General features: G+C 62.7%; 48 protein-coding genes and 2 pseudogenes (1 of these 50 only partly in view). 19 read left to right on the top strand and 31 right to left on the bottom strand.

Annotated features, from left to right (window positions below; translation table 11 throughout):
* Positions 1 to 25 precede the first annotated feature (25 nt).
* The 6 genes from AYK65_RS27540 to AYK65_RS27515 all read left to right on the top strand — a co-directional run bounded on the left by AYK65_RS27540 (position 26) and on the right by AYK65_RS27515 (position 7,165).
* A complete protein-coding gene (locus AYK65_RS27540) occupies positions 26 to 1,198 on the top strand; it encodes an HPP family protein (protein WP_081162325.1) in 1,173 nt (390 codons plus the stop codon).
* Between the two features lie 242 nt (positions 1,199 to 1,440).
* Entirely contained in the window at positions 1,441 to 2,145 is a 705-nt protein-coding gene (locus AYK65_RS27535) for a CerR family C-terminal domain-containing protein (protein ID WP_046116722.1), read from the top strand.
* On the top strand, positions 2,142 to 3,146 hold the full coding sequence (gene hlyD, locus AYK65_RS27530) for a secretion protein HlyD (RefSeq protein WP_081162322.1): 1,005 nt from the start codon (positions 2,142 to 2,144) through the stop codon (positions 3,144 to 3,146). Before AYK65_RS27535 ends, hlyD begins: the two co-directional genes overlap by 4 nt.
* Positions 3,146 to 4,900 (top strand): ATP-binding cassette domain-containing protein, encoded by a 1,755-nt coding sequence (locus AYK65_RS27525; RefSeq protein ID WP_046116720.1) that lies wholly within the window; start codon positions 3,146 to 3,148, stop codon positions 4,898 to 4,900. The genes hlyD and AYK65_RS27525 overlap by 1 nt, the downstream gene beginning before the upstream one ends.
* 5 nt (positions 4,901 to 4,905) lie before the next feature.
* Entirely contained in the window at positions 4,906 to 6,051 is a 1,146-nt protein-coding gene (locus AYK65_RS27520) for an ABC transporter permease (RefSeq protein WP_034885464.1), read from the top strand.
* A gap of 1 nt (position 6,052) precedes the next feature.
* Positions 6,053 to 7,165: an ABC transporter permease gene (locus AYK65_RS27515; protein WP_081162320.1), complete on the top strand. Its 1,113-nt coding sequence runs from the start codon at positions 6,053 to 6,055 to the stop codon at positions 7,163 to 7,165.
* 37 nt (positions 7,166 to 7,202) lie between these two features.
* On the opposite strand, the gene AYK65_RS27510 is transcribed toward AYK65_RS27515, so the two are convergent.
* Both AYK65_RS27510 and AYK65_RS27505 read right to left on the bottom strand, forming a co-directional pair.
* The gene (locus AYK65_RS27510; protein WP_081162317.1) at positions 7,203 to 7,805 is read right to left on the bottom strand and encodes an alpha/beta hydrolase; all 603 of its coding nucleotides are present in this window, start codon (positions 7,803 to 7,805) and stop codon (positions 7,203 to 7,205) included.
* Between the two features lie 99 nt (positions 7,806 to 7,904).
* Positions 7,905 to 8,837: a VOC family protein gene (locus tag AYK65_RS27505; RefSeq protein ID WP_046116717.1), complete on the bottom strand. Its 933-nt coding sequence runs from the start codon at positions 8,835 to 8,837 to the stop codon at positions 7,905 to 7,907.
* A 229-nt stretch (positions 8,838 to 9,066) separates the two neighbouring features.
* On the opposite strand from AYK65_RS27505, the gene AYK65_RS27500 reads away from it, so the two are divergent.
* Positions 9,067 to 10,893, top strand: a complete 1,827-nt coding sequence (locus AYK65_RS27500) for a sensor histidine kinase (protein ID WP_026615043.1) — start codon at positions 9,067 to 9,069, stop codon at positions 10,891 to 10,893.
* A complete protein-coding gene (locus tag AYK65_RS27495; protein ID WP_026615042.1) occupies positions 10,890 to 12,233 on the top strand; it encodes a sigma-54-dependent transcriptional regulator in 1,344 nt (447 codons plus the stop codon). The genes AYK65_RS27500 and AYK65_RS27495 overlap by 4 nt, the downstream gene beginning before the upstream one ends.
* Before the next feature lie 66 nt (positions 12,234 to 12,299).
* Here the strand turns inward: AYK65_RS27495 and AYK65_RS27490 are convergent, their stop codons facing one another.
* From AYK65_RS27490 to AYK65_RS27460, 7 genes are all read right to left on the bottom strand, one after another.
* The gene (locus AYK65_RS27490) at positions 12,300 to 13,004 is read right to left on the bottom strand and encodes a class II aldolase/adducin family protein (RefSeq protein ID WP_046116715.1); all 705 of its coding nucleotides are present in this window, start codon (positions 13,002 to 13,004) and stop codon (positions 12,300 to 12,302) included.
* A complete protein-coding gene (locus AYK65_RS27485) occupies positions 12,997 to 14,442 on the bottom strand; it encodes an FGGY-family carbohydrate kinase (RefSeq protein ID WP_139793363.1) in 1,446 nt (481 codons plus the stop codon). Before AYK65_RS27485 ends, AYK65_RS27490 begins: the two co-directional genes overlap by 8 nt.
* 109 nt (positions 14,443 to 14,551) lie before the next feature.
* On the bottom strand, positions 14,552 to 15,400 hold the full coding sequence (locus AYK65_RS27480) for a sugar phosphate isomerase/epimerase family protein (protein WP_026615039.1): 849 nt from the start codon (positions 15,398 to 15,400) through the stop codon (positions 14,552 to 14,554).
* A gap of 2 nt (positions 15,401 to 15,402) precedes the next feature.
* Positions 15,403 to 16,401, bottom strand: a complete 999-nt coding sequence (locus tag AYK65_RS27475; RefSeq protein WP_026615038.1) for an ABC transporter permease — start codon at positions 16,399 to 16,401, stop codon at positions 15,403 to 15,405.
* Positions 16,398 to 17,399: an ABC transporter permease gene (locus AYK65_RS27470; RefSeq protein ID WP_026615037.1), complete on the bottom strand. Its 1,002-nt coding sequence runs from the start codon at positions 17,397 to 17,399 to the stop codon at positions 16,398 to 16,400. The genes AYK65_RS27475 and AYK65_RS27470 overlap by 4 nt, the downstream gene beginning before the upstream one ends.
* The gene (locus AYK65_RS27465; protein WP_081162312.1) at positions 17,392 to 18,906 is read right to left on the bottom strand and encodes a sugar ABC transporter ATP-binding protein; all 1,515 of its coding nucleotides are present in this window, start codon (positions 18,904 to 18,906) and stop codon (positions 17,392 to 17,394) included. The genes AYK65_RS27470 and AYK65_RS27465 overlap by 8 nt, the downstream gene beginning before the upstream one ends.
* 125 nt (positions 18,907 to 19,031) lie before the next feature.
* Positions 19,032 to 20,024, bottom strand: coding sequence for an autoinducer 2 ABC transporter substrate-binding protein (locus AYK65_RS27460; RefSeq protein WP_026615035.1), 993 nt, complete (start codon positions 20,022 to 20,024; stop codon positions 19,032 to 19,034).
* Positions 20,025 to 20,267: 243 nt separating this feature from the next.
* Here AYK65_RS27460 and AYK65_RS27455 point away from each other — a divergent pair, with 243 nt between their 5' ends.
* Positions 20,268 to 21,329 carry a LacI family DNA-binding transcriptional regulator gene (locus AYK65_RS27455; protein WP_081162309.1) on the top strand — a complete coding sequence of 354 codons (1,062 nt, stop codon included), beginning with the start codon at positions 20,268 to 20,270 and terminating at the stop codon, positions 21,327 to 21,329.
* A gap of 156 nt (positions 21,330 to 21,485) precedes the next feature.
* Here the strand turns inward: AYK65_RS27455 and AYK65_RS27450 are convergent, their stop codons facing one another.
* From AYK65_RS27450 to AYK65_RS32160, 5 genes are all read right to left on the bottom strand, one after another.
* Positions 21,486 to 23,087, bottom strand: a complete 1,602-nt coding sequence (locus tag AYK65_RS27450; RefSeq protein WP_081162307.1) for an ABC transporter ATP-binding protein — start codon at positions 23,085 to 23,087, stop codon at positions 21,486 to 21,488.
* Between the two features lies 1 nt (position 23,088).
* The gene (locus tag AYK65_RS27445; RefSeq protein ID WP_081162304.1) at positions 23,089 to 24,219 is read right to left on the bottom strand and encodes an ABC transporter permease; all 1,131 of its coding nucleotides are present in this window, start codon (positions 24,217 to 24,219) and stop codon (positions 23,089 to 23,091) included.
* Positions 24,212 to 25,135 (bottom strand): oligopeptide ABC transporter permease OppB, encoded by a 924-nt coding sequence (gene oppB / locus AYK65_RS27440; RefSeq protein ID WP_026615031.1) that lies wholly within the window; start codon positions 25,133 to 25,135, stop codon positions 24,212 to 24,214. The genes AYK65_RS27445 and oppB overlap by 8 nt, the downstream gene beginning before the upstream one ends.
* Positions 25,136 to 25,186: 51 nt before the next feature.
* Positions 25,187 to 26,785 carry a peptide ABC transporter substrate-binding protein gene (locus tag AYK65_RS27435; RefSeq protein WP_026615030.1) on the bottom strand — a complete coding sequence of 533 codons (1,599 nt, stop codon included), beginning with the start codon at positions 26,783 to 26,785 and terminating at the stop codon, positions 25,187 to 25,189.
* A gap of 269 nt (positions 26,786 to 27,054) precedes the next feature.
* Positions 27,055 to 27,303, bottom strand: coding sequence for a hypothetical protein (locus AYK65_RS32160; RefSeq protein ID WP_139793360.1), 249 nt, complete (start codon positions 27,301 to 27,303; stop codon positions 27,055 to 27,057).
* 237 nt (positions 27,304 to 27,540) lie between these two features.
* Here AYK65_RS32160 and fba point away from each other — a divergent pair, with 237 nt between their 5' ends.
* Positions 27,541 to 28,584, top strand: coding sequence for a class II fructose-bisphosphate aldolase (fba, locus tag AYK65_RS27430; protein WP_046116711.1), 1,044 nt, complete (start codon positions 27,541 to 27,543; stop codon positions 28,582 to 28,584).
* 76 nt (positions 28,585 to 28,660) lie between these two features.
* On the opposite strand, the gene AYK65_RS32155 is transcribed toward fba, so the two are convergent.
* The 5 genes and pseudogenes from AYK65_RS32155 to AYK65_RS27410 form a co-directional block, all read right to left on the bottom strand.
* Positions 28,661 to 30,454 carry an ABC transporter ATP-binding protein gene (locus AYK65_RS32155; protein ID WP_046116830.1) on the bottom strand — a complete coding sequence of 598 codons (1,794 nt, stop codon included), beginning with the start codon at positions 30,452 to 30,454 and terminating at the stop codon, positions 28,661 to 28,663.
* Positions 30,455 to 30,493: 39 nt separating this feature from the next.
* Positions 30,494 to 31,450: pseudogene (locus AYK65_RS32150) on the bottom strand (glycosyltransferase family 2 protein); the annotation flags it as partial.
* Positions 31,451 to 31,508: 58 nt separating this feature from the next.
* Positions 31,509 to 32,630: a glycosyltransferase family 2 protein gene (locus tag AYK65_RS27420; RefSeq protein ID WP_046116829.1), complete on the bottom strand. Its 1,122-nt coding sequence runs from the start codon at positions 32,628 to 32,630 to the stop codon at positions 31,509 to 31,511.
* A gap of 54 nt (positions 32,631 to 32,684) precedes the next feature.
* Positions 32,685 to 33,788: pseudogene (locus tag AYK65_RS27415) on the bottom strand (acyltransferase family protein); the annotation flags it as partial.
* Positions 33,789 to 34,175: 387 nt separating this feature from the next.
* Positions 34,176 to 35,003 (bottom strand): MerR family transcriptional regulator, encoded by an 828-nt coding sequence (locus tag AYK65_RS27410; RefSeq protein WP_026615027.1) that lies wholly within the window; start codon positions 35,001 to 35,003, stop codon positions 34,176 to 34,178.
* Between the two features lie 220 nt (positions 35,004 to 35,223).
* On the opposite strand from AYK65_RS27410, the gene AYK65_RS27405 reads away from it, so the two are divergent.
* Both AYK65_RS27405 and AYK65_RS27400 read left to right on the top strand, forming a co-directional pair.
* Entirely contained in the window at positions 35,224 to 36,492 is a 1,269-nt protein-coding gene (locus AYK65_RS27405; protein WP_046116709.1) for a 4-aminobutyrate--2-oxoglutarate transaminase, read from the top strand.
* 163 nt (positions 36,493 to 36,655) lie between these two features.
* The gene (locus AYK65_RS27400) at positions 36,656 to 38,131 is read left to right on the top strand and encodes an NAD-dependent succinate-semialdehyde dehydrogenase (RefSeq protein WP_081162299.1); all 1,476 of its coding nucleotides are present in this window, start codon (positions 36,656 to 36,658) and stop codon (positions 38,129 to 38,131) included.
* A gap of 21 nt (positions 38,132 to 38,152) precedes the next feature.
* Here the strand turns inward: AYK65_RS27400 and AYK65_RS27395 are convergent, their stop codons facing one another.
* Positions 38,153 to 39,337, bottom strand: coding sequence for an acetate/propionate family kinase (locus tag AYK65_RS27395; RefSeq protein WP_026615024.1), 1,185 nt, complete (start codon positions 39,335 to 39,337; stop codon positions 38,153 to 38,155).
* 176 nt (positions 39,338 to 39,513) lie between these two features.
* On the opposite strand from AYK65_RS27395, the gene htpG reads away from it, so the two are divergent.
* Positions 39,514 to 41,403 (top strand): molecular chaperone HtpG, encoded by a 1,890-nt coding sequence (htpG, locus tag AYK65_RS27390; protein WP_081162296.1) that lies wholly within the window; start codon positions 39,514 to 39,516, stop codon positions 41,401 to 41,403.
* 153 nt (positions 41,404 to 41,556) lie between these two features.
* On the top strand, positions 41,557 to 42,045 hold the full coding sequence (locus AYK65_RS27385) for a hypothetical protein (protein WP_026615022.1): 489 nt from the start codon (positions 41,557 to 41,559) through the stop codon (positions 42,043 to 42,045).
* Positions 42,046 to 42,099: 54 nt separating this feature from the next.
* On the opposite strand, the gene AYK65_RS27380 is transcribed toward AYK65_RS27385, so the two are convergent.
* The 4 genes from AYK65_RS27380 to AYK65_RS27365 form a co-directional block, all read right to left on the bottom strand.
* Entirely contained in the window at positions 42,100 to 42,813 is a 714-nt protein-coding gene (locus AYK65_RS27380; protein WP_026615021.1) for a pentapeptide repeat-containing protein, read from the bottom strand.
* Positions 42,814 to 43,035: 222 nt separating this feature from the next.
* Positions 43,036 to 44,046 (bottom strand): Tim44 domain-containing protein, encoded by a 1,011-nt coding sequence (locus AYK65_RS27375; RefSeq protein WP_026615020.1) that lies wholly within the window; start codon positions 44,044 to 44,046, stop codon positions 43,036 to 43,038.
* A gap of 247 nt (positions 44,047 to 44,293) precedes the next feature.
* A complete protein-coding gene (locus AYK65_RS27370; RefSeq protein WP_034885398.1) occupies positions 44,294 to 45,211 on the bottom strand; it encodes a proline iminopeptidase-family hydrolase in 918 nt (305 codons plus the stop codon).
* A gap of 55 nt (positions 45,212 to 45,266) precedes the next feature.
* Positions 45,267 to 46,049, bottom strand: a complete 783-nt coding sequence (locus tag AYK65_RS27365) for a LuxR family transcriptional regulator (protein ID WP_026615018.1) — start codon at positions 46,047 to 46,049, stop codon at positions 45,267 to 45,269.
* A 127-nt stretch (positions 46,050 to 46,176) separates the two neighbouring features.
* On the opposite strand from AYK65_RS27365, the gene AYK65_RS27360 reads away from it, so the two are divergent.
* Genes AYK65_RS27360 through AYK65_RS27340 form a run of 5 tightly spaced genes read left to right on the top strand, consistent with a single transcriptional unit; the run spans position 46,177 to position 52,138 of the window.
* Entirely contained in the window at positions 46,177 to 47,067 is an 891-nt protein-coding gene (locus AYK65_RS27360) for a proline iminopeptidase-family hydrolase (protein ID WP_081162291.1), read from the top strand.
* 51 nt (positions 47,068 to 47,118) lie between these two features.
* On the top strand, positions 47,119 to 48,057 hold the full coding sequence (locus AYK65_RS27355) for an ABC transporter permease (RefSeq protein ID WP_026615016.1): 939 nt from the start codon (positions 47,119 to 47,121) through the stop codon (positions 48,055 to 48,057).
* Positions 48,054 to 48,905 (top strand): ABC transporter permease, encoded by an 852-nt coding sequence (locus tag AYK65_RS27350; RefSeq protein ID WP_026615015.1) that lies wholly within the window; start codon positions 48,054 to 48,056, stop codon positions 48,903 to 48,905. Before AYK65_RS27355 ends, AYK65_RS27350 begins: the two co-directional genes overlap by 4 nt.
* A complete protein-coding gene (locus AYK65_RS27345; protein WP_046116705.1) occupies positions 48,902 to 50,605 on the top strand; it encodes a dipeptide ABC transporter ATP-binding protein in 1,704 nt (567 codons plus the stop codon). The genes AYK65_RS27350 and AYK65_RS27345 overlap by 4 nt, the downstream gene beginning before the upstream one ends.
* 18 nt (positions 50,606 to 50,623) lie before the next feature.
* A complete protein-coding gene (locus tag AYK65_RS27340) occupies positions 50,624 to 52,138 on the top strand; it encodes an ABC transporter substrate-binding protein (protein WP_046116704.1) in 1,515 nt (504 codons plus the stop codon).
* A 115-nt stretch (positions 52,139 to 52,253) separates the two neighbouring features.
* Here the strand turns inward: AYK65_RS27340 and dhaK are convergent, their stop codons facing one another.
* The 7 genes from dhaK to AYK65_RS27305 all read right to left on the bottom strand — a co-directional run.
* A complete protein-coding gene (dhaK, locus tag AYK65_RS27335) occupies positions 52,254 to 53,249 on the bottom strand; it encodes a dihydroxyacetone kinase subunit DhaK (protein ID WP_026615012.1) in 996 nt (331 codons plus the stop codon).
* Positions 53,250 to 53,388: 139 nt separating this feature from the next.
* Positions 53,389 to 53,799: a hypothetical protein gene (locus AYK65_RS27330; RefSeq protein WP_026615011.1), complete on the bottom strand. Its 411-nt coding sequence runs from the start codon at positions 53,797 to 53,799 to the stop codon at positions 53,389 to 53,391.
* Positions 53,800 to 53,804: 5 nt separating this feature from the next.
* Complete coding sequence (locus AYK65_RS27325; RefSeq protein WP_081162289.1) at positions 53,805 to 55,409, bottom strand: putative PEP-binding protein; 1,605 nt, start codon at positions 55,407 to 55,409, stop codon at positions 53,805 to 53,807.
* On the bottom strand, positions 55,393 to 55,737 hold the full coding sequence (locus AYK65_RS27320) for an HPr family phosphocarrier protein (protein WP_026615009.1): 345 nt from the start codon (positions 55,735 to 55,737) through the stop codon (positions 55,393 to 55,395). The genes AYK65_RS27325 and AYK65_RS27320 overlap by 17 nt, the downstream gene beginning before the upstream one ends.
* On the bottom strand, positions 55,737 to 56,135 hold the full coding sequence (gene dhaM, locus AYK65_RS27315; RefSeq protein WP_026615008.1) for a dihydroxyacetone kinase phosphoryl donor subunit DhaM: 399 nt from the start codon (positions 56,133 to 56,135) through the stop codon (positions 55,737 to 55,739). Before dhaM ends, AYK65_RS27320 begins: the two co-directional genes overlap by 1 nt.
* Positions 56,132 to 56,752: a dihydroxyacetone kinase subunit DhaL gene (gene dhaL, locus AYK65_RS27310; protein WP_420810268.1), complete on the bottom strand. Its 621-nt coding sequence runs from the start codon at positions 56,750 to 56,752 to the stop codon at positions 56,132 to 56,134. The genes dhaM and dhaL overlap by 4 nt, the downstream gene beginning before the upstream one ends.
* 173 nt (positions 56,753 to 56,925) lie before the next feature.
* Positions 56,926 to 57,333, bottom strand: the end of a protein-coding gene (locus AYK65_RS27305) for a dihydroxyacetone kinase subunit DhaK (RefSeq protein ID WP_081162363.1). The gene runs 1,227 nt beyond the window's last position; the window shows 408 of its 1,635 coding nt (coding positions 1,228–1,635); its start codon lies off the right edge, out of view; its stop codon occupies positions 56,926 to 56,928.

Below are 57,333 nucleotides of genomic sequence, written 5' to 3'. Positions count from 1 at the left end.
CTCTCGACCTGCCTCAAGAGTATCCATGTTCAAAGCCTCGGCCTTCTTCCGGCGCTTCCTCCCATCGCTTGCGCCGATCAGCCATTGGGAACGCTTGCGCGCATCGTGCGGCGCTCTCGTCGGAGTCCTGTCGACGGGATTCATCAGCACGGTTGCGGTAGGCGCGGATGCCAGCCTGCCGCTGCTCATCGCGCCGATGGGCGCCTCAGCCGTGCTGCTCTTCGCCGCACCTTCGAGCCCGCTCGCGCAGCCCTGGTCGATTCTCGGCGGCAATGTCGTTTCCGCGACCGTCGGCGTCACCTGCGCCTTGCTCATTCCTAATCCGGTGGTGGCAGCCGCTATTGCCGTCGCGCTCGCGATCGGCGTCATGCTGGTCCTTGGTTGCCTGCATCCGCCGAGCGGGGCTGTCGCGCTCACTGCGGTGCTCGGGGGGCCCGTCATTCGCGAGGCAGGTTATGCATTCGTGCTCTCTCCGGTCGCCATCAATTCGCTGGTCATCCTGACAGCCGCGCTCGCCTTCAACAATCTCACCGGCCGACGCTATCCGCATCTCGCGCCCGCGCCGAACCCGCATCAAACCCATGATCCCGTTCCCAGCCAGCGTCTCGGGGTCGTGCCAGAAGATTTGCAGGCCGTGCTGGCACAGTATGGTGAGGTGGTCGACGTCAGTCCCGAGGAACTGGATGCGTTTATCCATCAGGCGCAGACTCGCGCCTTCACCCGACGCTCTGGCGAGACCACTTGCGCGGAGATCATGTCGCGCGATGTGTTGACCATCGAGCCGCAGGCGCCGCTGCGCAAGGCTTGGAAAATGCTGCTCGAGCACCGCATCAAGGCCTTGCCGGTGGTGACGGAAGCCGATGGCCTTGTCGGGATCATCACTCAAACGGAGTTCATGAAGCACGCGACGCTCACGCCCGACGGACGGCTGCAGGTCGGCCTGCGCGAGCGGATCGGCAATATCATCGGCTTGCCGGCGAAATCGCCCCTTCTGGTTTCCGATATCATGACGAGGCGCGTGCAGTCGGCCGTGCCGGAAACGATGATCGCGAAGCTGGTGCCACCGATGGCCGATATGGGGCTGCACCACATGCCTGTCGTCGACGCCGACAACCGGGTCGTCGGCATCGTCACGCAGTCGGACCTCATCGCTGCCCTTTTCCAGCGCCGACTGGACGCCGTCCAGGAGGTCGCCTGATCCGCCGCTTCTTTTTAGCAATTTTCGTCAGGCCCTCATGCGTACGCGCTTAGCGTGTGTTCGGCCGTCCTACTGCATGTTTCCTTAAATCGTACCCGATTTAAGGACAAAAACATGCAGCAATTCAAAGTGCTACAGCGTGCTTTGTGCGTCTGGAAAGACACACGGCTCTGTAGTGATAAGCTGCGCTTGATTTCATTCGATCGATTGACTTATTCGAGCGAATGGCATAACATGAGCCCATGATGAAAGACAGCGACCACACCACGCAGCTTCGGGCCGAGCGCGGCGACGTAACCCGCGAGAAGCTCTTGAACTCGGCCATCGACGTCTTCGGACGCTACGGCTTCGACGGCGCTACGACGCGGAAGCTCGCAGATGCGGCGGGTGTCAATCTCCAAGCGATCCCTTATTACTTCGGCGGCAAGGAAGGGCTTTTCATTGCCGCGGCCGAGCACCTCGCCTCGATCATCGGTAGCCACGTCGGCGACCTACGCGGGGCCATCCTGACACGGTTCGCGGAGCTCGATGCTCAGGGCGCGCAGATGACCGCCGCGGAGGCACGACAGTACCTCACCCAGATCGTCCAACGCATGGTTGTTCTCTTCGTCAGCGAGGAATCCGAAAGCTGGGCGCGGTTCATTATTCGCGAGCAGATGGAGCCGACCGAGGCTTTCAGGCGCATCTACGGCAATATCATGCGACCGATGATCGAGATGGCACGGCGCCTGATCGGCGCCATCCTCAAGGACGATCCGGCCTCCGAACACATACGCCTGAGGACGCTCTCCTTCGTTGGCAGCGTTCTCGTCTTCCGTACGGCCCATGCAGCCGTCTACGCGCAGCTCGAATGGGAAACGGCAGGCCCGCGCGAACTCGAGATATTGCAGCGTCACGCCGCCGAGCTTGTCGCTGTGCTCGGTGCAGAGAAGGACCGCCAATCATGAGGAAGATCGCCATTCTCGTTATTCTGCTCGCCGCGGCGACCGCCGGCGGCTGGTGGTTCGACGTGCCGGCGCGCCTCGGCTTTGCGAAAGAAAACCGGCAGCAGGTGCTTTACGGTAATGTCGATATCCGCCAAGTCTCGCTCGGCTTTCGGGTCAGCGGACGCATTGCCGAACTCCGCGTCGACGAGGGTGATACAGTCAAGGCGGGCGACGTGATCGCGAGGCTCGACGCCGAGCCGTTCCAGCAGGCGCTCGACGCCGCCGAGGCGGAAGCGGAAGCCCTCAAGGCGACGCTTTCAAAACTCAAGGCCGGCGCGCGGTCCACCGAAATTGCGCAGGCGCGTGCCGCTCATGAGGAACGCCTTGCCGATCTCGAGAACGCCGAGCTTGCCTATCAGCGCGCCCGGCAGTTGCGGCCCAATGGCACGATCTCGCAGGCCGACCTCGATCAGGCAAGCGCAAGCCGCGCCGCCGCCGCCGCCCGCGCCAACTCCGCCCGTCATGCGCTGGAACTGCTCAAAGAGGGAAGCCGCGTCGAGGACATAGCTGCCGCGGAGGCACAGGTGCACGCGGCGACCGCGAAGGCCGCTAGCGCCCGCACCTCCCTCAAGGACACGGAACTCGTCGCCCCGGGCGCAGGCGTCGTCCTCTCGCGCGTGCGCGAAACCGGCGCGATCGTTTCACCGGCCGACACCGTCTACGTGCTGTCGCTGACCGAACCGGTGTGGGTCCGCGCCTATATCGCCGAACCCGATCTGGGCCGCGTTCACCCAGGTATGAAGGTCAGAGTGACGTCCGACACGGCGCCCGACCGCGCCTATGAAGGAACCGTCGGCTTCGTCTCTCCGGTTGCGGAATTCACGCCGAAGTCGGTCGAGACGCCGGAGCTTAGAACCGACCTCGTCTACAGGCTCAGGATCGTCATCGCCAATCCGGGTCCGGACCTGCGCCAAGGCATGCCCGTCACCGTGCATCTGCCAGGCTTTGGGGAGAGCTCATAATGCCGACCCCGCGGACGGAAATTGACGCCGCCCCCTTTGTCCGGCTCTCCGCCGTCACGAAGCGGTTCGGCGCCGCATCCCCTGCCCTCGACGCCATCGAAGGCGTCATTCTGGGCGGCCGGATCACCGGCCTCGTCGGTCCCGACGGCGCCGGCAAGACGACGCTGATCCGGCTGATGACGGGGCTGATGCTCGCGGACGAAGGAACCGTCGAGGTGCTCGGCTACGACACGCGCAGGGACCCCGGCGCCATCCAGGCGGCGATCGGCTATATGCCGCAGCGCTTCGGTCTTTATGAGGACCTGACGGTTCAGGAAAATCTCGATCTCTACGCCGATCTGCGCGGTCTGCCGAAGACCGAGCGCGGCCGCACCTTCGCCGAACTGCTCGAATTCACCGATCTCGCCCGCTTCACGGCACGGCTTGCCGGAAAGCTCTCCGGCGGCATGAAGCAGAAGCTTGGCCTCGCCTGCGCGCTTCTGCGCAAGCCGCGTCTGCTGCTCCTCGACGAGCCCGGCGTCGGCGTCGATCCGATTTCGCGGCGCGACCTCTGGAAAATGGTGGAAAATCTGACGGCTGAAGGCATCGGCGTCGTCTGGTCCACCGCCTATCTCGAAGAGGCGGAGGCCTGTGATCACGTCTTCCTGCTCAACCAGGGAAGGCTGCTGTTCTCCGGTCCGCCGCAGGAGATGACGGGTCGTGTCGAAGATCGCGTCTTCCGCCTTTCCGGCGTCGATGGCCGCCGCCGCGACAGGCTCGCGCGTCTCCTCGACCAGGACGGTGTGATCGACGGCGTCATCCAGGGCGAAGCGATCCGACTGGTGATGAAACCGGGCCTCCCCCCTCCCACGCTCGGGACCGACGACGGGGCGGCCCCCGCGCGCGCCAGCGTCACGCCGCCGCGCTTCGAGGACGCCTTCGTCGACATGCTCGGCGGAGGTCCGGGCGGTCGCTCTAGACTTGCCGAAACGCAGAGGGCTTTCACAGAGGAAGCGGGCAGACCGGTCATCGAAGCGCGTGGGTTGACCAAACGTTTCGGCGATTTCACCGCGGCCGATAGCATCACCTTCGACATCCCCCGTGGCGAGATTTTTGGCCTGCTCGGTCCGAACGGTGCGGGCAAATCGACCACCTTCAAAATGCTGTGCGGTCTTTTGAAGCCCAGTGCCGGCGAGGGCCGGGTCGCCGGCTTCGACTTGCGGCGGGACGCAGCCGAGGCGCGCAATCGGCTCGGCTACATGGCGCAGAAATTCTCTCTCTATGGAGACCTGAACGTCATCCAGAACCTGAATTTCTTTGCCGGCGTCTACGGGCTTTCCGGTGCCAGAAAGCGCGAGCGCATCGATCTCATGACCGAGATCTTCGATTTTCGCTCGATCCACGACATGTCGGCGAAGGACTTACCGCTTGGCCTCAAGCAGCGCCTCGCGCTTGCCTCAGCCGTGCTGCACGAGCCGGAAGTGCTTTTCCTCGACGAGCCGACGTCCGGTGTCGATCCGATCACCCGGCGCGAATTCTGGACCCATATCAATGGACTCGTCGAAAAGGGCGTGACCGTTCTCGTCACTACGCATTTCATGGACGAGGCCGAATATTGCGACCGCATCTCGCTCATCTATCGCGGCCGCTCTATTGCGCTCGGCTCGCCGGACGAGATGAAGGCGCGCGTCGCGAGCAACGACCTTCCCGATCCGACGATGGAGGACGCCTTCGTGGCACTCGTGCAGGACTCGGAGGCGAAGGAGGCGGCATGAACGTGATGCGCAAGCTCGACCTCAAGCCGGAGCGAGCCGGCCGGGCACGGCGTTTCGCCGCGCTCGTGCGCAAGGAGAGCTATCAGGTGGTGCGCGATCCGAGCAGTATTCTGATCGCCTTCGTCCTGCCGATGATCCTGCTCTTCCTCTTCGGCTACGGCGTGTCCCTCGATACGACGCGTACGCGGGTCGCCCTCGTCATTGAGGAGGCGACGCCGCTCACCCGCGATCTGGCCGCGAGCTTCGAGGCGTCCCGCTATTTTTCGGTTGTCAACGGTCGCGACCGCCGAGAATTCGAGGACGATCTCGTGCTCGGCCGCGTGCGCGGCATCCTGGTCGTTCCGGCAAGCTTTACCGCCGACCATGCGGCGGGGCGCCACCCGACGGTCCAGGTGATCGTCGATGGTTCGGACCCGAACACGGCCAACTTCGTGCAGAACTACGCGCAAGGCACCGTCGCGAATTGGGAGCGCCAGCGCGCGAGCGAAGGCCGGAGCCCTCCACCGGCAATCGCCGCCGATCAGCGCTTCTGGTTCAATCCGGAACTGACGAGCCGGAACTTCCTCGTGCCGGGGTCGATCGCGATCGTCATGACGCTGGTCGGCACGTTGCTCACCTCGCTCGTCGTCGCCCGCGAATGGGAGCGCGGCACGATGGAGGCGATGATGGCGACGCCGGTCTCCGCCGCCGAACTGCTCGCCGGCAAGTTGCTCCCCTATTTCATCCTCGGCCTTACGTCGATGACGCTCTGCGTGCTCATCGCCGTTTTCCTCTTCGGTGTACCTTTCCGCGGCTCGATCGCCGCACTTTACGCGCTGTCGGCAACCTTCCTGATGCCGGCTCTCGGGCAAGGGCTGCTGATTTCGGCCGCCACCAAGAACCAGTTCCTCGCCTCACAGCTCGCGCTGATCTCGGCTTTCCTGCCTGCCTTCCTGCTGTCCGGCTTTCTGTTCGAGATCAACTCCATGCCGACCGTCATCCAGTGGATCACCTATATCGTGCCGGCGCGCTACCTGATCCCGAGCCTCCAGACGGTGTTTCTCGCCGGCGACATCTGGCCGATGTTCGCCCGTTCGATTGCGGTGATGTTTCTGATCGGCTGCATATTTTTCGCGCTTGCGGCACGCAGCACCAAAAAGAGGATCGGCTGATATGTGGTGGACGCGGCTGAAAGCCCTGATCGTCAAGGAACTGCTGGCGGTGCTGCGCGACCCGAAGGGCCGCACGGTCCTGATCGGCCCGCCGATCTTACAGCTTCTTGTCTTCTCCTACGCAGCAACGCTCGAGGTGAAGAACGTCGACCTGATCGTGCTGAACCGCGACCACGGTCACTGGAGCCAGGAAATCATCCAGCAGATCGGCGGATCGCCGACCTTCCGTAGCGTCACTCTCGCCGCCAGTCCGGCGGAAGTCCGCTTCGCGCTCGACACCCAGCGCGTGCTCGCGGCCGTCGAAATCGGCCCCACCTTCTCCCGCGATATCGAGGCGGGAAGGCCGGCCGAGGTGCAGGTGATCCTCGACGGGCGGCGCTCCAACGCCTCGCAGATCGTTTCCGGCTATGTCGGGCGGATCGTCGGCGCGGTTGCGGCCGAAACGCCCGCCGGCAAACGCGCCGCATCCGACCTCATTCAAGTCGAGGCACGCAACTGGTTCAATCCCAACCTCACCTTTCAATGGTTCATGGTGCCGAACCTTGTCGCGAGTATCGCGCTGCTGATCGGGCTCATCGTCACCGCGCTGTCCGTTGCACGCGAGCGCGAACTCGGCACCTTCGACCAGCTCATTGTCTCCCCACTGCGCACGCACGAGATCCTGCTCGGCAAGCTGATTCCGCCGATGATGATCGGGCTCTTCCACATCACCATCTATATTCTTGCCGCGGTTTTCGTCTTCGGGGTGCCGCTGCGCGGCTCGCTCCTCCTTCTCTATGGCAGCGCGATCTTCTATCTCGCCGCGGTCGTCGGGCTTGGTCTCTTCATCTCGGCGCTGTCGATGACGCAGCAGCAGGCGATCCTCGGCGCCTTCCTGTTCATGGTGCCGGCCATGCTGCTCTCCGGTTTCGCGACGCCCATCGAGAACATGCCCTCCTGGCTGCAACCGGTAACCCTCATCAATCCGCTGCGTTATTTCCTGGTGATCGTGAAAGGCGTTTTCCTCAAGGATATCCCGCTTGCGGAAGTCGTCCGCCAGACGCTGCCGCTCTGCCTGATCGCCATCGTCACGCTCTCCTCCGCGGCCTGGCTCTTCCGCCGCCGACTGGAGTGACGGATCAAAAAATGGCGGCCTCGCGGCCGCCGATTTCTTAACCTCTCAGGAACCGCTCAACCGCAGCAATCTCGTCCTGACGGATGTCATGGCCGCCGGGATGCCATTCCACTTCAACCGCCGCCTTCTGCGTCTGGAAATACTCGGCGAGCGCCTGCGTCAGCGGCGCCGGGCAGATCGGGTCGCGTTCGCCGGCGGTAACCAGTATCTTGCGTCCTGCGAGCGCGGGATTGGCCTTCGGGCGGAAGGGGATCAGCGGATGCATGAGCACTGCCTTGTCGATAATGCCTTCTTCGATCAGCACGTTGGCGAGAATGTTGGCGCCGTTCGAATAGCCGAGGCCGATTATCTCAGAAGCTTCGTGCTCGGCCGCTAGTGTTTTTACGAAGTTCGTCATCTTCTGCGTGGCGCGGGCAAGATCCGCCATGTCGTAGACCCCCTCGCCCGTTCGCCTGAAGAAGCGCGCGGCGCCATGTTCCGATACATCGCCGCGCGGCGAAACGATCGTCGCCTCGGGCAGAAGCTGCGCCCCGAAGCCGAAGAACTGATTCTCGTCTCCGCCGGTCCCGTGGAGCACGAAGAGGATCGGACTGCCGGGTTTGCCAGCCCTCAACTTGTGCACATAACCATGATCGACCACTGAATTCTCCTTTGCTGCCCGCCATGTGCGGATGCGTCACTCGACGTTGGATACTGCCCCTCGCCCGTGCGAGCGGACGAGGGTTTTTGCCAGGGCCAGTCAGTCTTCGAGCTTCTGCAAATGGCTCTCCAGGATCGGCCGCAGGTGCTTGTGCTGCTGCGGCAGCTTCAGCGCCTCGCCGAGGTGGGCAATGTCCTCGTCGCGATTGAAGCCTGGTTCGTTCGTGGCGATCTCGAAGAGAACGCCGCCTGGCGCGCGGAAATAGATCGCCCAGAAATAGTCGCGATCGATGACGGGTGTCACGTGATAGCCAGTGTCCATCAGCGCCTTGCGCACTTCGAGCTGCTTGTCGCGGTTGTCGACCGCGAAGGCGACGTGATGCACGGAGCCGGCGCCTTGCGCTGCGCGGTTGATATTCGGCAGCGTCTCGAGGTCGATGAGGCTCGCGCCGTTGCCGCCCGGCACGACGAGCCTCGTGACGCCGTCCTTCCTGTCGAGCTCCTCGTAGCCCATGAACTTCAGCAATTCCGCTGTCGCGCCTTCGTCGCGCAGCCGCATGGCGACCGAGTGGAAGCCACGGATTGCATGGTCCTCGGAAATGCCTCTTTCCGTCCAGGGCGTGCGCGGATCGTCCTTGACTTCAACCAGGGCAAAGCCGTCGCCGTCGGGACCGGCAAAATTCAGGCGCTTTTCTCCGAAGCTTTCCTCTTCCTTGAGACCGCCGATGCCGAGCTGCGCCAGCCGATCTCGCCAGAAGCCGAGCGAGCCTTGCGGAACGGAGAAGACGGTCGTTCCGACCTCGCCCGTGCCCGCACGGCCACGCGGCATCTGCGGAAAGGGGAAGTAGGTCATGACCGTGCCGGGCGTGCCGATCTCGTCGCCGTAATAGAGATGGTAGACGTCCGGCGAATCGAAGTTCACCGTCTTCTTCACGCGGCGCAGGGCGAGCGTGTTCGTGAAGAAATGGTTGTTGGTGCGGGCATCATCCGCCATGGAGGTGACGTGGTGCAGGCCTTTGATCTGGTCGAGCATTGTGCGCTTCCTTTCTGCCCGCTTCGATGCGGGGCTTAGCCGATGGCGAATAGATGCGCCGCCGAAGCCGCTCGCGAAAGCCCTGCTCGCAGGAACGCATTGTCAATGTTGCGTTGACGAACACTTCAGACCGTTGACGATTAGTGCACTCTCTTGCCATCGTAGGGGCGGCCTTCTACGATCCTTTTACATGAACAGCCATGCGAGGGAGGAGGAGCCCAGGCATTCCGTGAGATACCGTTTCGTGCTTGTGCTCTGCCTGCTGCCGATCGCCGCTACGGTGCTTGCCGTGCAGGGAACGACGCTCGCGACGCTCAGCTACATGCAGGAGGCGTCAGCCCAGGCAAATACGGCGCTGAGGCTGGCGGTCGCCGCCCTCAACGGTCATCTCAACCGTTATCAGGCTCTCCCGGCACTTATTGCCGACCACGACGACGTCAAGGAACTGGTTACGCGTCCCCGCGACCGGAGGCTGCGGGAGAGCGTCAACGATTACCTCAAGGAAATCAACGAGCTTCTCCGCTCCTCCGACATCTATGTCATTACGCCGGACGGCGAGACGATTGCCGCCAGCAACTATGACGGACCGACGAGCTTCGTCGGCGAGAATTTCAACTATCGACCCTATTTCCAGGACGCCCTCAGGGGAAAACAATCCCGCTTTTACGCGCTTGGGACGACATCGCTGAAGCGCGGCTATTATTTCGGCGCGCCGATCCGCGTAGGCGAGGAGATCCGCGGCGTCATCGTCTTCAAGGTCGACATCGAAACCATCGAAGCCTCCTGGCAGGGCGGCGAGTACAGGATTTTCGTCTCCGATCCCGAGGGCGTCATATTCATGAGCGGCAACCCGGAATGGCTTTATGCCGGGATCCTGCCGCTGACGCCGGAACGGCTTGCACGCACCGAAGCCTCGCGGCGTTATGCGAACGCCGTCCTCCATCCGCTTCCGCTCGTGCGCAGCGAGCGTTCCGGCCATCACTTCATGACGATCGCGGCCGGCGAGAGCCGGCGGGAATATCTCGTTCTTTCGCATTACATGCCCGAGGCGGATTGGACCGTGAACGTGCTCACGGACACGGCCTCGGTCCGCACGCAGGCGCTGACCACGATCGCGGCCGCCATGTTGCTCATCTGCCTTGCGGGACTGGCGATCGCCATCCTCTTCCAGCGGCGGGCGCGGCTTCGGGAACGTATGCTGATGCAGGAGCAGGCCCAGGAGGAGCTCGAGCGCCGGGTCGAGGAGCGCACGGCCGATCTCGCCCGCGTCAACGCCCGGATCGAGGCGGAGATCGCTGAGAGGCGGCTCACCGAGCGGCAATTGCGTCAGACGCAGGCGGACCTCATCCAGGCGGGCAAGCTTGCGGGCCTCGGCCAGATGTCGGCGGCGCTCTCGCATGAATTCAATCAACCGCTGGCTGCGGCCAAGACCTATGCCGACAGCGCCCAATTGCTGATCGAACGCGGGCGGACCGACGAGGCAAGCGACAATGTGAGGCGCATTTCCGGACTGATCGATCGCATGGCCTCGATCAGCCGGCACCTGCGCAATTTCGCCCGCAAGCCGAATGAGAAGCTCGGACCCGTTCGCCTCGAAGAGGTGATGCACGACACCATGGAGATCGTCGCGGCACGGCTGAAGGCGGCGGATGCGGAAGTCGACATCGATCTCGGCGGCGAACCGCTCGTGGTCCAGGCGGGTTCGGTCCGGTTGCAGCAGGTGCTCGTCAATGTCGTCTCCAACGCCGCCGACGCCGTCGAGGGGCTCGAAGATCGCCGCATCTCCGTGCGCGCTTGGCGCGACGGTCACAGGGCGGTGCTCACGGTGCGCGACCGCGGCCCGGGCGTGGCGCCCGCGATCGCCGAGCGCATCTTCGACCCGTTCTACACCACCAAGGGCGTCGGCAAAGGGCTCGGCCTCGGCCTTTCCATTTCCTACAATATCGTCAAGGACTTCGGCGGCAGCCTGGCGGTGTCGAACCATCCCGCAGGAGGCGCCGTGTTCCGCATCGAGCTCGCCCTCGCCGAACAGGCCGGACGCGAGGCCGCCGAATGAACGAGAGCCGCATCCTGCTCGTGGACGACGAAGAGGAATTGCGCCGTTCGAGCGCGCAGGCGCTCGAGCTCGCCGGCTTTCGCGTCGACACGTTCGCCAGTGCCGAACATGCACTAGAGCTGATCGGCTTCAGCTTCCCGGGCGTCGTCATCAGCGATATCCGCATGCCCGGAATGGACGGGATGACCTTCCTGCAGCGCATTCGCGAGATCGATGCCGAGCTGCCGGTAATTCTCGTGACCGGTCATGGTGACGTTCAGCTCGCGGTCCGGGCGATGCGCGAGGGCGCTTACGACTTCGTCGAGAAACCGTTCACGGCGCAAATGCTTGCCGGAACCATCCGCCGCGCTCTCGACTGGCGTGGGCTCGTGCTCGAAAACCGGCGCCTCAGAGCCGTTGCGGGCAAGCGCGACGACATCGAGCATCGCCTGCCTGGGCGCAGCCAAGTGATGGTCGATTTGCGCTACCGCATCCGGGCGATCGGCGCTTCGGACGCCGACACGCTGATCATCGGCGAAACCGGCGTAGGCAAGGAAGTCGTCGCCCGCGCGCTGCACGATTTGAGCGGCCGTGCCAGCGGCCCCTTCATCGCCATTAATTGCGCGGCCCTGCCGGAAAACCTGATCGAGAGCGAGCTCTTCGGCCACGAGCCGGGTGCCTTTCCGGGGGCGCTCAGGCCGCGCTACGGCAAGTTCGAGCATGGCCGCGGGGGCACGATCCTGCTCGACGAGATCGGCTCCATGCCTTTCGACCTGCAGGCGAAGTTCCTTCGCGTGCTGCAGGAGCGCGTGATAACCCGTCTCGGCTCAAACGAGACCGTGCCGCTTGACGTGCGTTTCATTGCCACCAGCAAGGTCGATCTGGAGCGCGAGGTAGCCGCCGGCCGGTTCCGCGCGGACCTTCTCTATCGACTGAACGTCGCAACGCTGCGCGTGCCGCCGCTTTCCCAGCGCCGCTCCGACATTCCCTTGCTTTTCATGCAGCTCGTACGCGAATCCGCCGCCCGCTACGGTCGCGACGACATCGATATTTCGCCCTCCCTCGCCTCCGAAATGGCAGCGCGCGACTGGCCGGGCAATGTGCGCGAGCTACGCAATGCCGCCGAGCGGTTGGTGCTAGGGCTCGATGTCGAAGGGGAGGACACGACTGCGCCGGCCGACAGCCCTCGCCTCGCCGACAGAGTAGCCGCCTTCGAAAAGAGCGTCATCGCCAGCGCACTCGCGGCACACGGAGGAGCGCTGAAGCCCGTCTACGAGTCACTCGGCATTTCACGCAAGACGCTTTACGAGAAGATGCAGAAGTTCGGCCTCGACAAGAGGGCGCTGGGGGACGAGCCGTGAGTGGACCGCGAGTACAGGTTCTGGATCGATCGCGGAGGCCTAAAGATAAAAGCGGCGCGGTCGTCGTCATTGCGGCGATCGCGGGCGGGCGATGTCGTTCACGCCTTCCGCATCGGGCGCCTGGCCATAGCTCATGCGCCGCATCTGCGCGATGACGCGCTCCATTTCTTCATCGGGCAGGATCGGCGGCTCGCCGAGGGTCAGGGCCTGAACGTAGATTCGTGACAGGGTCTCGACCTCGATCGCCAGCCACAGTGCGGACTCAAGCGTCTTGCCGAGCGAGATCTGGCCGTGCTGGCCAAGTAGACAGGCCATACGGTCCTTGAGCGCAACAAGCGCGTTGTCGGAGAGCGCCTGCGTGCCGAAGGTCGCGTATTCGGCGCAACGGATCGTCGTGCCGCCGGCAATGCCCGTCATGTAATGAAAGCTCGGGATGGTCTTGTGATGGCAGGCAAGCGTCGTCGCGTAGATCGAATGGCAGTGCAGCACGACGTTGATGTCGGTGCGTTCGCGCAGGATATCGCGATGGAAGCGCCATTCGGACGACGGCCGATGGCCGACATAGGTGCCGTCAAAAGCCATCTCCACCAGGTCCTCCGGCTGCATCGTCTCATAGGGCATGGACGAGGGCGTGATGAGGAAGCCGTCATCGGTCCGGACGGAGAGATTGCCGGCCGTGCCCTGATTGATACCGCTCGAATTCATGCGCCGGCAGATCTCCACCATCTCGCGCCTGAGCGCCAGCTTGTCGGTTGTCGCGGTTTCAGCCATGAAGACTTCCTTTCGTGTTCCGGAGTTCGTCTCGGTTGCCCAACTCTCCACGGGAGAGCCTGCGCCAATCGGCGGCGTAGCGGAAAAGTTCGCGCTGGAGCACGCCAAGATCGGGCGGTTCGCTAAGGGTGAGCGGCGCCGGCCCGTCACGCGTTTCGTGCCCGGCAAGCAGCGCCGCTCCGGCGGCAACGCCATAGGTGTCGAGATTGAAGCGCACTTGGCGCTCCGGGAGCAGCGCCGCCACGACGCCCGCATAGAGCGGATCGCGCAGGAAGCTGCCGTCGAGCACGACAAGGCGATCTTCGGAGAGCGTCTCGATGCACTCCACGGTAAGCAGCGCGCAGTAAAGGAGCGCCAGGACTTTGCGTCCCATTGCCGTCTCAGGCGGCGACCCGAGAATTCGCCCCCTCCCCGCGCTGCCGGGAAAAAGGCCGTCGTCGTCGCCGAACGAGGGAACGGCGAAGGTCCGCTGCGCGACAAGGTGCGCAAGGACATCGAGGGACGCGTGTTCTGCCGGCGAATCGCCGCCGGCGACATGGGAGAACTCACGTCCGCCCATCGTCAGAATGCCCCCGAGGCTATTTCCGAAGACGTCGCTGTTCAAGGTCATGCCGCGGTGCTCGTCGAGGCGCTCGAGCGGCGTCGAACGGGAAAAGCCGACGATCCATGTTCCCGTCGAGATCACGGTGAAATCCCGCAGACCCGCGGCGTGATAGCGGTAATGGTTGAGGCTGCTGTCGTGGCCCCCCGTCAGCACTCGCATTTCTCCCGGCAGGCCATATCGCTGCACGAGTTCAGTCCGGATCGGCCCAAGCGCCTGCCATGCCTTGGCGAAGGGCGCCATCAGCGGCTCCCAGCCGCGGGCACGCACGATCGGCGCCCAGCGGCTTTCCGCGACATTCCAGAGATGCGACTGGGCTCCGAGAAAGCTCGTTTCCGACGCCGCGACGCCGGAGAGCCGCCAGGCCCAGTATTGCGGCAGGCCGAGGTACCAGCGCGCTTTCCCGAACGCATCCGGCTCCCGCTCCTCCATCCAATAGAGCTGGCGGGCCTGATGCGTCGCGCCGTGCATCGTGGCGCTGCCGCGATCGAGAAAGGAACCGGCAAGCGGTGCATAGCCGTCGCGAATGTCGGCTGGCAGCGTCTGCTCATAGTCGATCATCGGCAGCACGGCACCGTCGCCGGCATCCGGATCCGCACCCGTCAGCACGCCGCCCGAGCCGTGTCCTGCGGTCACGAGGGCGGCGAGATCATAGCGCCGTGACAGAGCCGCGAGAGTCTCGAAAACCCACTCACCCAAGCTCTTGAGATCATGATGGCGCCAGGGCGGACCGGGCAGAACGGGATTGGGAATGCTGATGGTCTCGACGACAGCCCCGTCCGCCCCGACCGCGCTCAGCTTGACATTGGTCTTGCCGACGTCGAGGACGGCGACCATAGCCGCTGGGTTTCCCCGACCGTTTACCGCCGCATCCACTTCTCTTTTCCTCGATCGACCGCGTGGCAGCCCGGCCGAGCCGGGACGCCTTCTCGCGGAACGTTCCCGGTCAGATCAACCCGTATTGTCTCGCCTTATTGCGCAGGAACGGCAGGCCGTTGCCCATCACTTCTTCCTCGTCCGTGGCGACGGGGCGCCAGACGGCAAGGCCATAGGCCACTTCCGGCGGCATGTTGATAAAGCTTTCCATGGCGAGACCGCCCTTGAAGCCGATCGCCGCGAGGGTGGAAAAAATCTCATCCCACCCACAGGTGCCGTAACCCGGCGTGCCGCGATCGCTTTCGGACAGGTGGATATATTTCAGGTGCTCCCGCGCATCGAGAATGCCCTTGCCGACGCCCTTCTCCTCGATGTTCATGTGGTAGGTGTCGAGATGCACGAAAATGTTGTCGGCCCCGATCCGCTCGATCATCTTGACCGCCTGCCAACCGGTGTTGATCAGGTGGTTCTCATAGCGGTTGACGGCTTCGACGCCGAGTTCGATGCCGCGCGACTTGGCATGCTTGGCCGCTGCCTCGAGCACGCGGGCAATGTTGTCGTACTCCGCTAAGGTAGGCGGCACGCCGGTTCGTTCGCCGATGCCGCCATAGATGACGCCGGAAAGCGCTTCGCCGCCGAGATCGGCCGTCCTGTCGATCGCAACCTTCAAATGGTCAATCGCCGCGTCCGGTCGCACCGACGCCCACGCACGCTCCGGCAGACCGAGCGAGCAGAGCGCGCGCAGACGGTTTTTCTCGAGCAGTGCACGGGTGTGCTCCGTGTCGACGGCAGGCGGGTTGAGCATCGGGATCTCGATGAAGTCGACCGCGTATTTGACCGCGGCCGCCACCGCCCGTTCGGCCCCTCCCCGGTCCCAGTTCATGGTCCACATGCTCGTATGGACGCCAAAACCCTGCATGGTCATGATCCTCTTCTGACAATTGAAAACTTGATCCTGGTTGCCACCCAACGAAGGATCATCACGCCGACGAGCAGGATGCCCCAGACGGCAGTCGCGAGATGCTGGTTGGCTCCGATGAGATTGAGGCCGGACGAGAGAAGCTGTAGCACCACGAGGGCCACGAAGACCGGGATGACCCGGCCGAAGCCGCCAAACGGATTGACGCCTCCCAGGAAGCAGGCAAGCACGGTGATCAGCAGGTAGGATTCACCGTGGCCGATGCGCACTGAATTAAATCGCGCCAGCATGATGATGCCGGCGACCGCACACATGACGCCGGAGAGCGTGTAGACGAGTACGATCGCCTTGCGGGTGTTAATGCCGGAATAGCGGGTCGCCTCGAGGTTGGAGCCGATCATATAGGTGTTAAAGCCGAGCTTGGTACGGCCGAGAAGCACGTGCCAGGCGAGCACGCATGCGATGAAGACGATCAGCGGCACGGGAATGCCGGCGATCGAACCATGGCCGATCGGCCCCACGAAGGCGGGGAAACCCGAGATATCGCCGCCGCGTGTCAGGAACTCGCCGAGCCCGCGCAGGAAGATCATCATCGAGAGCGACACGAGGATCGGGTGGGCGCGCGTGAAGGCGATCACCAGCCCCATCACCACGCCGCTCGCCGCGCCAACCAGTAGCGCCAGCAGGCAGCCGGCGATGAAGATGCCGATGCCGGCATCGACGCCGCCGTTCTCCCTCAGCACCCAGGCAACCGTCAGCCCGGCGATATTCGCGGTGAAGGTGATCGCCAGATTGAGGCCGCCGGTGAGGATCGGCAGCAGCATGGCGAGCGTCAGCAATCCGAGTTCCGGAAGCTGGAAGGCGACCGAACCGAAGGTCGCGGCACTCAGGAACTGCGGCGAGGCAAGACCGAAGACGAGCACGACGGCGACGAAGGCGAGGCCGGGGCCGGCCATTTCGGGTCCGAGAGCAGCTTTGACGCGTTCGAGGATCGTGGTCACCGTCCCCCTCCCTTCTGACCGACAAACGGCAGCAAACGCTCGATCCGGGTATTGGAGAGCGTAATGGCGATCAGGATGATGGCGCCGACGATCATCTTGAAGGCGAACGGCGAGACGCCCATCAAGTTGAGGCCGTTCTGGGTGATCGAGATCAAGAGCACGCCGAGAACGCAGCCGAGCACCGAGCCCTTGCCGCCGCCAAGGCGGGCCCCGCCCAAAACGACCGCGGCAAGCACGTCGAGCTCTCGGCCATAAAGCGCGTTCGGCACCACCTCCTGCGCATAATGTGCCTGGATGAGGCCACCGATTCCCGCCATCAGGCCGAGCCAACCAAAGGCTATGAATTGCATGGCGCCGATGTTGATGCCGAAGCGGCGCGCCCCTTCCGGATTGTCGCCGAAGGCATAGAGCTGCCGTCCGATCGTGGTGCGGGTGATCAGCGCCCAGGTCGCCACGACGCAAATCACCATGACGAGAACCGGCAGCGTGATTTCGATCCAGGTTCCATCCGGCATTTCATGCTCGAAAAGAATGACCCGGTCGGTCAGCCAGTCGGGCAGGTTGTAGATCGACACGCCTCTGGTGAAGAACATCAGTAGCCCGAAGTAAATGTTGAACGTGGAGATCGTCGCAACGATCGAGATGATGCGGAAGCGGTGGATCAGGAAGGCATTGACGCAGCCAAGCAGGATGCCGAGCGAGCCGGCGATCAGGAGTCCGGAAACCCAACCGCCGCCGCCGATCCAGCCAAGCGCGATCGCCGTACAGTATTGGACGACGGAAGCGGCGACCGCGAAGGAGATGTCGATGCCGCCGGCGATCAACACCACCAGAAGACCGACGGCGAAGATGATGTTGACGGCGCTGATGTTCAGGAGGTCGAAGGCGTTGCCGAGCGAAAAGAAGTTTGCCGTGGCGAAGGAAAGCACGGTGCTGATGGCGACGATCACCGCCAGCAGGGAGAACTCGGTCGCGTGAGTGCGGATCAAGCTACGCATAGACGGCCGCCTCGATCTCTTCCAGACGCGTCTGGCGCGGATCATAGCTGCCGACGATGCGGCCCTGCGCCATATGCAGGACCCGGTCGGCGTTGAAATAGACCTCCGGCACCTCGTCCGAGATGAGGATGATCGCGAGGCCGCTCTCCGCGAGCTTGGCAACAATGTCGAAGATGCCGGCACGGGCGCCGACGTCGACGCCGACGGTGGGGCAATCAAGAATGAGGATCTTCGGATCGGTAGCAAGCCACTTCGCGATTGCGACGCGCTGCTGGTTGCCGCCGGAAAGCGTCGATATCGCATCCGCCTGGCGGCCGATCCTGACGCCGAGATCGGCGATCCAGCGTGAAACGAGGCCGCGCTTGCGATCGTCGGAAAGCAGGCCTCCGGAGAGAATCTTGCGAAGCGAGGCGATCACGAGGTTGTCGGCTATCGACTGAGGCTGGATGAGCCCGAGCGACAAACGGTCTTCCGAGAGATAGGCGACACCCGCCTTGATCGCGTCGCGGTTCGAGCCGAAACGGACCTCCCGGCCCTCGATGCGGATCGAGCCCGCGGCAGGCTTCAGCATCCCGAACAGGGCGAGCGCCAGCTCGGTCCTCCCTGCCCCCAAAAGGCCGGTGATGCCGACCGTTTCGCCGCGGCGGACGGTCAGGGAAATGTTCTCGAACTGACCCGGTCGCGTCAGCCCTCGAACATCGAGCACGACCGGGTGATCGTCCCTCGGGCGTGCGCGGACGTGCTGATCGAAGGTCTTGCCGGTCATCAGTTCGGTAATGCGCGACTGCGTCATGCCACCGGCGGGATAGACCCCGACCAACGCGCCATCCCGCAGGACAGTGATGCGGTTTGAAATCTCCAGAACCTCGGCCAGCCGGTGGCTGACGAACACGACGGCGACCCCAGAGGCTGAAAGAGTACGAACGATATCGAGGAGATGGTCCGTTTCCGATTGTGTCAGCGAGGCCGTCGGCTCGTCCATGAAGACGAGCTTGGCCTCACCGACGAGGGCCCGGGCGATCGCCACGATCTGGCGCTGGGCGATCGCATATTCCTTGAGCGGCAGCTCGACGTCGAGCGTGACGCCGAGACGGGCGAGCGCGTCTATGGCGATCCGCCGGATGCGGCCGTAGTCGACGAGACGCGGCCGGCGGCCGACGACCTCGTGGAAGGCAATGTTCTCGGCCACGCTCATTTCCGGGAACAGCGCCAGATCCTGCCAGATGACCTGGATGCCGCAGTCCTGCGCGGTGACCGGCGACATGTGCGAATAGGTCTCGCCGTCATACTCGATGACTGCGCCATCCGCCGGGCGATAGACGCCGGTGATCACTTTGATCAGCGTGCTCTTGCCGCAACCGTTCTCGCCGGCGAGACAATGCACTTCACCGGGGAGCACATCGAAGCTCACATTCTTCAGCGCCTTGATGCCGCCGAACGTCATATTGATGTTGCGAAGGGACAGAAGCGGCTTTTCGCCTACCGTCGCGCTCGTTGCCTGATGCATGGACCCTGCGCCTGTCGTACTTCGTTGCGCGAGACTTGCCAGGCCGGCCGGAGCCGGCCCAGCAGCCGGGAGAACCCGTTGGGATGGGGTGCCCGGCGCGGCCTCCCATCTGAAATCATCGCGGTCTAGAGACCCATCGCGGCGAGATCGGCGACCGTATCCTTGTTGATCGGCACCAGCTGGTCGACAATGATATTGCGGTTTTCGAAGTCTGGATGGACGACGCCGAGGCCTTCGATTTCATCACCGTCCTTGATCTCCTCGCCCTTGAGGAGCTTATCGGCCATCGTTACAAAGACTTCGCCGGCCTGCTTCGGATTCCACATGAAGCCTCCGGAGATCGCGTCGGACTTCACGAGCTTCTGGCCCTGTCCGGGCGAGAAGGGTCCGAGAACGAAGATCTGGCCCACCTTCCGGCGTTCTTCGATAGCGCGGCCGGCGCCGATCGGACCCTGGCTGCCGAAGGCGAGAAAGCCTTTGAGATTCGGGTGAGCGGAGATCAGGTCGAGGGCCGTCGAGCGGCTCTTGTCGACGTCCTCGGCAACGCCGTAGCGTTCACCAACCAGTGTCATCTCGGGATGGTTCTTCTTGATGTAGGCAATTGCCGCGTCTGCCCAGGCGTTGTGAAGCGGAACGGTCAGCGAACCGACGAACACCGCATACTCACCCTTGCCGCCCATCTTGTCCGCCAGGAGCTTGGCATGCGCCTCGCCGAAACCCTGAGACGAAGCGAGCTCGAAGTCCCAGTCCGCGCCCTTCTGACTGGGCGATTCATGCGTGATGACAATGATGCCCTTCTCTTTGGCCTTCGTCAGCACCGGCTCCAGCACTTTGGCATCGTTGGGCACTACCCCGATGACCTTCACGCCCTGGGCGATCAGATCCTCGATCGCACGAACCTGCAATGCCGGGTCAGCACTCGTCGGTCCGACCATGAAAGCGTCGAGGCCGAGCTTCTGGCCGCGTTCCTTGATCCCGGCTTCCATTGCGTTGAACCACGGGATGCCGCCGATCTTGACGACGACGCCAACCTTGGGCGTTTCCTGCGCCGCGACGGAAAAGGCACCGGCGAGCGAAAGCGATGCCGCTAAAGCGGCGGCAAGAATTTTCCTGATCATGTCTCTCCTCCACTGGTTCCCGCAAGGGGAACTCTCCCGGGCGCATGGGGCGCCGGCCTCCAGTTTCAATCCTCCATGACGAGAAGCGATTTCCCGCCGCCTACCGCCGCCTCCTCAGACGACCCCAACGCATTTGCGCAATCGACATTTCTTATTTGCACAATCGATGGTGCAAAGACTATCCTGCAGACTTAATCTGTCGTCAAGCGGAAATCGGCTCTAAGACATTTTGGGGAGGACCACATGGCGAACAGCAGCAAGAAAAAGGCGACGATCTACGACCTCTCGGTGCTCTCGGGAAGTTCGCCTTCAACGGTGAGCGCGGTGCTGAACGGCACTTGGCGCAAACGGCGCATCAAGGCAAGCACCGCCGAACTCATCCAGAGCCTCGCCGAGACCCACCAGTATACGGCAAACCGCCAGGCGCGGGGGCTGCGCAGTTCCCGCTCCGGGCTCGTCGGACTGCTGTTGCCCGTGCACGACAATCGCTACTTCTCTTCCCTCGCCCAGACGTTCGAGGCGCATGTGCGCAGCAAGGGTCAGTGCCCGATCGTCGTTAGCGCCAGCCGCGATCCTGACGAGGAGCGCAAGACGGCCGCAACGCTGATCTCCTATTCCATCGACGAACTGTTCATCTGCGGCGCAACCGATCCGGACGGCGTCCACGAGGTCTGCGAGGCTGCGGGGCTGAAGCACATCAACATCGACCTCCCAGGCACGAAGGTCCCCTCCGTCATCAGTGACAATTTTGAGGGCGGTCGGCTACTGACCGAAGCCATCATCCGCCACTTTCCGGCCGACCGCCCGCTCCAGCCGAACGACCTCTATCTGTTCGGCGGCCGCAACGACCATGCGAGCCATGAACGGATCCGCGGATTCCGCGCGGTGAAAAAGGAGCTGCTCGGCGGTGATCCGGACGAATGCATCCAACCGACCGGCTATGCGGCGAATAATGCAAGGAGAGCCTTCGAAGCCTTTTTCGCCCGACACGGCAAGTTGCCCCGCGGCCTTTTCGTGAATTCCTCGATCAATTTCGAAGGCTTGCTGCGCTTCATGGCCGGGCACCCGCACGACAATTTCGCCGATCTCGTCGTCGGCTGCTACGATTACGATCCTTTCGCATCGTTCCTCCCCTTCCCCGTCATCATGATCCGGCAAGACGTCGAGGGAATGATCGCCAAGGCCTTCGAAGTCATCGAGGAATTGCGGCCACCGCCGCAAATTCATTTGGTCCAGCCGGAGCTTGTGCCTCCAAGGACCGCCCTCACAGGCCCGCTCGACGCGCTGAAAGACATCGACCGGTGAGGTCGGGAGTTTTCAGAATCGGCCATTAGCCGCTCCGCCTTCATAGGCTGGTGAAGGGCCGAGGGCCCCTCCTCGGCGGCATGCGACCGTACGAGGAATGAGGCGCCGCGGGCGGATGCGGGCAAACGCCGGCAAACGGTCGATACCGCCACCACCTCAAAGGTTGAACGCCGCGCCGATCAGCGTCTTCGTGTAGGCCTCCTTCGGCGCTTGGAAGATCGCGTCCGTCTCCCCTTCCTCGACAATGCGGCCGTTCTTCATCACGATCACGTAATCCGACATCGCCTTCACGACGGAGAGGTCGTGGCTGATGAAGATGTAGGAGAGGCCGTGCTTCATCTGCAGATCGCGCAGGAGTTCGATCACCTGACCCTGCACCGAACGGTCGAGCGCCGAGGTGGGTTCGTCGAGGATCACCACCTTCGGCTTCAGGATCATCGCGCGGGCGATCGCGATGCGCTGGCGCTGCCCACCCGAGAACTCGTGCGGATAGCGGTTGCGCGAAGCGGGATCGAGGCCGACCTCCTTCAGAGCCGCGATCGCACGGCGATCGCGTTCGGCGCGGCTCAACTCCGGCTCGTGCACGTAGAGGCCTTCGGTGATGATCTCGCCGACGGTCCGGCGCGGCGAGAGCGAGCCGTAAGGGTCCTGGAAGACGAGCTGGAGTTCGCGGCGCAGGGGCCGCATCGCACTGCGGTCGAAGCCGGATATATCCGTTGTGCCGAAGCGGTAATAGCCGCTGCTCGGCAGCAGCCGCAGCAAGGCCCGCCCGAGCGTCGATTTACCCGAACCGGACTCGCCGACGATGCCGATCGTCTGACCCTGCTTCAGGCGCAGATTGACGCCGTCGACCGCGCGGAAGACGGTCGATGCTCCGCGGAACAGTCCGCCGGGGATCGTGTAGTCGACGGCAACGTCGCGGCCTTCGAGGATGATCGGCGCGCGATCGGCGGGCGGCGCCTTGTGCCCGCTTGGCTCAGCGGCAAGCAGCATCTTCGTATAGTCCGCCTTCGGCCGCTCGAAGATCTCGGCCGTCGTCCCCTGCTCCACGACCTCGCCCCGGCGCATCACCGCGACGCGATCGGCGAAGTGCTTGACGATGCCGAGGTCGTGCGTGATGAGCACGATCGCCATGCCGAAGCGCTTCTGCAGCGATTTCAAGAGATCGAGGATCTGCGCCTGGATCGTTACGTCGAGCGCCGTGGTCGGCTCGTCGGCAATGAGGATGTCCGGTTCGTTGGCGAGCGCCATGGCTATCATGACGCGCTGGCGCTGGCCGCCGGAAAGCTCGTGCGGATAGCTGTCGATCCGCCGGCCGGGTTCCGGAATGCCGACGAGTTCCAGGAGCTCGAGCACGCGCTTCCTCGCCTCCTTGAACGTGCCGCCGCGGTGATGGACGATCGGCTCCGCGATCTGCCGGCCGATCGTGTAAAGCGGATCGAGCGAGGTCATCGGCTCCTGAAAGATCATGGTGATCTTCGAGCCGCGCACGCTGTTCAGTCCCTTCGGCGAAAGCCCGATGAGCTCCTTGCCGCGATAGCGGGCCGAACCGGTGACCGTGCCGTTCTTCGCGAGCAGCCCCATGATGCCCATCATGGTCTGGCTCTTGCCGGAACCGGATTCGCCGACCACCGCCAGCGTTTCGCCGGAACGGACATCGAGATCGATGCCCTTGACCGCCTCGACCGTGCCGTCCGGCGTCGAAAAATCCACCTTGAGGCCGCGCACGGCGAGAATGGAGTCGTTCATCTCTATCATGTCAGCGGTCCTTCGGGTCGAGCGCATCGCGCAGGCCGTCGCCGACGAAATTGAGCGAGAACAGCGTGACGACGAAGAAGGTGGCCGGGAAAATCAAGAGCCACGGCGCCGACTGGATATTGTTTGCACCTTCGGAGATCAGCGCCCCCCAGCTTGTGAGCGGCGCCTGCACGCCGAGGCCGAGGAACGACAGGAAGCTTTCGAGCAGGATGACCTTCGGCACGACGACGGTGACGAAGACGATCACCGGACCGATCGTGTTCGGAATGATATGCCGGCGGATGATCTGCCAGTCGGTGAGACCGAGCGCTTGCGCGGCGCCCACAAACTCGCGCCGCTTGAGAGCCAGCGTCTGGCCACGGACGATACGCGCCATGTCCAGCCATTCGACCGCGCCAATCACCAGAAAGATGAGAATGAAGCTGCGGCCGAAGAAGACGACGAGCACCACGACGAGGAAGACGAAGGGCAGCGAATAGAGAATCTCGACGAGACGCATCATGACGTTGTCGACGCGCCCGCCGATATAGCCGGAAGTCGCTCCGTAGACGACGCCGATGCCGAGAGAGACGAGGCTTGCGAGCAGACCGACGGCAATCGAGATCTGCCCGCCGAGCATGACGCGGACGAGCAGGTCGCGGCCGTTTGAATCCGTGCCGAAGGGGAAATATTCGCGATCCACTTGCCCTTCGACCTTCAGTGTGCGGCCGTCGTCCTCGGTCGCGACCACCTTGGTGTTCTCGAACTCGTTTGCCCGGTCGAAATAGCGCGTGGCACGCGGGTCGATCGGCTGGTCCGACGTCACGGTGGCGGTGAAGGTTTCGCCCTCGACATTGAATTCCGTCAACGTCACGCGCGCGCGGGTCGCGACACCCTCCATGACGTCCTGCAGTGTCGACGTGTCCGGCCGGGGCTCGAGGCTCGGGCTGATCGAGACATAGGAGGGGAAGACCTGATCGTAGGTGTGCGGCGAGAACCATGGACCAACGAACGAGAAGAGCGCGATCAGCGTCAGCATGACGCAGCCGGCCATGGCGGCACGGTTGCGGCGGAAGCGGATCGCTGCCAGCTGGAAGAGGCTGCGGCCCTTGGTTTCCGGCGAGGCGGCCGGTGCCTGAACGATATCAGTCATGGCGGACCCTCGGATCGAGCAGGCCGTAGAGAATATCGACCAGAAGATTGAAGACGATGACGAAGATGGCGATGAGGATCACGGTGCCCATCACCAGCGTGTAGTCACGGTTGATCGCGCCGAGAACGAAATAGCGTCCGACGCCGGGAATGGTGAAGATCGTCTCTACCACGGCCGAACCGGTCAAAAGTGCTGCGGCACAAGGCGCAAGATAAGAGACGACGGGCAGCAGCGCACCGCGCATCGCATGCGTCACCACGACGACGCGGGACGGCAGGCCATAAGCCTTCGCGGTGCGGATATGGTCGGTGTTGAGCGCCTCGATCATAGAGCCGCGCGTAAGCCTGGCGAAGACGGCGAGCTGCGGAAGAGCGAGGGCGATCATAGGCAGGATCAGGAAGCGGAACGATCCGTCGCCCCAGCCGCCGGCGGGCAGCCAGGAAAGCATGATCGCGAAGATGAGCGTCAACACAGGGCCGACGACGAAGTTCGGTACGGTGACGCCAACCGTCGAGATCGACATGACCGCGAAATCGATGAAACTGTTCTGCCTGAGCGCGGCGATCGTGCCGGCAATGACCCCGCCGACAACGGCCAATATCAAAGCGTAGAAGCCGAGCTCCATCGAATAGGGCAAGCCCTTGCCGATCAACTGCGCGACATTGTTGTCATGGTAGATGTAACTCGGGCCGAAGTCGCCGGTCACCGCATTGCTGAGATAGGTGACGTATTGGCTCCAGAGCGGCTGATCGAGGTGATAGGTCCTCATCAGGTTCTCCATCGTGGCGGGAGGGAGAGGACGCTCGAGATTGAAGGGGCCGCCTGGGGCAAAGCGCATCAGGAAGAAGGAAATGGTGACGACGATAAACAGCGTCGGCACCGCACTCGCCAATCGGCGAAGGATGAAGGAGATCATGGACGTGCTCCGGAGGCGACGCGCGGGAGCCCCGCGCGTCGCCTCAATTCGTTATTCGGCGACGCTCAGGAACTTGCTCAGGTGCGCGTTCGGCGAGTTGTCCTGCCAGCCGTTAACGCGATCCGAAACGAGCCACAGGTCAGCCTGAGTCAGGAACGGTGCGATCGGCTGTTCCTTCATCAGCAGCGCTTCCGCCTCGTGCAGGATCTTCGAGCGGGCCGCCGGATCCTGTTCCTCATAGGACTTCTTCATCAACGCGTCGTACTCGGCGTTTTCGAAGTGGCCATAGTTGAAGGTCTTGTTGGTGCTGACGCTGAGCGCCAGGAAGTTCTCCGCATCGGCATAGTCGGCGACCCAGCCGGCGCGCGCGACGTTGAACTTGCCGCCTTCCTGCAGGTAGGCATAGTGCGACGACACGTCGAGGTTCACGAGCGAGACCTTGGCGCCGAAGGTATTCTTCCACATGTCCGCTACAGCGGTTGCAACGCGCTCATGGTTCGGGTTGGTGTTGTAGCGGATTTCGATGTTCAGCGGCTTGCCACCCTCGCCGTAGCCGGCTTCCTTCATCAGCTCGATCGCCTTGTCCTCGCGGTCGAGCTGCGACATCTCGGCGAAATCGGCCTTGGCGGGTTCACCATAGCTTTCGATGCCCGGCGGGACCATCGAGTAGGATGGAAGTTGCGAGCCGCTGTAGATTTCCTTGGCCAGGAAGTCGCGATCGACTGCCATCGAGAGCGCGCGGCGAACGCGGACATCGCTATAGGGCTCCTGGCGCGTGTCGAAGGCGTAATAGTAGGTTGCAAGCGTCGGTGAGACATGGACCTGGTCACCGTAGGACTTGCGCAGTCGCTCGATCTGGTCGGCCGAGAAGTTGTAGACGAGGTCCATTTCCTTCGCTTCGAAGCGACGCACCGAGGCGGCCTGGTCGTCGATCGGGTAGAAGATCACCTTGTCGAGCTTGACATTGGCGGCATCCCAATAGTTCGTGTTCTTCTCGACCGTCAGGCTGTCGTTCGGCACATGCGCCGTCAGGCGGAAAGCGCCGTTGGAAACCATGACACCCGGCTTGACGAAATCCGCCCCATTCTTTTCGACGCTCGCCTTGCTGACCGGCAGCGCCGTCTGGTGGGCGAGCAATTCCAGGAAGAAGGGTGTCGGGCGTTCGAGGGTGACTTCGAGCGTCTTTTCGTCGACGGCCTTCACGCCGAGCTGGTCGAGCGGCAGTTCGCCCTTGTTGACCTTTTCCGCATTCTTGATCGGGTAAAGGATGTTGGCGTATTCGGCGGCCGTCTTCGGGTCCTCGACGCGGCGGAACGAGAAGGCGAAATCCTCGGCGGTCACAGGCGAGCCGTCGGACCACTTGGCATCGGCACGCAGCTTGAAGGTGTAGACGGTACCGTCGTCCGAAAGCTCCCAGGTTTCGGCGACACCGGGCACGATCTTGCCGGCGGCGTCGTAGATCGTCAGGCCTTCATAGAGGTCCTTGAGGATGAACTCCTCGATGTTGATCGAGGTGTGCGCCTGGTCGAGCGTCTGCGGCTCGCCGGCATTGCCGCGATGAAGCACGGCCTCCGCGAGCGCCGGACTTGCGCCGATGAGCAGCGAGCCAATGAGCGCGGCGGCGCTGAGGTTGAGTTTCAGTGAAGCCATTTTTCTTCTCCTTCCCCTCGTTTTGAGTGTGGTTGATCGCAGGAGAGAAGTGCAATTTCGCGGGAAAGGCAAGGCGATTCCTGCACCCTCCTTTATAAAACGAAATTCTGATTATCGCAAAGGTTGTAGCTCCTTTGCGACGAATCCTGCCGCCATCGTGACGATGGGCGGCTGAGCGGAATTATGCGCCGCCCGCTGCCAACTGCAACGTTTTAGATGTTTTTTCCTAGGCGCGAAGGCATGGCGGCCGTGGCACGGCCGCGGCGTTGTCATGCAAGCTTCATCAATGGAAGCGGCACTTTACGTAATATGCGGAAAAATTTGCCATCTCTTTCGCAATCTTTTTGCGAACTGGTTTGCACATCTCTGCAGCCGCGTTGCTTGACGAGGAACAGATTTGCGCCCTTCGGTGGCATGGCGCTTCCCCGTAAGCCTGCCTCTCTCTCGCGCCTCTTCCCCAGGTCGCCATCACCAACCAGAAAGCGAAAGCGGTGATTTTTGACGAGATCGTTTTTCATCCACAGCAATTCCTCTGAAGCACGTTCATCAAGTGCACGTGGCGCATCCGGGGCCGGTTGCCAAAAGGTCTGCATCAACTATTGTGCGCTTGACTTGGGTCCGGAAAGCCGTTTTCGGGGCAGTGGAGCACGCCCATACGCGTGTGCAGAGGGCGGCGAAGGGGCCTCATCCGACGGCGGCTTCGAGCGCTTCATCGTGGCGCCTGGAGTAGGCGTCTAGCATCAGGGAGATTTCGAATGGCATTGATCACATTGCGGCAACTGCTCGACCATGCAGCGCAAAACAATTACGCGCTGCCAGCCTTCAATGTGAACAATCTCGAATACATCCAGGCCGTCATGAAGGCCGCGGATGCGACCGATTCTCCCGTTATCCTGCAGGCGAGCCGCGGCGCGCGCGCCTATGCGGGCGACGCCTTCCTGCGTCACCTGATCCTCGGTGCGGCGGAAGAATATCCGCACATCCCGGTCTGTCTCCATCTCGACCATGGCGACCAGCCGTCGACCTGCATCTCGGCCATCACCAACGGCTTCACCTCCGTAATGATGGACGGCTCGCTGGAGAGGGACGGCAAAACCGTCGCGAGCTATGAATACAACGTCGCGGTCACCGCGGAGGTCGTGAAGATCGCTCATGCGGCGGGCGTCTCCGTCGAGGGCGAGCTCGGCTGCCTCGGCAATCTCGAAACCGGCGCCGGCGACAAGGAAGACGGGCACGGTTTCGAAGGCAAGCTCACGCGCGAGGAGCTGTTGACGGACCCCGACCAGGCCCTCGACTTCGTCACCAAGACGGGCGTCGATGCTCTCGCGGTCGCGATCGGCACGAGCCACGGCGCCTACAAGTTCACGCGTGAGCCGGACGGCGAGATCCTCTCGATCGAGACGATCGCCAAGATCAACAAGCGGCTGCCGAACACGCATCTCGTTATGCACGGGTCGTCGACCGTGCCGGCCGATCTCCAGGAACTTTTCAACGCCTATGGCGGCAAGATGAAAAAGACCTGGGGCGTGCCGGTCTCGGAAATCCAGAAGGCCATTCCGCTCGGTGTCCGCAAGGTCAATATCGACACCGATCTTCGCCTCGCCTTCACCGGCGAGATCCGTAAGCACCATCTCGAGCATCCGGACAATTTCGACCCCCGCAACTATCTGAAGCCGGCAATCGCCCGCATGACCGAGATCTGCAAGGAACGCTTCCAGGCCTTCCGCTCCGCCGGCCAGGCATCGAAGATCCGGGTACTGAGGCTGCCGGAAATGGCGAAGCGCTACGCAGCCGCGTAGTTCGTCGGGTCACAGGCACGTTATTGCCGCAACGCGGCGCACCGGGCAGTCGCGTCGCGTTAGCGTTTCGCCGGCGCTAGCCTTGCCTCTCCATGTGTATCTCGTGCTCGTAGAGCTGATCCATGCTGAGCGAGGCCACTTCCGCCAGGCGCGTCTGACTTTTCACGCGGCCTGAGCCGAGAACCACGACATCGTCGCAGAACGAAATCGTGCTGCGGTGATGGCTGATCACGACCGTTGTGCGGCGGCCCGCTCTCGATTTCAACGTCTCGACGATTGCCGCTTCCGACAGACCGTCGACGGCATTCGTCGCCTCGTCCAGGATCAGGATCGCCGGGTCGCGCACCAGCGCCCGCGCGAGCGCGACCCGCTGCCGTTGTCCCGCCGAGAGGCTCGCTCCCCTATAGCCCACCACCGTGTCGTAGCCCTGCGGCAGTTTTTCGATGAAGCTGTGCGCCTCGGCCAGCTTCGCCGCTCGCTCCACTTCCGCAAGCGTAGCGCTCTGACCGTAGGTGATGTTTTCCAGAATGCTTCCGTCAACCAGTTCCAGATCCTGGCTGGCGACGGCGATCTGCCGCCGCCACTGGACGGGATCGATTTCATTGAGCGGCACGCCATCGATGAGAATGCGTCCCTCATCCGGCTCCACGAAACGGCAAAGCAGATTGACGATGGTGGTCTTGCCGGCGCCCGAGCGGCCGATGATCGCCGTCGACCGGCCATGATGGATCTGGAAGCCCGCGGAACGCAACACGATGGGGCGTTCCTCAGAGCCTGGATATCGGAATGTCACCCGGTCGAACTGGATGGCCCGGCGCAAACCCCTAAACGGCTCGCTGCCCGTCGGAGGCTTCGGTTTGTCGGAAGAATCCAGAAGCCATCGCACCTCCTCGAGCGAGCCGCTCCAACCCTGGATCTGGCTCCAGGACATCTGCAGCGCACGCACGTGCGGCTGCAGGCGGTAGAGCAGGACGACGAAAGCGACGATCACGGGAAAGCTCACCCCGACGAACCAGGCACCCACCACCGCCGCGAGGAACAGGGCGGAATGGAGCACTTCTGTCAGCGGTGGCAGGACGCCCTGGCGTGTCTGCAGCACAAATCCGGCGCGGCGCACGGCTTCCGATGCGGCGTCGAAGGCGTTCTTCTCGCGCTGCTCCTGACCGAACACACGGATGAGCCGCCCCGCATGCACCAAGTGCAGCATCCTCCCGGCCAGCTCGCTGTTGAAGGAGGTCACGTCGCGGCTCGGGCGTTTGAGAGTGGACGAAAGGGCCGCATGCGAAAGCTGAACGAGAACGAGGCCGAGCGCGACGAAAAGCGTCATCTGCCAGGAGAGGAGCAACAGGAAGGCCATCAAAATCACGGTTGCGGAGCCGTGCACGATCGCAGCGAGCACCGTCTGTATGGCGTCGGAGGCGCGCCATGATTCGTTGGAGATGATGTTCAGCAGGCGGCCTGGATTTTGCTGCATGAAGAAAGGATAGCCGATCCTCAAGAGCTGATCCGAGAGCGCGCTGCGGATGGCGTGGCTCGCCTTGCCGTAGATGAAGTTGGTGAGCAGCGTATTCGCAAAGGCCAGAACATTCTTGAGTGTGATCAGGGAAAGGACAGCTGCGGCGATCGCAAGCAATCGCGTGCCGTCGTTCAGCCCCTGCCCCATTTGCTGGAAGAATGCGGAAATTCCGCTCAAGCCTCCGGCCTGTCCGTCCCCAGCGATGATGCTGAGCATCGGGATTATGAGCCCGATTCCTGCGCCTTCGAGTGCGGCGCTGGCGAGGCCCAGAACGACGACCGCCGGAAGAAGGCGCATTTGCGGTCCCAGCGCGTCACGCAAGACATGCAAGCCGGGCAACAGGAATCGCAACATGGCGGCCCTCTCATTTTCTTTTTCAGCTCTTGTGCTGTCAGCTTGAACCGGCGTCGGCCGACCCGTGGGCAACCGACTGGTTGCAGCAAGGTACATGAACTTTGCGGCACCGAGCAGATTCATCGAAACGATCGGCCAGTGCGACAGTCGGAGTTCCGGATCGAACCTCGCGCCGCCGAAAGCCTGTGTGCAGGCGGATCTGACGGTCCAGCAGAAGTGCCTGATAAGCCATGGCGCTCTGAAGAGATGCTTTAAGCAAAGCCCGCCATTGCCAAGGCTATAGCTGCGGTGAAGCTTTTCGATGGCCGCACGGGTGCGCCGTCCATGGTGATGGTGGACGACCATGTCCGGAACATATTCGACCGCAATGCCCAGCTCGAAAGCGCGCAGGAGATAGTCCGTGTCCTCAGCCGATTGCAGCGGCGCGCCGGCTCCGAAGCGCTCGTCGAAGGGACCGACGAGAGCCGCGACGTCGCGATGCATGGTCATGTTGCAGCCAAGCACGAAACCGCCGGGGTGAACGTCGCGGGTCAGCTGCGCCGCGACCCTCGACCGTTTGATCGTGAAGGGCAAATCGGATGGATTGCCAAGTTCGACGCGGCCCCCGCGGATGACGCGCATTTCGCCATTGGCGTAGTGCCGCTTCAGGTCAGCGAGATAGCTGCTGTCGACCTCGCAATCGTCGTCGATGAAGACAAGGATTCGGCCCCGGGCCTGCGCCAGGCCGGCGTTGCGTGCCGCAGCCAGCCCCGGGCGCCGCTCGGTGACGCGTGTGATCGCGATGAGCGACGCGGCGGCGATACGGATGAGCTCGTCCGGCGTGCCATCGGTAGAGCCGTTGTCTACGACCACGAGCTCGCTTGTAATGGACGCGTGGGCACGACAGGCGCGCTCTATCGATCGGATGCAGGCCTGAAGCGCCCGGACGCGATTGTGCGTGCAGACGATGAAGGTCACGAAAGGCCGGGGGCCGCCAGAGCTCGACGGGATGGCCATGGATCCCGCCGCCGAATCAGGGTGCGCCCTTTCCCTCTCTAGACTTTCGCCCGTCATCTCACACCACACCATTCTGGGGAAGCACGCTTGCGGCCGGCACGGATTGCAGATGGCGCGCCAGCGCATCGACCCTTTTTGTCGCAGCAAGCGAAAGGCGACTGCACCAGGGCGCGCGAGCGCCGACGAAGAGGCCATATCGCTCGCGGCGCCGAATGAGATTCCATTTCCCCGTTCGCGTCAGAAAATCGTGCGTCAGCTCTGGCCGCTTCTCGTCAGCGATGAGTTGGTAGAGGAAGTAGAAGAAGCAAAGCATACCATCCTCGTAAGCCTGGCGTGTCTCAGGTGGACAAGAGGCGATCTTTCTCTCCAGCGAGACAATGAATTCGGCAGCGACACGGATCGTTTCCTTTGATGCCACGACGCCTATCTCGCGAAGCGAGCTTGCGTCATCGAAAAGGCCTTCTCGTTCAAGATTTTCGGCGACGATCTTCAGATGCGTCTGACGCATCTGCCGCTGGTGTCTGCTCGTGACGCTGTCGCCATGGATTCGATAGGCAACCAGGGCTTCATCGATCATCATCGCGGGGAACCGATCGGCAACCCGTCGGAACAGATCGAAATCTTCCGCGTGCGGATAAGCGCCATCGTATATGAGCATCTCCTCCGGGATTAGTCTTCGGTTGAAGACCACGGTGGAGTGAATGAAGATCGTGAAAAACATCGAAAGGACCCGCATGCTGCCCGGCCGGTAGATCGGACTGGGCTTGCCTCGGACGATGCGATCGCCGATCAGAGTATCGACGCCGGTGCCGCACATGGCGAGACGAGGCTGCTCCCGGAAAAGCGCCACCTGCCGCGAAAAACGCGTTGCATACGAGATGTCATCGGCATCCATTCGTGCCACCAGGTCGCCGCTCGCAAGCGCCAGTCCCTCGTTCAGGGTCGTGATGAGGCCGCGATTTTCCCGAGAACGAACGGAGATACGGCTATCGGCCTTCCGATAGCGCTCGAGAATCTCGAGCGAGCGATCGGTAGAACCGTCGTCGATTGCGACGATTTCGAGGTGCCGATAGTCCTGGCGCAGAATGCTTTCAAGCGCAGCGCCGAGATAGGGCTCGCCGTTGTAGACGGGCAGCAGGACGGACACCAATGGCTTCGGCGTGGCTCGGCTTACGCTCATTGAAACATCCGATTTCTGAAGGGCTTTGCTGCGATCGACCAACGGTCTGAGGTAAGGCGTAAGCTCCTCGTCTCGCCGTCCTGTGGCGGCCTCGTCGCCTCCTGGGCGAATGTAAGGAAAGTGCCGCTTCAGCGCGTTGAGCGGCTTTTCGAAGGCAAGCCAGGAAATCGACGCCACGATCAAGGTGCCGGCGCTTGCAACGAAAAGCCGCCCGAGTCCCTGCTCGGAGACATTGACGGGGATCCAGCCCTGCGCCTCGACGACGAAAGCAAGGACGGTGGCATGATAAAGATAGACGCCATAGCTGACGCGGCCAAGCGCTGTGAGCGGACCGGATTCGACCAGGCGACCGAGATAACCGCCGATCCCGCGCGAGCAGTTGCCCACCAGCATCGTCAAGGGCACGAGGGGGAAGACTTCGAGCGCAATCCAGGCGAGCCAGTCCACAACCGGCGCCTTCGCCATCGGCCGCAGCCACAGCAGGACCAACGAGACCGCTAAAAGCGGGGTCGCGCTTCGCTGCGCCCATTGCGGCCATGCCTCGCCCTTGCAGCGGTGGGCGGCCAGAAGGCCGCCGGCTGCGAGCGCATCCATCGAAGCCGGCGGCAGCAGGTCGCGCGCGAGGGAAGGTGTACCGGTCAGGGGCCAGTAAAATCGATAGGCAATCGAGCATAGGATGACGCCTAGGCAAATTCGAGCAATCGAGCGCCGCGGGGCGACGAGAATGATCAACGGCCAGACGATGTAAAACTGCTCCTCGATGCTTAGGCTCCAGGTATGACAGAGAACCCACGGGCTCCACTCGTTCTGCAGCGCGTACCAGAAGTTGGAGAGGTAAAGCGCATGCCACGCCAGCACCTCTTTGGAGCTCTCCAATCCGGCCAGCCACACGAGGCCCAGGATGCCAAAATACGGTGGAAAGATACGCAACGCCCGGCGCGCATAGAAGGATTTGAGTGCAGTTGCCGGTTCGAAGCCGGCGGCGTCGCGCGCATCGAGAAGCAGCCGCGTTATCAGGAACCCGCTCAACACGAAGAACAGCCGCACGCCGATATGGCCCAAGTGCGAACCATCGGCTGCAAAGAAATGCGCATAGAGCACCAAGCTGACAGCGACGGCTCTGAGCCCGTCCAACTGCCGGTCCCGCGCAACCCCCATGAACATCCCTCTCAAGTTCAACCTTCGCGGGATACCGTCCTGATAGATCAGTCCCCCGACAGGTATGATCCTTGCCGCAGGCCCCGCTGAGCGCTCCTTGGTTAGAGCCAGGATTTATGTAAGTGAAAGAATAGTTAAGGGCGGCCAGGCGACTGTATGGCCGAATCGGGCCAAACTTTGGCGCGGCTGTCGCAAGATTACCCCGTGGGCCGCTGTTGAAATGGCGGTGTGTCGACCGTGCAATACCATGCTGAGATCAAAGCCGATTTGGATTAATGGTCCGAATCGCCCCTTCGGTTGCATGAATATTGGCAATACATCACCGAACGCGAGATCTGATGCGAATATTCTAATCTAATTCTTTGCCGAATGCCTCTGTTCGGTTTGCTAAAAGGTCGGCGGCGTGTTGATCCAGAGCAGAACGGTCTCGCCGTCATGCCTGTTCGACCAGGCGTGGCGGCGACGGCTCTCGAAGTAGAGCGAATCGCCCGGATGGAGGTCGTAGAACTGATCGCCGTCGAGAACGAACTCGACACGGCCGGAGAGCACGTAGACGAATTCCTCACCTTCATGCCGGTAGGCCCCCTCGCTCGATGCGCCGGGCGCCAGCACGAAGCGATGGCAGTCCATCTGGTTCCTCCCTTCCGCGAGAAGCTGAACCGTCACACCCGGCGTCGTGCGCGGCCAGTTGCGCCACTCGCCGGCCCTGACAAGTGCCCTCGCACGAGCCTCCTCTTCGCCGGAGAGGCTTGAGACCGTCGTTCCGAAATACTCGGCGATGTTATGCAGAACTGCGACGGAGACGCCTTGTGACGTCCGCTCCAACGTGGAGAGAACCGATGCGGCGATGCCGATCTCGCCAGCCACCTGCTCAAGCGTCTTGCCCGCGGCGTGTCTGAGGTTTCGCAGCTTCCGGCCGACCTGCAGGTCGGCATTATTCTCCATCGACGTGGCCGAGCCGTTATCGTCATTCGCCGTGCTCTCCGCGTCGAGCGCCTGCCGTATTGCGGCTGGATTGAGGCCGCGTTCGGTGCGAAACCAGGAGATGCGCTTCAACCGTGCAAGATCGGCCTCGCTGTATTGTCGATGGCCGGTCGCAGAACGCTCCGGGACGACGAGCCCTTGCGATTCCCACAGCCGCAGCGTCGACGCCGAGACGCCGGCGAGCCTCGCCGCCTCGGCAACCTTGTAGCGTACGTTGCCAGCACCGCTCATCCGTTCATGTCCTCGTTCCGCCACTGCGACGCGACAGCGTGCCCTCGAATGCTGCCGGCAATCTACCCGCGCCTCGTCGATTTACAAGAAGGTGGCCATCAGCCTCGGTGGTGTCTCGATCAGCAAATTTGATTTGCATTCCATTCCGGAAGATGTACCACTTCCGGAGAAAAGTTGCAGAAAAAATGCAATATATTCCCTCACAACCAGGACGACGACGATGACCAGCCTGACCGACCGCAAGAACGCAGCCATATCCCGCGGCGTGGGAATGACCACGCAGATTTACGCCGACCGCGCGGAAAATGCCGAGATCTGGGACAAGGAAGGCAATCGCTACATCGACTTCGCCTCCGGCATCGCCGTCGTCAATACCGGTCACCGCCACCCGAAGGTGATCGAAGCCGTCAAGGCGCAGCTCGACCGCTTCACCCACACCTGTCATCAGGTCGTCCCCTACGAGAACTATGTGCATCTGGCCGAGCGCCTGAACGCGCTTGCGCCCGGCAACTTCGCGAAGAAGACGATCTTCGTCACGACCGGCGCCGAAGCTGTTGAAAACGCCGTCAAGATCGCCCGTGCCGCGACGGGCCGTCAGGCAATCATCGCGTTTGGCGGCGGCTTTCACGGCCGCACCTTCATGGGCATGGCGCTGACCGGCAAGGTCGTGCCCTACAAGGTCGGCTTCGGCGCCATGCCGGCCGACGTTTTCCATGCCCCCTTCCCGATCGAGCTTCACGGCGTCAGCGTCGAACAGTCGATGGCGGCACTTAAGAAGCTCTTTGCCGCCGACGTCGATCCTGCCCGCGTCGCCGCGATCATCATCGAGCCGGTCCAGGGCGAAGGCGGCTTCTATCCGGCTCCGACGAGCTTCATGAAGGCGCTCCGCGAAATCTGCGACCAGCATGGTATCCTGCTGATCGCCGACGAGGTGCAGACCGGCTTTGCCCGCACCGGCAAGCTCTTCGCGATGGAGCACCATGATGTCGCTCCGGATCTGCTGACGATGGCAAAGAGCCTCGCCGGTGGCTTCCCGCTTGCCGCCGTGACCGGCCGCGCCGAGGTCATGGACGCACCGGGGCCGGGCGGCCTCGGCGGCACCTATGGCGGCAACCCGATCGGCATCGCCGCGGCTCATGCGGTCCTCGACGTCATCGAGGAGGAAAAGCTGTGCGAGCGGGCGAACCAGCTCGGCAACCGGCTGAAGCAGCGCCTCGCGGCAATCCGCGAGAAGGCGCCGGAGATCGCCGACATCCGCGGGCCGGGTTTCATGAACGCGGTCGAATTCAACGACGTGAAGACGAACTTGCCGAGTGCCGACTTCGCCAACAAGGTCCGTCTCATAGCCTTGGAAAAGGGCCTGATCCTGCTCACCTGCGGCGTTCACGGCAACGTCATCCGCTTCCTGGCGCCGATCACGATCGAGGACGAGGTTTTCGCCGAGGCGCTCGATGTTCTCGAGGCATCGATCCTCGAAGCGCGCGGTTGACGGCAAGCGGGGCGGCCGCTATCGCGGTCGTCCGCCTCTGCAGGGCGGTGCGTCTTTTCAGGCGCAAAGGAACAGCAGTGGCAGGGGCGCATGAGCTTGCGCCTCCAACAAAGCAAAGAAGCGATGCTTGCAGGCCGCTGCAGCTATCGTCGGAGGACGCGCCATGGCCCTGAAAGCCGCACTCACGAAACACCTTCGGGCAACTGACCACTTTGCCGCGCTCGACCGGGTGACGCGACGCTCTGGCGAGTGGGCCGGCGCGACCTTCGACGTCTTCAATCCATCAACCGGCGAATTGCTGGCGACGCTTCCCGACATGGGGATCGAGGAAGCACACGCGGCCATAGACGCCGCCGCGCGGGCTCAGCCTCTTTGGGCGGGCATGCCCGCCAAGGAGCGAAGTGCAATACTGCGCCGCTGGCACGACCTGATCGTCGAGCACGCCGATGATCTGGCCGCTATCCTGACGGCCGAAATGGGAAAGCCGCTCGGCGAGGCGAAAGGGGAGGTTCTGCATGCCGCATCTTACGTCGAGTGGTATGCAGAGGAAGCAAAGCGCGTCTACGGTGAGACCTTCCCGGCGCCGGCGAACGACCGCCGCATGCTGGTGATCAAGCAGCCGGTCGGCGTCGTCGGCACCATCACGCCGTGGAATTTCCCGGCTTCGATGGTGGCTCGCAAAATCTCGCCGGCGCTTGCCGCCGGGTGCGCGATCGTTCTGAAGCCGGCGGAGCAGACGCCACTTGTCGCCGGCGCCATGTTCGTACTCTCCGAAAAGGCGGGCTTCCCGGACGGCGTCGTCAATATCCTCTATGCCTCGGAAGGCGCCCCGATCGGCCGAGAACTCTGCAGCAACCCCAAGGTCCGCAAGATCAGCTTCACCGGCTCGACAGAGGTGGGCCGCCTGTTGATGCGGCAATGCTCTGACCAGATCAAGAAGGTGAGCCTGGAACTCGGCGGCAATGCGCCCTTCATCGTCTTCGACGACGCCGATATTGACGAGGCGGTGGACGGTGCTGTCCAGGCGAAGTTTCGCAATGCCGGCCAGACCTGCGTTTCGGCAAACCGGATCTACGTGCAATCCGCAGTTCACGACGTCTTCGCCGAGAAATTCGTCGCCCGCGTGCGTGAGCTCCATGTGGGCGATGGCTTCTTCCCCGGCGTGACCATCGGCCCGATGATCGATGGGCATGCGATCGAGAAGATCGAGGCGCATGTCGCCGACGCGATCGCCAAGGGTGCCGAAGTGCGCTGCGGCGGCAACCGGATCGGGACGAAGGGCACCTTCTTCGAACCGACCGTTCTTACCGGCATCTCGCATGACATGCGGGTTGCACAGGAAGAAACGTTCGGGCCGATCGCTCCGATCTTACGCTTTGAAAGCGCCGAGCAGGTGGTGGCAGAGGCGAATGACACGATCTACGGCCTCGCTGCTTATTTCTATGCCGAGAACCTGAAGCGGGTCTGGCATGTGGCCGAAGCGCTGGAATACGGCATGGTCGGCATCAACACGGGGCGCATGTCTTCGGAGGCCGCGCCCTTCGGCGGCATCAAACAGTCCGGGATCGGCCGCGAAGGCTCGCGCCACGGCCTCGAAGATTACCTCGAGATGAAATATCTCTGCATGGGCAACATCTAAGGCCGGTGCCACGCCAGCCAATCAGTCCATGTGAGTGCTGATCAGCGCAAGCGTATGGCGCGCGATCATCAGCTCCTCGTCGGTCGGAATGACGTGAAGCGCAATGCGGCTCCTCGTCGTAGAGATCAGTGCAGCGCCGGCCTCGTTCGCCGCCGCATCGACCTCCGCGCCAAGCCAGGCAAGCGCTTCGGCGATACGGGCGCGGATCGGAGCGGAGTTCTCGCCGACACCCGCGGTAAAGACGAAAACGTCGATGCCGCCGAGCGCGGCGGCAAGCATCCCTGCGTGAAGCCTACAGCGATGTACGAAATGCGCGATTGCAAAGGAAGCGCGCGGATCGTCGCTCGCCAACAGCTCGCGCACGTCGTTCGAGATGCCGGAGAGCCCCTTTAGTCCCGCATTGTGGTAAAGAAGGTCCGAGACCTCCTCGACGCTCATCCCCTTCGCGGTGATCAGATGGAGCACGACGCCCGGGTCGAGTTGACCCGGGCGCGTTCCCATCGGCAGGCCGTCGAGCGCAGTGAAACCCATGGTCGTCTCGATGCTCTGCCCGCCCCGCAGGGCGCACATCGAAGCGCCGCTTCCAAGATGGGCGACAATGATCCTGCCCCGCGCCACCTCCGGTGCCACCTCGCACAGCCGCTCGGCGATGTATTCATACGAAAGCCCATGAAAACCGTAGCGTCGCACGCCTTGATCATAGAAGGTGCGCGGCAGGGCGTAGCAATCCGTATGTTCGGCGCGACCATGATGAAAGGCAGTGTCGAAGCATGCGACCTGCGGCACCTCCGGGTTGATCTCCATGGCAAGGCGGATAGGCACCAGGTTGTTCGGCTGATGCAGAGGTGCGAGATTCTGGTAGTGCACCAACCGGTCGAGCACGGTCGCATCGATCAGCACAGGCCCGATATACTCGGGACCGCCGTGCACGACGCGGTGACCGATCGCCCGCAGCTCGACGCCCTCAAGCGCCAAAAGCCAGTCACGGGCCTCGGCGATCGCGGCAGGAAGATCGGGAACCGCTGCCCCGTCGAAGCTGCGCGCAACGAGCTCGGCGCCGTCGGCCGTCGTTGCCTTGAGGCGCGGGCTGCTACCGATGCCGTCGATCTTACCGCGAATCCGGCGCTCCAGCCGCCCATCGGCGATGTCGAAGATCTGGAACTTCAGGCTGGATGAGCCGGCATTGAATACGAGGAGCGCTTCCATGATGTCAGACCGCTACTGCATGTTCATTAATCGCAGCCCTGCGGCGTTTCCAGACTGCTACAGCGACCTTTGCACGGCAACTTCGCACCCGAGTGAGGCCGCTGCAAGACGGCCCTTGAAATTCCAAGCTCCACTTGCCAATTGGGAGCAACAAATCAAGGAGGTCAGCAAGCGCGATGAATGAAGTCGAAATGTCCGTGGAGAAACATGTCTTCGAAGCCGATGTGGCGAAACTGCTGCACCTGATGGTGCACTCGGTCTATTCCGACAAGAACGTCTTTCTGCGCGAATTGATTTCGAACGCGGCCGATGCCTGCGAAAAGCTTCGTTACGAGGCGATCGTGGCACCCGAACTGCTCGGCAGCGATCCTACGCCGCGCATCACGTTGACCCTGGATGAAGACAGCCGCCGCCTGATCGTCGAGGACAATGGCATCGGCATGAGCCGTGACGAACTGGTTGAATCCCTCGGTACGATCGCCCGGTCCGGTACGCGAGCTTTTATGGAGCGAATCGAAGCCGCGCAGGGCAAGGACGGCGCACAGCTAATCGGCCAGTTCGGCGTCGGCTTCTATTCCGCCTTCATGGTTGCCGACAATGTCGACGTGGTTTCCCGCCGCGCCGGCAGCGACAAAGCCTGGCATTGGACCTCAGACGGCAAGGGCACTTATACGGTTTCCGCCGTCGAGCTCGCCGATGCGCCGGCACGCGGCACACGCATTACGCTGCATTTGATGGGCGACGCCAAGATCTACACGTCGCGCTGGACGGTCGAGCGCATCGTCAAGGATCAGTCGGGCCACGTCCCCGTTCCGATCTCCGTCATCGAGAAGCCCGGTGCCGAGCCCGCCCAGGTCGCCGACGGAACCGCGCTCTGGACAAAGCAGAAGAGCGAGATCTCCAAGGAAGAATACACCGACTTCTATCGCGGTGTTGCCGGGCAATATGACGAGCCGGCCCTGACCGTGCATTTCCGTGCGGAAGGACGGCATGAATATACCGCACTTGCCTTCGTTCCCGGCTCCAAGCCCTTCGATCTTTTCGATCCCGATCGCAAGGGCAGGATGAAGCTCTATGTGAAACGCGTCTTCATCACCGACGAGGCGGAGCTGCTGCCCCGCTACTTGCGTTTCGTGCGCGGCCTCATCGACACGGCCGACCTGCCGCTCAACGTCTCGCGCGAGATGATCCAGGAAAGCCCCCTGCTCGCCAGCATTCGCAAGGGGCTGACGAACCGTATTCTGACCAGCATTGAGAAGCTCGCGGAGAACGAGCCGGAGACCTTCGCGAAGCTCTGGGAGAACTTCGGCAGCGTCATCAAGGAAGGTATCTACGAGGACTTCGAACGGCGAAGCCAGCTTCTTGCGCTTTCGCGCTTCCGCACGACCGCTTCCGACGAGAAGCCGCGCGCCTTGAGCGATTATGTCAGGGACATGAAGGAAGGTCAGGACGCGGTCTACTATCTGACGGGCGACAACCTCGCCCAGTTGAAAGCCTCGCCGCAGCTTGAAGGTTTCCGCGCGCGCGGCATCGAAGTGCTGCTCTTGACGGACCCGGTCGACAGCTTCTGGGTGACGACGGCGCCCGATTTCGAGGGCAAGCCGTTCAAATCGATCACGCAAGGTGCTGCCGACCTTGCTGGTGTTGCGAAGCAGGAAGATGCGGCCACCCCCTCGCCCGAGGCAAGCCCGTCTGTGACCGAATTCGTGAACTTCACAAAGGCGACGCTTGGCGAAGCGGTCTCCGATGTCAGAACTTCCGACCGGTTGACGGAAAGCGCAGTCTGCCTGGTTGCGGCCGAGCACGGTCCGGACCGCCAGCTTCAAAAGATGCTTCAGGGCGCAGGGCGCATCGAAAGCGCGGCAAAACCGGTCCTCGAGATCAATCCCGGCCATGCGCTCATTACGGCCCTTGCCGCCTATCCCGCGGAGGACAGGGAGTTTCGCGAGGACGCGGCAAAATTGCTGCTCGACCAGGCCCGTGTTCTCGACGGTGACAAGCCAGAAGACCCGCGTGCCTTCGCGGAGCGTCTGTCGCGCGTGTTCCATCGCGCATTGAAAGGCTGAAGGGACCTCCGGATGTGGGCGGTTCCGCCCACATCAATTCCTCCTCCTGCGGCGGTGGCTGCGATATTGCCTCGCGGCCTCGGTCTATGCGTTTTGGGGCCGCGCAAATCTTCGTGCTAAGCTGGTCGCCATGCGACCGGGCGGTACGGCCGGATGGAACCCGCTAACCGATCATACGAATTGCTGACAGCCGCCGACCTCGAGAAGATCGAATCGGTCGCGATGGGTAGCCTCGCCGCGATTTTCGATCGTGCGCCGGTCGCCGGCCTTTATCGAGACCGCCTCATCCTGCTTGCGTTGGCACAAGGCAGCGCGCTCCATTACCTCGACGGGAGAAACGGCATAAAGGACTTCGATGTCTGGGCGTTCTTCGAAGCGGGCCCGTCGAAGCGGTTTCCGCATCGCAAACGATGGTGCGTGGACTTCGGCCCGTCACGCTTCGGGCGGCATCCGGACGACGCCGGCTATTCCGGTCGCCGGCTCGACCTCATGGGCCGCTCGATCGACGTCATGAGCGGTGAGGCGCCGGAAGATGCCGTCCGACGGTGGCTGGGTACTCGCGCAAAGTCAGCTATCGCCGTTCGTAGGAAGCCGATGTTCTGTCTCCTCCCGCGCCGAAGCTTCGGTGAACGGATCATCTAAACCGGGTCGCGACCTTCGACCGGTTCGAGCGGAACGATGCGGAGCGGCTGCTGCTCAGTCGTCATCGGGCGGGCACGGCCACTTTGCAGGCGCCGACAGTCCGGCCGGCAATTTCGTCGCTCCGTCGCCGCAGGCAAGATCGACCTGTTCCTGCTTGAGGCCGGTGACCGCCGAGAGGTCCAAACCCTCTATCCTCGTCAGAAACAGGAAGGCGCGATCCAGATCAATCGGTCCTTCGAAGACCGCTCCGCTGAGATTGGCGCGTGACAGATTGGCCATGGAGAAGCGCGTGCCGGTCAGCACCGCCCCTTCGAAATTGGCGCGACCAAGCTCCGCCTTTTCGAAATCGGCACCTGTCAGCCGTGCGCCGCTGAAGTCGGTGCGCTGCAGTTCGGCACTGACGAAGGAGGCACTCTGCGCGGAGATACCCGAAAAATTGCCGCGATAGGCCTCGACCCTGGTGAAGTTCGCCTTGTCCGCCCTGGCTCCCGCGAGCGAAGCGCGCACGAGCGTGGCCTTTTCGAGATTTGCCGAACCAAGATTCGTGTCGCGCAAGTCAGTCATCGTAAAGTCGGTACTGACCAGATTGCTCCCCTCGAGGTCGCTGCCACCGAGCATGAGAAGCCGCTTGTTGCAGTCGTGCCAGTCCGTTCCCCTCCCGGGCGAGCCTTTGCAATCCGCCGACTCGGCGGCGCCGCAGGCGTATGCCGATGCCACGATTGCGACGACGAAAACCGCGGCACCGGAGATGAAAGAATTCGTGCTCATCGGTCCGTTTCCTGTCTTCCGGACGTCTTCATTTCGCCGCTCCCACCCATGATCAACCGGCCCTTGCCGCCGCATAATTCAGGCGTCGAACCACTGCAAGAACTGCGTTCGTTTCAAAAGGTTACGGCGCCGCCGCTCACTTGAAAAGAGCCGCAAGCCCAGCGCCGTCAATAAACGATTCGGATTGCACTTTTTAAAATCAAATGAGGGATTGCGCCGACACTACGCCTCAACGCCCTGAATGGCTGAGACCTGCCAGTCGGTGCCGGGCCGGCGCAGGAAGGTCCAGATCTCGACCGCTTCAGTGAGCTCGTTGGGGTCGCCGCTGATGACACGGCCGGTTGCACGATCGCGCATCACGTCGATGCTTTCATAGCGCATAGCAACAGTCACGTAGTCGGTGCCATTCTCCTTCCATGCCTCGGCGACGTCGCCCTGGACGAGATGCACGTCGCGCACTTCGTTCCTCAGCCCCTTGGTCGCGTTCTCGCTCAGCTCTTCCGCGAGGTAGGACATGGCCTCCGGCGTCGTCAGCTGGCGCAGCGCCGCGTAATCTTCTGCTCCATAGGCGGCCTGGACCTCCTTCAGCATCGCCTCGAAACGATCGAGCTCGTGCTGGCCGACGCCGATTTCGTCGGTCTCGCCCGGGGCAGAAGACGACTGCGGCGGGGCCGATCTCGTGCCGGCATTGAGCCCGCCCATTCCTTCACCGATGCGCGGGATGCGGAAGGAGGGAGTGCCCGAGGCCATCGCCGAAGATCGCGCGGATGCCGACGGCGCCGAATAGGCCGGCCGCTGATTGCGGCCGAAAAATCGCATCGCCAACGAAATTACCAGGAAAAGGACACCGAGCTGCAGCAACAGGCCGAGAAAACCGATGCCGCCGCCGAGGCCATGGCCGAGCAGCATGCCGATCAGTCCGCCCATCAGCAGACCGCCGAGCATGGAGCCACCGAACCCGTTGAAAAAGCCCGGGCGCGGACTGGTCGTCCGGTTCTGCGCAGCCGGATTGGTGGCGGTGGACGGCTGCGCATTCTGCCGCGGCGTCATCGTGCGGTCGATCGGCGCGGCCGGAGCCGGAGCTGTGCGGGTCACCGGCGGGGTCGAAAAGGTCCGGCTCCCGCGAGACCCGAAACCGCCGCCCGCCCGCCGCGCCTCGGCGACATCGACCACCGTCAACATCACCATGAGGCCAACCGCCACCATTGCCATAACCCGTCCGAAGCGCTGCATTCCATCAATTCCCTTGTCACTCCCGGCCGCAAACGGCCCCACGGACGCATATAGAGCGCGCGCCGCGGGAGTTTAAGAGCGCAACGGTGTAATTCGGGAAAATGACCACGATTTACGGGTAAATCGTTCGATGATTCAAAGCAGCGGTATGAGTGGCCGGAGCCATCCGGACGGCCGCAAGAGCAACTGAGCTTATGATGGGTCAAAATGAAGCTGATGCGCCCAAATGAAACGGCGCGTCTCCGCATCAAGCGTCGGTATCGTGGGATGATAGAAAACGGGAAACCGTTTCCAGACACAAGGACCTCTCCTCCACATGCGGCATGTGGCTGGAATGCTCGAACAGCACCCATTCGCAGTTCTTGACGCGATCGACATACGGCTTGACGACGAGCGGCGTGGCCTCGTCGTATTTGCCCGAGATCAAAAGGGTCGGCGCCTCGATCAACGTCAGCCGATCCTCGATCGTCCAGTCCCTCATCGTCCCGATCACATGAAACTCGGTTGGGCCGTTCATGTTGCGATAGACCGTATTGTCCTCGTCCATGATCGCAAAAGTGCGCGCGACTTCCGGCGGCCACGGCGTGACGCGGCAGACATGGCGGTCGTAGAAGACACGCGAGGCGGTGATGTATTCCGGATCGGTGATCGTGCCCGCCTGCTCGTGCCTGAGCAGCTTCTCTTGAACCGTCTGCGGCAGCTCCTCGCGCAGGCGATTGGCTTCCGCCACCCAGGTACGCATATTGGCCGGCGAATTGGCGATGACCAGCGCCTTCAGCCCTATCGGCTTCAGCACCGCATGTTCCGCACCCAGCATGCCGCCCCAGGACTGTCCGAGGAAGGCATAGCGATCCTGGATGCCGAGATGCTTCAGCAGTGCATCGAGTTCCTCGAGGAACAGGGCCGGAGTCCAGAAATCCGGCCCCTTTTCGGGAAGGCGCGTGGAGTTGCCGTTGCCGAGTTGGTCGTAGTGGATGACGGCGCGGCCGTCGATCTCGTTGATCCCCTTAAAGGAATCCACGTAGTCATGAGTGCAGCCCGGCCCGCCGTGGGCCACGACAAGCGGCAGCTTGCCGCTGTCGAGCGAACCGGTGATGCGATACCAGGTCTGGTATTCGCGAAAGGGCAGGAAGGCTTCCTTCGAAGCAATGGCGGCCACATGCATCTCCACGTCTGACGATGGAGGAAGCATAACGCGGTGTTTTAAGCCGCGGCAGCTATCACAACTTATAGGACGGGCGCTCTTCAAGCAGCCGGTAATGCGTGGCGCGCACCACCGCCTGGGTACGGTTCTTGGCCCCGAGCTTCTTGGCCGCGGCGTTAAGGTGCATGACGACGGTCGGAACCGAGCGTTGGATGATCCGGGAAATTTCCTTGGCAGAGTGGCCTTCGGCGGAATAGCGAAGGCATTCACGCTCCCGTTCCGTCAGCCTTGCAGTGCCCACGTTGAAGGCCCGCGCGTCGAACAGCGAATAGGCCGCCTCGTGAAACACATGGGCGAGCAGGTTGAAATCGGCTGTGTAGCGCAGCGCATGCCGCTCGAATTCCCGGTTGGCGCCGAAACGCACGCCCGTCACCGTCGCATAGTCGCCGCGCGGCATGTGGACGGGAACGGTGACGCCGGTCGACATGTCCCGTTCGCGTAGATACCGGGCGACAGGCGCCGTATCATCGCTCATGAAGCGCCTGATCAGCGTGTCTGCATCGGTGTCATAGTTCCAGAAAAACGGCGTAGAGGTGCGCAGCGCCACCTGCTGCACGGGATCGATGCGGAAATAGCCGCGATCGAACCAGTATTCGTGCATGTCATCGGAAATGTTGCGCAGTTTCAGCAGCGACGGGATCATGATCGTGCCATCGAGATCCCAGGGCACCGGCGTATAGTCGTAGATCAGCGCCTCGAAACCGATCGATTTCATCGCCTCGAAGACCTGGTCGACACAGCCATCCAGGGTCTCGTGCGCGGTGAACTGGTTCCTGATCGTCCCGATTTCATCGATCATCATTGGCTCCGGTCCCCGGTCACAGGTGAACCTATCACTTCTTATAGCTGGGCGCCGACTGGCGTTTCGGGTAAAAATTTAGCCATGCTCAATTATTGAGCAAGCAGATTCTTTGCCGGGGCGGCCAATGTGGCGTGATATCGAGCCAGAGGCGCGACATGAAATCGAGGTCGATGGCTACAAGGTGATGGCCTACAGCTTCGGTGCAGGCCCGGAAACCTTGTTCTGCCTGAATGGCGGTCCGGGATTACCCTGTGACTATCTGCGCGAAGCCCATTCATGTCTCATCGACAAGGGCTATCGCGTGGTCGCCTTCGATCAGCTCGGCACAGGCGCCTCCGACCGCCCGACCGATCCTTCGCTCTGGACGATCGGCCGGTATGTCGAGGAGACCGAAACGGTTCGCAAGGCACTGGGGCTCGGCAGGTTACATATGCTCGGCCATTCCTGGGGTGGCTGGCTGGCGATCGATTACGCTCTGACATACCCGGAAAATCTGCAGACGCTGATCCTCGAGGACACGGTCGCCGACATGCCGCACCTCGTCACCGAGCTTGAGCGGCTGCGCGCCGCACTCGGGCCGGAGACCGTTGCCATGATGCAGAAGCACGAGGCGCAGGGCACATACGACCATCCCGAATACATGGCAGCCATCACCATCCTGAACCATCGCCATGTCTGCCGTCTGCCGGAATGGCCTGCGCCCTTACGCCGGTCGCTTGACGACTGGAACATGGGTCCCTATGGCACGATGCAGGGCCCGAACGAGTTTCTCTATACCGGCAATCTCAAGGACTGGAACCGCATTCCCGACCTTCCCGGCATAAAGGTGCCGACGCTGATCACCACGGGAGAACACGACGAGCTCACGCCGGCCTGCGCCCTGAAGATGAAGCTCGCAATCCCGAACGCCGAGCTCAGGGTTTTCGCCAATGCGAGCCACATGCCTTTCTACGAGAACCCCGCGGAATATTATCCTGCTCTGATCGATTTCCTGTCGCGGCACGGGCCGAACTGATGCAACACATGGCGAGAGACATCCGAAAAAGACGGAGGCGGCGACATCGCCATGCATCGCTATAGGTTCGTCCTCACTCGACCTTTGCAGTTCCTGCCCGTCATCTTCGGGATCAGCGTCATCACCTTCATTCTGGTGCGGCTCATCCCCGGCGATCCGGCGCGCAACCTCCTGGGCGCCCGCGCCACGCCATCGGCCATCGCCAAGATCCGCGCTCAATACGGCCTCGACGAGGCGATGTGGCAGCAATATTTCTATTTCGTGAAGAATCTCGCCAATGGCGAGATGGGCAAGTCGATCCTCTACAAGATCGATGTCCTGAAGCTCATCGCCACCCGCATCGAGCCGACCATAGCGCTCGTCCTGTCGAGCGTCGTCCTGTCGGTCCTCATCGCCGTACCCATGGCGGCGCTGGCCGCGCGCAATTCCGGCAAGGCGCCCGACCATGTGGTCCGCATTGTTTCCACATTCGGCATCGGTTTCCCGCCCTTTTGGCTCGGCCTGATGCTGATGATCCTTTTCAGCGTCAAACTCGACCTGCTGCCGGTGTCCGGCTACGGGGAGACGTTCGGCGACAAGCTCGTCCATCTGGTTCTGCCGAGCCTGACAGTAGCCCTCTCCCTTTCCACGGTGCTGATCCGCAGCCTGCGCGCGGCAATGATAGAGGCCCTGAAGTCAGACGTCGCGACCGCCGCCCGAGCGCGCGGCATGCCTGAGCGTATCGTCTTCTGGCGGCATGTCGTGCCGAATTCGCTGGTGCCGACCATCAACCTTCTGGCGGTCAATATCGGCTGGCTGATCGGCGGCACGGTCGTGGTCGAAAGCGTCTTTGCCCTGCCGGGCATGGGGCAGCTGCTCGTGCGCGCCATCTTCTCGCGCGATTACATGGTCGTGCAGGGTGTCGCCATGGTGTTTGCCTGCGCCACGGTGCTCGTCAACTTCCTCGCCGACGTCGTCACCGTCGCCATCGATCCGAGGGTGAAACTATGAGCGCCGGCACGGTGTCCTCGTCGCCCGCCGGCTGGCGGTTGCGCCTCAGCCAACGGCTGCCCCTGGTCATCGGCGCGGGCATCCTGCTGTTTTTCCTGCTGCTGGCGATCGGCGCACCCGTCGTTGCGCCCTATGACCCGATCCTGCAGAACGGTGCAACCCGCCTGCAGCCGCCATCGCTCCTGCATCCGTTCGGCACCGACAACTTCGGCCGCGATCTCCTCTCACGCGTCATCTGGGGCACTCGCATCGACCTCCAGATCGCCCTGATCGGCGTGGTCTTCCCCTTCGTGATAGGCACGATAGTCGGCACCATCGCCGGCTTCTTCGGGGGCATCGTCGACGCGTTGTTCATGCGCCTCATCGACATCATCCTGGCCTTTCCGTTCCTGGTGCTGATGCTGTCGATCATCGCCATTCTGGGTCCGGGCCTCAGCAGCTTCTACATTGCCATGGCGCTGGTCGGCTGGGTGTCATATGCCCGGTTGATCCGGGCACAGATCCTGGTCCTGAAGAACAGCGACTATGCCGTTGCAGCCGTCAGCCTCGGTTTCGGCCGCTTCCGCATCATGTTCCGGCACTTGCTACCCAATGCCATTGCCGGCTCAATCGTCTTCGCCATGTCGGATGCCGTGCTGGTGCTGCTGAGCGGGGCAGCCGTCAGCTACCTCGGTCTTGGCGTGCAGCCGCCGGTCGCCGAATGGGGCGTCATGGTCGCGGAAGGCCAGAGCTTCATCACCACGGCCTGGTGGATCACGCTATTTCCCGGCCTGTCCATCGTCTGCCTTGCCTTCGGCTTCAGCATGCTGGGCGACGCGCTTGGCGAACTACTCGGAGTGCACGAATGAGTGCCTCCGTCCTGTCGGTCCGCGACCTGACCGTAAAAGCGCATCTCCAGGGAGAAACGCGCACCCTGCTGCAGGGCGTCTCACTCGACCTCGCCAAGGGCGAGATCCTCGGCCTCGTCGGCGAAAGCGGCTCGGGCAAGAGCCTGTTCTGCCGCTCGCTCGTGCGCCTCCTGCCATCATCCTTGCTGAAGATCGAAGGCGGCACCATTCTCTTCGAAGAGCGCGACCTCACTGCCGTCACCGACGCCGAGATGCTAAAGGTGCGCGGCGCCGAGATTGGCATGATCTTCCAGAACCCGACCAGCCATCTCGATCCGGTCATGCGCATCGGTGATCAGATCCTCGAGGGAATCCGCTATCATCAGGGCATCAACGGCCGCGATGCGCGCGCGGCAGCGATCGAGATACTGGCGCAGATCGGTTTCCCTGAACCCGTCCGCCAGTACGACAGCTACCCGCACGAGCTTTCCGGCGGCATGCGTCAGCGGGCTATGATCGGTGTGGCGCTCTCCTGCAATCCGCAAATCCTCATAGCCGACGAACCGACCACCGCGCTCGACGTCACGATCCAGGCGCAGATCCTGAAGCTCTTGATGGATATCCGCGATAGGCACGGCCTGTCGATCATCCTCATCACCCATGACCTCGGCGTCGTGGCGCAGACCTGCGACCGCATTGCCGTGATGCGCGGCGGCAGGCTGCTGGAACAGGGGCTGAAACGGACAATCCTGTCCGCACCGCAGGACCCGTATACGGTTCGCCTCATCCACAGCCATCCATCGATGCCGGACGTGGCGCTCCCCGCCGTCAGTGCCCCTGCGCCCTCACGTGCAGCGACAAGGCCGCTTCTGGAAATCGACGATTTGCATGTGCGGTACCCGACAGGCGGCAGCCTTTTCAGGGGAAAGAACGCCCGAACCGTCGGCGCCCTCTCGGGTGTCAATCTGCAGATCATGCCCGGCGAAACGGTCGGCATCGTCGGCGAATCCGGCAGCGGCAAGAGTACGCTTGCCCGTGCTCTGCTGGGCCTGACACCGATCTCTTCCGGTCATGTCAGCTTCGATGGTATCGATCTTTTTCAGCAGAGGAATGCGGGTCTCGCCAGGCTGCGGCGCGAGGCGGCCATGGTCTTTCAAGACCCGTTCAATGCGCTGAACCCGCGCCTGACCATCGGCCAGACCCTTGCTGAAGTGCTGAAAGTCCAGAAAAAGATCGCCAGGGCCGACATTCCGTCCCGCGTCGACGAGCTGCTGGACCTTGTCGGACTGGAGCGCGAATTCGTCAACCGCAAGCCGCGCAGCATGAGCGGCGGGCAGTGTCAGAGGGCTGGCATCGCCCGTGCGCTTGCCGTCGATCCGAGGCTGATTATCGCGGACGAATGCGTCGCAGCACTCGATGTCACGATCCAGGCGCAGATCATCGATCTCTTCCGCAAGCTCGCCCGCGACCTTAACCTGACGTTGATCTTCATCGCCCATGACCTGGCGATCGTGCGCAACCTGTGCGAACGCACGGTAGTGATGTATCGCGGAGAGATCGTCGAGGACGGCCGCTCCGAGGACGTCTTCTCCCGGCCGAAACATCCCTACACCGCCGCGTTGATCGCAGCGATCCCCGACATTGATCCCGACAGGCAGTTGCTCGGCCATACCGATGCCGCGTCTCTCGAACCGATCCAGTCCTTCAAACGCATGCCATAATAACGAAGGGAACGAACTATGACCAAAAGATGGAACAACATCGGCCGCGCCGCTTTCGCAGCCGCCCTCATACTCAGTGCCAGTTATGCCGAAGCCGCCGGCATCCTCACCATCGGCCGCCGCGAGGATTCGACGACATTCGATCCGATCAAGTCGGCCCAGAACGTCGACAACTGGGTGTTTTCCAACGTCTTCGAGGTGCTTGTCCGCGTTGACAAGACCGGCACCAAGCTGGAGCCCGGCCTCGCCGAAAGCTGGACCGTTTCCGACGACGGCCTGACCTACACGTTCAAGATCCGCGACGCAAAGTTCTCCGACGGCTCGCCGATCACTGCCGAAGATGCCGCCTTCAGCCTGCTGCGCATCCGCGACCACGAAGGCTCTCTCTGGAGCGACAGCTACAAGATCGTCGAAACCGCCGAGGCGGCCGATCCGAAGACGCTGGTCGTCAAGCTGAAGACGCCCTCCGCGCCGTTCCTGTCGACGCTTGCCCTTCCGAACGTCTCGGTGCTTTCCAAGAAGGCCGTCGAGGCTGGCGAGGACGCCTTCGCCGAGCTGCCAACGGCATCATCCGGCGCGTTCACCGTCAAGGAGTGGCGGCGCGGCGACCGGGTAATCCTCGAAAAGAATCCGAACTTCTGGCAGGCCGACCGTGTGAAACTAGACGGCGTCGAGTGGATTTCGGTTCCGGACGACAACACTCGCATGCTGAACGTCCAGGCCGGCCAACTCGACGCAGCGATTTTCGTTCCGTTCTCGCGCGTCGAGGAACTGAAGAAGGACCCGAACCTCACGGTTCACATTGACACCTCGACCCGCGAGGACCATCTGCTCATCAACCATGAGCACGGGATGCTTGCCAAGAAGGAAGTGCGCCAGGCACTGGACATGGCGATAGACAAGAAAGCGATCGTCGACACGGTCACGTTCGGCATCGGCACGGTCGCAAATTCCTACATTCCAAAGGGCTCGCTCTATCACCACGACGCCAACTACCAGTATCCTTACGATCCGGAGAAGGCCAAGGCGATGCTGGCCGAGGCCGGAGCATCGGACCTGACGCTCAACTATATCGTAAACGCCGGCAACGAGGTGGATGAGCAGATCGCGGTGCAGCTGCAGCAGCAGTTTGCCAAGGCAGGCGTCACGGTCAATCTGCAGAAGGTCGACCCGAGTCAAAGCTGGGACATGCTGGTCGCCGGCGACTACGATATTTCGGTCATGTACTGGACGAACGACATCCTCGATCCAGACCAGAAGACCACCTTCGTGCTCGGCCACGACACCAATATGAACTACATGACCCGCTACAACAGCGACAAGGTGAAGCAACTTGTCGCCGCAGCGCGTCTGGAGCTTGATCCGGCGAAGCGTGAGGCCATGTACGTCGACATCCAGAAGACGGCGAAGGACGATGTCCACTGGGTCGACCTCTACTACAGCCCCTACCTGAACGTTTCGCGCAAGAACATCGAGAACTTCTACCAGAATCCGCTTGGCCGGTTTTTCCTGGAAGACACGGTAAAGAACTGACGATTGGACCGCCATGGACGATACAGGCTGCGAACCGGTATCGTTCCATGGCGAAGCCACCGAGGTGATCACATCTTACGATTAACTGCCAAGCGACACCTCCGAAAATATCCGATCAGCCTCCCCAGCGCAGCACCGGCGTGTCGATCGGCGCGTCCCACAAGGAAAGCTCTCGCTCCTCGAGGCGGGCAACGGTGATTGAGAGGCCCGCCATGTCCAGGGAGGTGACATAGGTTCCGACCAGCGACCGGGCAACTGTGACACCCAGGCTCTGGAGCCGCGCTCGGGCAGAATTGTAGGCGAGATAGAGTTCCGACACTGGCGTGCCACCGAATCCATTGATGAAGAGGAGCAGCTTGTCGCCCCGGTCCCGTGCCAGATCGCTCAAGATTGCCTCGAGCATCGTTTCCACGATTTCGTCGGCGGCCGCGAATTTGACCCGTGCACGGCCTGGCTCTCCGTGAATTCCGACGCCCATCTCCATCTCGTCTTCGTTGAGCGCGAAGGTTTTCCGCTCCGTGTCCGGTACGGTCACACCGCTGAGCGACACGCCCATGGTGCGGATGCGGCCGTTGAGATCCTCGCCTAGTGCGCTGAGCTCGTCGAGCCGCCAGCCGGCCTCCGCCGCCGCTCCCAGCAGCTTCTCCACCACGAGCGTTCCCGCAACGCCTCTCCTGCCCTGGCTGCGCTTCGACCCGCCGGGATTGACGTCGTCGCGCACGATCACGGTGGCGATCCGGTGCTCGGCCGCAGCGAGTTCGGCCGCCATCTCGAAGTTCATGACGTCGCCGTCATAATTCTTGACGATGAGCAGGCATCCCTCCCCGCCGTCAGTCTCCCGGATCGCGGCAATGATCTGGTCCGGCGTCGGAGAGGTGAATACATGTCCGGTGCACGCGGCGTCCAGCATACCTCTCCCGACAAAGCCGACATGCATCGGCTCGTGCCCCGAACCGCCGCCCGAAATGAGCGCGACCTTACCCGGCCGAAGGCTCCGCCGGCGAACGAACTTCCTGTCGGCTCCGAAGATCACCATGTGTTCATGGGCTGCGACGAAGCCCGCGAGGCTTTCAGCCACCAGCGTCTCGGCTCGGTTCATGAATTTCTTCATCGTGCCTCTCCCACGACGCCGTGCTCTCCTGCTTCGCGCAAATCGCCGCAACGCATAGAATCTCGGCATCGGTGGCCTTGATCGAACTCGAACATGGAGAGCCGGGGCGCAGCGATGTACTGAAACACATCAAGACCCTCTAATCCACCGTTCCGACCAGTTTCGCCATGTTCCGTACGAGTTCCTCGATCGCTTCGTCGAACAGGCGGTTCCTCTTCTCGTCGCCGAGATCGGGAACGATCAGCGAGAGCTGGCGCAGCTTCTCCGCGCTCCCGAAATCCGGCAGCTTGCCGGGGTGCGCGGACTGATAGGCCTGAAGGAAGCGCTCCTGCTCACCGGGGCTGAAGTGGCAGACGCGGAAGATCGTCGCCAGGTGCCGCGCCGGCAGCGGGGTCGAATAGGTCGGACTCGTCACCTGTGTGACGAAGCTGCGATGCTTGCCGAGCGCCGCGGCGAGCCGCTGACGGGTGCCCGACGGCCGATTGTCGATGATCTGCGCCAGGATCGTCTTGTAGGCGATGATCGCGTCTTCAACAGTCTCGCGCGACATTCATTTCATCTCCGCCGCGGCCCGCCATCCGAGCACATGCCGCCGATTGTGGATCCTATGTCCGCCACCCGATTGGGCGCCACCGAGAATTGGCGAAGGCCCGCAGCTATGAGCGCCGGTATATGCCGGGGGTCGGAGGCCATCTCGCCGCAGATCCCGATCGGTTTGTTCATTGCCTCGGCAAGTGCCACGCCCTGCGCGATCACCCTGTAGACCGCAGGCGTGGCGGCGTCGTAAAGTGCGGCAACGCTTTGGTCGTCCCTTGCGGCAGCCGCAAGATATTGCGCCAGATCGTTTGTCCCGAAAGAGAAGAAGTCCGACCGCGAAAAACGGTCGAGCATCAGCGCCGCCGCCGGCACCTCCACCATCATGCCGATCTCCGGCATGCGAGTTTGCAGCCCCCTCTTGCCAAGCGCGGTAGACTCCTCTTCGAAGATCGCCCGCATCGCATCGAGTTCCCCCGGGACCGTCACCATCGGCAAAAGGACGCCGAGATTGCCATGTACAGCGGCGCGCAGCAGCGCGCGCGCCTGGGCGCGGGCAAGCTCCGGCCGCGCCAGGAGCAACCGGATGCCCCGGAGGCCCATGAAGGATTCGCTCCTCCTGGCTCCGAGGCCCGGCAATGTCTTGTCGCCGCCGAGATCGAGCATGCGCACGATCGCCGGCGATTCGCCGGCCCAATCCAATGCATGCCGATAGATGTCGTAGTGCTTTTCCTCATCGAAGGCATCCGCGGGCGAAGTCACCAGAAATTCGGTCCGCATCAAACCGATGCCCGCGAAGGAGGCTGGATCAATGGCCTCGAGGTCACGCGGATCGTTCATGATGGCAGACAGCCGGATCGCAACGCCGTCGGCGGTTTGGATCGCTCCGCCGGTGCGCGAGGCGGTCGGCCTTACTGCAGGTTTCCTCGATTTCGCCTCGCGAACATGCCCATCGTCGGGCGCGATAACGGCTCGGGCATTACTCGCATCGACAAGCACGCGCGCGCCGGCGGCGACTTCGAACCGGCCCGTCGCCACCAGCATGGGTACCGAACGGCTGCGAGCGAGCATTGCCACATGGCTGGAGGCGCTGCCTTCGAAGAGGACGATGCCGCCGCCCGCGGTCCAGTCATGCGCGAGGAAGAGGCTGGGCTCGAGGTCCTTGCCGACGAAGACCGAACCGGGTGCAAAATCTTCCAGAGGGCGGCCCGTGAGCGCGCTGAGGACGCGATTGCGGATGTCGACGATGTCTACCGCGCGGGCGCGGAGCTGCTCATCGGGCGCCTCCTCGATACCGGCGATATAGTCGTCGAGCGCGCCGAACCAGGCGAGTGCGGCGCCATCCCCGGCCACGATCCGCTCCTCGGCCATTTCGACGAGAGCCGGATCGAGCAGCATCTCGATCTGGAAGTCGAGAATGCCGGCGCTCTCCTCATCCGACCGATACGCGAGAGCCTCGAGCTCCGCGACGGCGGTGGCGACCGCCTGTCGCAGCCGGTCGCCTTCCGCGGCCACGGTGTCGCCGGGCGCGAGCGCCTCCGCCGTAAATTCGGCGGCGAGATGGACAGGCCCGACCCCTACACCCGGAGAGGCGGATACCCCGGGGATTTCAAGCGCTTCGGCCATGCTTCTGTTCTTCATCGAAATCGCGCTCGACGAGCGCCTTGAGCGCATGGATCGCTTCCGCGGCGCGCAAGCCTCGGGTTCGGATTTTCAGGATCGAACCCCTCCGAATCCTCGCCCCCATGATCTTGACGATGCTCTTGCCGTTCAGCCAGACGTTGCTGTCGTTGACCTCGATCTCGACGGTGCAGGGAAACGATTTCGCGAGCCGCGTGAAAACGACCGACGGGCGAGCATGCAGCCCGAAGCCGTGCGTCACCTCGATCTCCGCCTGACAGTAACCCTGCGTGTCCACTGCCTCGGGCGCTTCCCGTCGCGGCCTGTTGTCCATCACGGCGACAGTTCCTCCGCGGTCGCCACGACGCGGGCAAGAGCCGCCCCGCCCGACGCTTCAGCAGCAGCCATCACCGCCCCCTCGACCAAAGGCGCGTCGCAAATGATCACTCTTCGGGACCGCGGCTCCCCGAGCATTTCGATCGCCATTTCGCTGTTCGTCTCCGCCCCACCGAGATCGACGAAGATGGCTACCCCGGCATCCGACCAGGCCCGTTCGATGGCGGCAAGGATGCCGGCGGCGTGCGTGCCGAGCCCACCCTCCGCGTTGCCGCCCGACCAGGCGAGCGGCACGCAGTCGCCGACCATCTGGCGCACCATGTCGGCGGCACCTTCCGCGACAAGGGGGGAATGCGAAACGATGACGATGCCGACATTTGCAGATTTCGGGGTCATGCCGGACAATGCTCCTCCAAGAAACGACAGATCGCCGCCGTCAGCAGCGCACAACTCTTCGCGCCCGGATCGACATGTCCGACCGACCGGTCACCGAGAAAGGCGGCGCGCCCGCGCATCGCCCTCATGCCGAAAGTCAGGCTTGCCGCCCGTTCCGCCTCTTCGCAGATGTGTGCCAGTCCCGCGCGCCTTACCACTTCGGCATGCACCGGGTAAAGCACGTCGAGCAGCGTCTTGTCGCCGGGACTCGCCCGCCCGCGGCGGGCGACGGCAGTGATGGCAAGCTCGAGCGCGCGTGCAAACTCGATCTGTCCGTTCGAACCGGCCAATTGACGACCGGTCTCGATCAGCAGCGTTCCGTAGAGCGGACCGGCCGCACCGCCGACGCTCATGACGAGAATGAGGCCTATCTCCTCCAGTGCTTTCGGCAGAGTAAGTTCTGCGAGCCGGTTTCGCTCAGCGTAGACCGCCTCCAGGCCGCGACGCATGTTGGTGCCGTGGTCTCCGTCGCCGATGGCCCTGTCGAGTTCCGACAGATGATCGGCATTGGCGGCAATCACCTCGCGACAGGCCTCGATCAACCCGCCTATGAGCGCTGCATGTGCCACCACGACCAACACCTTTTACCAATCTCTCTCGATCATACTCGCGATCGGCCGCCATCGTTAGAGCATGTGCTTAGCGCGGGATGAGGAAAAAGTTGCGCGGTTCTCCGCCCGCATCCGGCGCTGACTTATAAGAGTCGATCACGTTTATGATTTCGGTCGATCCGACCTGAAATCATCGTGTTCTAGGCAAGCCCTGCTGCGACTTCGAAGACCGCGGCCACCGCGATGGCTCCCGGGTCTGGTACGCCGTCGAGATCCCGTTCGCCGATATAAGAGGCGCGCCCGGCCTTCGCCTTCTTCATCGCGCGGGTCGCATCGGCGCCGGCGCGGGCTGCGGAAGCCGCCGCGGCGAGACCGCCCGCCTTGAGGGCGCGCAGCGCCGGATCCAGAGCATCCACCATCGTGCGGTCACCGACGGCCGCCCCGCCGTAGAAGGTCATCCGTTCGAGTCCCGACAGCAGCGCGCCCGCCATGTCTTTCGTGTCCGAATAGGCCTTGGCCGCCGCGGTGAAGAAGATCGACAGGAGCACGCCGCTCGATCCGCCCATGCTGGTGCTGAGAATGCCGCCGATCGAGGAAAGCGTCGCGGC

This window comes from Ensifer aridi (assembly GCF_002078505.1).
GTDB classification, from domain to species: Bacteria; Pseudomonadota; Alphaproteobacteria; order Rhizobiales; family Rhizobiaceae; genus Sinorhizobium; species Sinorhizobium aridi.
This window is presented reverse-complemented; position numbering and strand designations above follow the sequence as displayed.

Excerpts from the sequence above, each read along its gene's own strand:
- AYK65_RS27330 (WP_026615011.1), bottom strand. The coding sequence starts at position 53,799 with ATGTCGCGCGAGACTGTTGAAGACGCGATCATCGCCTACAAGACGATC.
- AYK65_RS27380 (WP_026615021.1), bottom strand. The coding sequence starts at position 42,813 with ATGAGCACGAATTCTTTCATCTCCGGTGCCGCGGTTTTCGTCGTCGCA.
- AYK65_RS27375 (WP_026615020.1), bottom strand. The coding sequence starts at position 44,046 with ATGCAGCGCTTCGGACGGGTTATGGCAATGGTGGCGGTTGGCCTCATG.
- AYK65_RS27480 (WP_026615039.1), bottom strand. The coding sequence starts at position 15,400 with ATGCAGGGTTTTGGCGTCCATACGAGCATGTGGACCATGAACTGGGAC.
- AYK65_RS27505 (WP_046116717.1), bottom strand. The coding sequence starts at position 8,837 with ATGCTCGACCAGATCAAAGGCCTGCACCACGTCACCTCCATGGCGGAT.
- AYK65_RS27350 (WP_026615015.1), top strand. The coding sequence starts at position 48,054 with ATGAGCGCCGGCACGGTGTCCTCGTCGCCCGCCGGCTGGCGGTTGCGC.
- AYK65_RS27515 (WP_081162320.1), top strand. The coding sequence starts at position 6,053 with ATGTGGTGGACGCGGCTGAAAGCCCTGATCGTCAAGGAACTGCTGGCG.
- AYK65_RS27455 (WP_081162309.1), top strand. The coding sequence starts at position 20,268 with ATGGCGAACAGCAGCAAGAAAAAGGCGACGATCTACGACCTCTCGGTG.
- AYK65_RS32155 (WP_046116830.1), bottom strand. The coding sequence starts at position 30,454 with ATGTTGCGATTCCTGTTGCCCGGCTTGCATGTCTTGCGTGACGCGCTG.
- AYK65_RS27355 (WP_026615016.1), top strand. The coding sequence starts at position 47,119 with ATGCATCGCTATAGGTTCGTCCTCACTCGACCTTTGCAGTTCCTGCCC.
- AYK65_RS27340 (WP_046116704.1), top strand. The coding sequence starts at position 50,624 with ATGACCAAAAGATGGAACAACATCGGCCGCGCCGCTTTCGCAGCCGCC.
- AYK65_RS27320 (WP_026615009.1), bottom strand. The coding sequence starts at position 55,737 with ATGGACAACAGGCCGCGACGGGAAGCGCCCGAGGCAGTGGACACGCAG.
- AYK65_RS27435 (WP_026615030.1), bottom strand. The coding sequence starts at position 26,785 with ATGGCTTCACTGAAACTCAACCTCAGCGCCGCCGCGCTCATTGGCTCG.
- AYK65_RS27385 (WP_026615022.1), top strand. The coding sequence starts at position 41,557 with ATGGAACCCGCTAACCGATCATACGAATTGCTGACAGCCGCCGACCTC.
- AYK65_RS27495 (WP_026615042.1), top strand. The coding sequence starts at position 10,890 with ATGAACGAGAGCCGCATCCTGCTCGTGGACGACGAAGAGGAATTGCGC.
- dhaM (WP_026615008.1), bottom strand. The coding sequence starts at position 56,135 with ATGACCCCGAAATCTGCAAATGTCGGCATCGTCATCGTTTCGCATTCC.
- AYK65_RS27540 (WP_081162325.1), top strand. The coding sequence starts at position 26 with ATGTTCAAAGCCTCGGCCTTCTTCCGGCGCTTCCTCCCATCGCTTGCG.
- AYK65_RS27445 (WP_081162304.1), bottom strand. The coding sequence starts at position 24,219 with ATGACTGATATCGTTCAGGCACCGGCCGCCTCGCCGGAAACCAAGGGC.
- AYK65_RS27450 (WP_081162307.1), bottom strand. The coding sequence starts at position 23,087 with ATGATAGAGATGAACGACTCCATTCTCGCCGTGCGCGGCCTCAAGGTG.
- AYK65_RS27360 (WP_081162291.1), top strand. The coding sequence starts at position 46,177 with ATGTGGCGTGATATCGAGCCAGAGGCGCGACATGAAATCGAGGTCGAT.
- htpG (WP_081162296.1), top strand. The coding sequence starts at position 39,514 with ATGAATGAAGTCGAAATGTCCGTGGAGAAACATGTCTTCGAAGCCGAT.
- AYK65_RS27345 (WP_046116705.1), top strand. The coding sequence starts at position 48,902 with ATGAGTGCCTCCGTCCTGTCGGTCCGCGACCTGACCGTAAAAGCGCAT.
- fba (WP_046116711.1), top strand. The coding sequence starts at position 27,541 with ATGGCATTGATCACATTGCGGCAACTGCTCGACCATGCAGCGCAAAAC.
- AYK65_RS27410 (WP_026615027.1), bottom strand. The coding sequence starts at position 35,003 with ATGAGCGGTGCTGGCAACGTACGCTACAAGGTTGCCGAGGCGGCGAGG.
- hlyD (WP_081162322.1), top strand. The coding sequence starts at position 2,142 with ATGAGGAAGATCGCCATTCTCGTTATTCTGCTCGCCGCGGCGACCGCC.
- AYK65_RS27405 (WP_046116709.1), top strand. The coding sequence starts at position 35,224 with ATGACCAGCCTGACCGACCGCAAGAACGCAGCCATATCCCGCGGCGTG.
- AYK65_RS27370 (WP_034885398.1), bottom strand. The coding sequence starts at position 45,211 with ATGCATGTGGCCGCCATTGCTTCGAAGGAAGCCTTCCTGCCCTTTCGC.
- AYK65_RS27490 (WP_046116715.1), bottom strand. The coding sequence starts at position 13,004 with ATGGCTGAAACCGCGACAACCGACAAGCTGGCGCTCAGGCGCGAGATG.
- dhaK (WP_026615012.1), bottom strand. The coding sequence starts at position 53,249 with ATGAAGAAATTCATGAACCGAGCCGAGACGCTGGTGGCTGAAAGCCTC.
- AYK65_RS27525 (WP_046116720.1), top strand. The coding sequence starts at position 3,146 with ATGCCGACCCCGCGGACGGAAATTGACGCCGCCCCCTTTGTCCGGCTC.
- AYK65_RS27470 (WP_026615037.1), bottom strand. The coding sequence starts at position 17,399 with ATGCGTAGCTTGATCCGCACTCACGCGACCGAGTTCTCCCTGCTGGCG.
- AYK65_RS27400 (WP_081162299.1), top strand. The coding sequence starts at position 36,656 with ATGGCCCTGAAAGCCGCACTCACGAAACACCTTCGGGCAACTGACCAC.
- AYK65_RS32160 (WP_139793360.1), bottom strand. The coding sequence starts at position 27,303 with ATGAAAAACGATCTCGTCAAAAATCACCGCTTTCGCTTTCTGGTTGGT.
- AYK65_RS27520 (WP_034885464.1), top strand. The coding sequence starts at position 4,906 with ATGCGCAAGCTCGACCTCAAGCCGGAGCGAGCCGGCCGGGCACGGCGT.
- AYK65_RS27395 (WP_026615024.1), bottom strand. The coding sequence starts at position 39,337 with ATGGAAGCGCTCCTCGTATTCAATGCCGGCTCATCCAGCCTGAAGTTC.
- AYK65_RS27485 (WP_139793363.1), bottom strand. The coding sequence starts at position 14,442 with ATGGTCGCCGTCCTCGACGTCGGCAAGACCAATGTCAAGCTGAGCGCG.
- AYK65_RS27535 (WP_046116722.1), top strand. The coding sequence starts at position 1,441 with ATGATGAAAGACAGCGACCACACCACGCAGCTTCGGGCCGAGCGCGGC.
- AYK65_RS27325 (WP_081162289.1), bottom strand. The coding sequence starts at position 55,409 with ATGGCCGAAGCGCTTGAAATCCCCGGGGTATCCGCCTCTCCGGGTGTA.
- AYK65_RS27465 (WP_081162312.1), bottom strand. The coding sequence starts at position 18,906 with ATGCATCAGGCAACGAGCGCGACGGTAGGCGAAAAGCCGCTTCTGTCC.
- AYK65_RS27365 (WP_026615018.1), bottom strand. The coding sequence starts at position 46,049 with ATGATCGATGAAATCGGGACGATCAGGAACCAGTTCACCGCGCACGAG.
- oppB (WP_026615031.1), bottom strand. The coding sequence starts at position 25,135 with ATGATCTCCTTCATCCTTCGCCGATTGGCGAGTGCGGTGCCGACGCTG.
- AYK65_RS27460 (WP_026615035.1), bottom strand. The coding sequence starts at position 20,024 with ATGATCAGGAAAATTCTTGCCGCCGCTTTAGCGGCATCGCTTTCGCTC.
- AYK65_RS27420 (WP_046116829.1), bottom strand. The coding sequence starts at position 32,630 with ATGAGCGTAAGCCGAGCCACGCCGAAGCCATTGGTGTCCGTCCTGCTG.